Origin of the sequence: Kutzneria sp. 744 (assembly GCF_000568255.1) — a bacterium.
Taxonomy (GTDB): Bacteria; Actinomycetota; Actinomycetes; order Mycobacteriales; family Pseudonocardiaceae; genus Kutzneria.
In genome coordinates this window covers 7,463,966-7,517,234 of sequence record NZ_KK037166.1, presented here as the reverse complement: position 1 = coordinate 7,517,234, position 53,269 = coordinate 7,463,966, and the positions used below count along the sequence as shown (strand labels likewise).

The window sequence follows — 53,269 nt, the reverse complement described above, 5'->3', positions numbered from 1 at the left end:
GCTGGCGTCCAACCACCTCGCACCGGCCACCGACCCTGTTCCCGTCGCCGCCGCGCTGACGGAGCTGCTCGCGGCGCTGGCCTAGTTCCCGGCCAGCACGGCCCGTTCCACGCTCTTGGCGTAGTTGGGCGTCTCCAGGGCGTTGTGCTCGGCTACCACTGCGGTCCGCTCCGCCGACGCCTGCTCGAAGGTGACACCGGCGTCCTCCAGGCCCTTGAGCAGCGACCGGGTCGGCCGCGAGACGACCCGGTTGGTGAAGGTGGCCCGATCCGGCCCGAGGGCGGTGACTGTGATGTCCCACACCACCTCCACGGTCCCCCAGCCGCCGGGCGTCTGGAGCTCGGACAGCGACACCAGCCGGGTGTGGTGCGGCGCAAGGACTTCGGCCACGTAGTGCTGGATGATCAGCTCACCGCCGATCTCCTCCACGTTGATGCTCACCAGCTGCCCGTCGGCGTTGGTGCTCCAGCCGTTGGCGCGGTGATCGGGCACCGCGCACTGCCGGTACTCCTCGTCGCTCAGGCCCCGCAGCCACGTGCCCAGGTCGATGCGGTCCAGCGGCGCCTCGACCACGGCCGAGACGGTGGTGTCTATCAGCACCCGGTCGACGACTTCTTCCTTGTGCGACATCAGTTCTTCTCCCACCACTCGGTGAGCAGGCGCGCATAGTCGTCCGCGCCTTCCTCCCAGATGAAGTGCCCCTTGTCGACGATGTCCAGGCGGCTGCCGGGAATCCGCTCCTGGAGGTACTCGGCGTTGGCCAGCGGCACCACCGGGTCGAAGCGGCCGTTGAGGATCTGCACGGGCGTGGTGATGCCGCCCAGCTTCTCGCCCAGCGCCGGCAGTTGGCTCCGATACGCCTGCACGTAAGGGATCTGGTCGGCGAAGCGCTCGCCGACGTAGGCCGCCAGATAGTCCTCGCGGACCTCGTCCGGCAGTTGGTAGCCCTGGATGGCGTCCATCGCCACGTTCAGGATGTCCCGCTGCCCCAAGGCTCGGTACGGCGTCAGGTCTTCGTCGTGGACCCAGGCCCGCAGCGGCTCGCCGAGCTGGATCGGCACCGCCGCCCCGCCGCTGCCGACGGTCGCGCTGCGGAACCGCTCCGGGTGGCCGGCCACCGCGAACAGCACCGCGCTGGTGCCGATGTCCGGCCCGACGACGTGCGGCTTGGCCAGCCCGAACTCGTCGGCCACCCGCACGATGAACTCGCCCATGGCCTGCGGCGACAGCAGGTCCTTGCGCATCTCCGAGTGCCCGAAGCCGGGCAGGTCCACCGCCGTCAGGTGGGCGTGCTCGGCCAGCTTGGACCAGGCGGCGTCGTAGGCGTACAGGCTCTCCGGCCACGGCGCGAACAGCAGCGCCTCGACGTCCCTCGGCCGCGCGCTCTCGGCGTAGCGGATGGACAGCCCGTCGATCGTCCGGAACCTGGTGTTGATCTCACTCATGGCCCCTTGCCCTCTCTCGGCTCGTCAAAATGACCGGTCGTCTTACAATGACCGTTCGTCTTGGCTCGCGTCAAGGACCACCTGGCGCACAACGGGCGAACGGGCCGGATCCGAGGGATCCGGCCCGTTCATCAGCTACCTCTCAGGGCAGGGTGAGGATCTCCGCGCCGCTGTCGGTCACCACGATGGTGTGCTCGAACTGGGCGGTCCACTTGCGGTCCTTGGTGGTGACCGTCCAGTTGTCGGGCCAGATGTCGTACTCGATGGTGCCGAGGTTGATCATCGGCTCGATGGTGAAGGTCATGCCCGGCTCCAGCACGGTGGTGACGCTGGGCTCGTCGTAGTGCAGCACGACCAGGCCGCTGTGGAAGGAGCGGGCGATGCCGTGGCCGGTGAAGTCGCGCACGACGCCGTAGCCGAAGCGGTTGGCGTACGCCTCGATGACCCGGCCCACGACGTTGAGCTGCCGCCCGGGGCCGCACGGCCTTGATGGCCCGCATGGTGGCCTCGGGCGTGCGCTCGACCAGCAGCCGGCCTCCTCGCTGACCTCGCCGGCCAGGAAGGTGGCGTTGCAGTCGCCGTGCACGCCGCCGATGAACGCGGTGACGTCGATGTTGACGATGTCGCCGTCCTCGATCACCGTCGAGTCGGGGATGCCGTGGCAGATGACCTCGTTGAGCGAGGTGCAGCACGACTTGGGGAAGTTCCGGTAGCCCAGCGTCGACGGGTACGCGTCGTGGTCGCACAGGAACTCGTGCACGACGGCGTCGACGTGGTCGGTGGTGACGCCCGGCGCGACCGCCCTGCCCCCCTCCTGCAGCGCCTGCGCGGCGATGCGGCCGGCCACCCGCATGGCCTCGATGATCTCCGGCGGCTGCACCCACGGGTCGGTGTTGCGCGTCGGCGCCGGCTTGTCCACGTATTCGGGACGCGGAATGTGGGTGGGGACGGGACGCCGGGGAGACAACTCACCGGGCTTGAGAGCGGCACGCACGGGCATGCCCATCACCCTACGACTCCGCCGTTCGACCGGTCGCCGGACCGGCGTTGACGGGACGTAACGGGCCCAACCCGGTGTGCGATGCATCACTCGACCGGAAGGGGGTGCCGGCCGTGGACGGCCTGCGGAACACGTTCACCGGCACCAACCATGGCAACTTCGTGCAGGCCCACCGCATCGACTACGTGCACGTGGAGCGGGCCTGCGCGGAGCCGCTGGACATCGGCGACGTGCGGCTGCGCACCGACCTGCCTCGCACGCTCGACCCGGGCGACCCGGAGTGTGTGGGACGCGAGAAGGAACGCGCCCGGCTGGTCGAAGCGCTGGGGCAGGGCCGGAACGTCCAGCTGATCGGCCCGGCCGGCATCGGCAAGACCACGCTGCTCCGGCACGCCGCGCACCGAAATCTGCTGACGATCCCGGACATCGAGGCGCTGGTGTGGCCGGCGTCGCGGCTGCCTGACGCCGACGAGATCCTGCGCGCGGTGGTGGCCCGGTGCTGCGAGTTCCCGCCCGACCGCCCGATCCCGTCGCCGGTGCTCCGGCACGCGCTGACCGGCCTGCGCGCCCTGGTGATCGTCGAGGATCCGTTGTGCACGGCCGAGGACCTGGCCACGGTGGTGGGGGCGATGCCCCACAGCCGGTTCGTCGTCTCCACCGACCGGGTCGACCTCGGCCACCTCGACGTCGAGGTGCTGTTGGCCGGCCTTCCGGTGCGGGCCGGCCGGCAACTGCTGCGATCCCGGTTCAACGGCCGGCTGCCGGCCGCGACCCGCAAGCGCGTCGAGGAGCTGTGCGAGGGCTACGGCCATCGCCCAGACGACATCATCCGGCTGGGCTCGTACCTGGCCGCCGCCCGCACGCAGCAGCGGCTGGTCCCGAAGCTCGACAGCGACGAGGCCAGGCTCATCGTGCCGCGGCTGGTCGAGTGGCTGGACGACCACAGCCGCGCGGCGGTGCATGCCTTGGCCGCCTTGGACAACGCCGAGTGGGGCTGGCCGTTGCTCGCCGCCGTCGCCGGCATTCCGACGCAGGCCACGGCCAAAGCGTTGCGGGACAGCATGTTGGTCGTCGGCGACGGACGCTACCGGCTGGCCGCCGGAGTCGGGAAGCTCGAAGTCGACGTCGTCGCGGTCACCGAGCGGATCACCGCCTGGGTGGCGGAAACCGTTGACCCGCAAGAGATCGCCGCCGAAATCACGGTCATAGAGCAGGCGTTACGGGTGAACCTGGACGCCGACCGCCACGATCTCGCGCTGACCTTGGCCCGCGTCACCGCGTTGAAGCTCGCGGCGGCAAGGCATTGGGGCGCTTGGGGTCGGGTGCTGGGACTGGGGCTCCGGGCGGCGACCGGCGCGGAGTCGGTGCGGGACCAGATCTACTTCCGGTACTCGATCGCCGCCCGCAAGTACGCCAACGGCCAGACGGAAGAGGCGTTGGAGCTGGCCGTGGCCCTGATCAGCGATGGCCTGGACACCGTCGACGACACCACTGCGGACCGCATCCGCCGCCTGGCCGACCAGGTCGGCTACCGCCCCGAGCCGCCGACCGAGCCGATCACCGGCCTGCTCGGACTGGTCCGGCAGGTCGTCACGCGACTGCCCGATCCGGTGCAGCAGTTCCTGATCAGCCATCCCCAGGCGGTGCCGGCCGCGGTGATCGGCCTCGTGTCGTTGCTGGTCGCGGGCCTGTTCACGGCTTCGGCCCCGCACGCGAACCCGATCGCCGACCCGGGTCGAGACCTGATCGTCGCCGGCACGACCGCGCCGAGATCCACATCGACAACGGGAATCCCGGGCGGGCCGACAACATCAGGCGCTGCGACGACCGGACCGACGACCACGGTCGGCGGCACGCCGATCGGCGATCCGACCACCGGTGGCGGCGGCCCCGGCCCGAACACCGGCGACGGCTCCGGCGGGTCGACCTCGCCGCCGCCGACCACGCTCAGCTGGGGCTTCGTCCGCGACGACATGCAGGACGACAACGGCCAGCCCCGCCAGCTCGACGCCCCGGGCAGCGCGGCCAACTGGACGTGGGGCATCTGGAACATGCAGTCGCCGCCGGCCGGGCACCCGACCGCAACACATCTCGCCACCGGCTGGGACCGGATCCGCATGCCGGCGGCCGGCACGCCCGGCGGCACGGTGATCGTCACGGCCTACGACACGGGCACCGCCGGCGCGTTCTGCCAACCTTCGGGCTGGAGCCAGAGCGGCGGCGACGAGCTCATCGACGTCCGCTGCTTCACCAAAGCCGGTGCGCCGACCACCATGCGGGTCTTCGTGTTCTTCGCCGCCGGCAGCGGCGCCAATCCGATCGCCGGCGGCGGCGCCCGCTCATACGTCGTCGACGACCAGCCGACGACCGGTGTCTTCGTGCCGGACTGGCAGCACGCCCGCAACGCCGGCAACGTCACGCGAACCGGCGTCGGCCGTTACACCGCCGGACTTGCCGGCGCCGCAACGGGTGTCGTGGAACTGACGCCCATCGGCGCAGACCCGAGGCACTGCTCGGTCGTCGGCCGGCACGGCGACTCGGTCGACCTGGCGTGCTTCGACAACCACGGCGCGGCCGTCGACACGGCCTTCGCCGCCAGCGTCGCCGACAACCAGAACTTCTTGGACGACAAGCGAAAGCCCGTCGGCGACTACCTCGTGACCAACGGCGACCCGAGCACGCAGTGGGCCAGCGGCCCCTCGGTCGACCATCCCTCGGCCGGGCAGTACCACGTGACGTTCACCAACGGCTACTTCCCGAGCACCGTGCACGTCACCGCCGAAGGTGACGGCCGCTACTGCGACATCGCGCTGCTCAACGACTACAGCTTCAAGGACAACACCAAGATCTACGTCGGCTGCTACACCGCCACCGGCGCGCTCGCCGACGCCGCCTTCGACCTGCTCTACACGTCCACCCGGATCTACTGAGTCACTTGACGGCGCGGAGGAAGTTGCCGCCCACCACCACGGCCGGCGACGAGGTGCCCGCGCCGACCAGCAGCACCGCGAACGCGAGGTCCCCGCGGTAGCCGACGAACCAGCCGTGCGAGTTCTTGCCGTCGCCGAACTCCGCGGTGCCGGTCTTGCCGGCCACGTCGGGGATGTCCCGAATGGCCTTGGCGGTGCCGTCCGTCACCACGGCGCGCATCATCTGCCGCATCGAGTCCAGCACCGGGCCGGGCACCGGCTGCTGGGCCGGGGTGTTGACCTTGGTCTCGGTGCCGCGGATCAGCGTCGGCGTCGGGATCGAGCCCTTGACCACGGTCGAGGCCACCAACGCCATGCCGAACGGGCTGACCTGGTCCTTGCCCTGACCGAAGCCGTCCTCGGCCCGCTCCACCGTGGAGGTCGGCACCGGCACGGACCCGGTCACGGTGACCACGCCCGGCACGGTGAAGTCCGCCCCGATGCCCATCTGCTTGGCCGTGTCGGCCAGCTGCTGGCTGGTCAGCGAACCGGCCGCGATCTGCGAGAACGTGGTGTTGCAGGACTGCGCGAACGCGGTGCGCAGCGGCACCGTGCCCAGGTCGAACTCGTTCTCGTTGGGGATGACGCGGCCGTCGATGGTGGTCTTGCCCGGGCACGGCAGCGGCCCGTCCAGGGTCACCTTGCCGGCCTCCAGCGCCGAGACGCCCGTGACGATCTTGAACGTGGAGCCGGGCGGGAACTGCCCGGTCAGCGCGATCAGGCCCTGCGCGTCGGCCGGCGCGTTCTGCGCCACGGCCAGGATCTCGCCCGTCGAGGGCTGCATCGCCACGATCGCCGCCGGCTGCTGCACGCCGGCGATCGCGTTCTGCGCGGCGGCCTGGATGCCGGTGCCGATCGTGGTGGTCAGCGACGTCGCCGGCTGTGGGTCCTTGCCGGCCAGGTCGGCCACGGTGGTGCCGGCCGCGTCCTTGGTCACCACGTGCCAGCCGGCCGCGCCGGCCACCTGGGCGTTCACCGCGGTGCGCAGCGTGGACAGGAACTGCGGGCCGAGGGACTTGTTCTGCGCCAACAGCTGCGACTGAGTGGCGAACGTGACACCCGGCAGCTCGTGGATCTGCGCCTTGACCGACTGGTAGTCCGAGTCACGCAGGTTCACCACCGAGTACGCCTGGCCGTCCGGCGTCTTGGTGGCGCCGTCGATGATCGACTGGGCGGTGATCGAGTTGTCGAACTTGTTCAGCGCCGCCGCCAGCGCCGTGGCCACGGCGTTGAGGTCCGGGGTCTGCTTGCGGTCGACCGCGATGCCGATCACCGGGGTCGGCGCGAGCAGCGGGGCGCCGTCGCGGTCCAGCACCGGGGCCGGATCCGGCTGCACCACCGTCAGCGCGAGCGACTGCTGCGCCGACAGCTTGGGGTGCACGTCCTCGGGCTGCCAGTGCACCCGCCAGTCGCCGCTGGCCTTGGTCATGGCCAGCGAGCCCTGGTACGTCCAGGTGCGGCCCTTGTCCAGGTTCCAGTTGGCGTTGAACGGCACGGTGGCGGTGTCGCCGCTGGGCGGCTGCGAGGCCGTCGCGTCCAGCTTCAACGCGGTCGGTTTGAGCGCCCGCCCTGACCTTGTCCATGAGCGCCTTGGACGTGTTCGCGTCGTCGGTGAGCTGGGCCGCCCCGGCGGTGTCACCGCCCGCGAAGTCGGCGAGGAAGGTCCTGGCGATGTCGTCCTGGCTCGGCTTCGACTCGAACAGGCCGCACGCCCCCAGCGGCAGAACGAGCGTGAACGCGATGACCAGCGACAGCTTTCTCGGCACGGCCGCAGTATGCCAACCGGGCCCGACAAATTCGCGTGATATGGCCGTACGTGCGGTCAGAACAACACGGTGGCGTACCGGCCGACCTCCGAGAAGCCGATCCGGCGATAGGCCGCACGCGCGGGCGCGTTGAACCCGTTGACGTAGAGGCTGGCCGTGCGGCCCATCCCCCGCACCAGCCGGTCGGCCACCGCCGCCGTGCCGCTCGCGCCCAGGCCCTGGCCACGGCGGTCCGGCCGCACCCACACGCCCTGGATCTGCCCGACCTTTCTCCGAACACACACCATTACGCAGGCCGAGGAGTTAGACGACCTCGCCCGCCTCGAACCGGGCGAACGCGCGGCCGCCGGCGATCAGCTCCGCCACCCGGGCCCGGTAGCCGGCGCCCCCGTCGTCCAGCCGCGGGTCGATGCCCACCTCCTCGGTGAACATGGCCACCGCGGCCGGCAGGTAGATGTCCAGCTCGTCCGGCCGCACCGGGCGGACCAGCGCGTCCGGACGGATCGTCGGCGAGCCGCCCATGGCCAGCAGCGGCTGGTGCGGCCGCACCTCGCGGGCCGGGCCCCACACCGGCTCCAGCTCCTGCCACAGGCCCATCACCAGGTCGGCCGGGCCGACCAGAGAGGAGCACATGCGGTGCCTGCGCAGCGCGCGGTCGGCGAAGTGCCGCAGCGCGGCCCGGTTGCCGGACAGCGGGATCATGTTCGGGCCGGAAAAGCACAGACCGTTCAGCCGGCCGCTCCGGGCCGGGCGGCCCTCCAGACCCCACAGCTCGCCGCCCAGCCGCCACGGGTCGGCGCCGGCCACTTCCACGCGCGCGGCGACCATGCAGGACGCGACCGGGTCCTCGTCGAGCACGGCCCGCACCGACGACACATCCCGGTCGTCGAGCACCCGTGCCCCGGCAAGCCTCAACACGCTTCCCAGCCTGCCAGATAACGCAGGCAACCTGCGCGCATGAGCACCCACTTAGCGGATCTTAGGCACCTGATGGCACGAGCCGGGCGTCGCCGCCCGGCTCGTGCCGCAATCCCACGCTCAGGAGGCGGTGACCACCGGGGACGCGCCGTCGACCGGCTCCATGTCCTCGGCGATGCGCATGGCCTCTTCGATCAGGGTCTCCACGATCTGCGCCTCCGGCACGGTCTTCACGACCTGGCCCTTGACGAAGATCTGGCCCTTGCCATTGCCCGAGGCCACGCCCAGGTCGGCCTCGCGGGCCTCGCCGGGGCCGTTCACCACGCAGCCCATGACCGCGACCCGCAGCGGCACCTCCATGCCCTCCAGGCCGGCGGTGACCTCCTCGGCCAGCTTGTACACGTCGACCTGCGCGCGGCCACACGACGGGCAGGACACGATCTCCAGCTTGCGCGGGCGCAGGTTCAGCGACTGCAGGATCTGCGTGCCGACCTTGATCTCCTCCACCGGCGGGGCCGACAGCGAGACCCGGATCGTGTCGCCGATGCCCTGGCGCAGCAGCGCGCCGAAGGCCACCGCGGACTTGATCGTGCCCTGGAACGCCGGGCCGGCCTCGGTCACGCCCAGGTGCAGCGGGTAGTCGCAGGACTCGGCCAGCAGCTCGTAGGCCCGGACCATCACCACCGGGTCGTTGTGCTTGACCGAGATCTTCACGTCGTAGAAGTCGTGCTCGGCGAACAGGCTGGCTTCCCACAGCGCCGACTCGACCAGGGCCTCCGGCGTGGCCTTGCCGTGCTTCTGCAGCAGCCGCGGGTCCAGCGAGCCGGCGTTGACGCCGATCCGGATCGGCGTGCCGTGGTCCTTGGCCGCCTGGGCGATCTCGCGGACCTTGTCGTCGAACTTCTTGATGTTGCCCGGGTTCACCCGCACCGCCGCGCAGCCGGCCTCGATCGCGGCGAACACGTACTTGGGCTGGAAGTGGATGTCGGCGATCACCGGGATCGAGGACTTCCTGGCGATCGCCGGCAGCGCGTCCGCGTCGTCCTGCGACGGGCAGGCCACGCGCACGATGTCGCAGCCGGCCGCGGTCAGCTCCGCGATCTGCTGCAACGTGGAGTTCACGTCGGAGGTCAGGGTGGTGGTCATGGACTGGATGGAAACCGGGTAGTCACTGCCGACGCCGACCGAGCCGACGTGCAGCTGCCGGGTCGGCCGCCGCTCGCTCAACACGGGAGGAGGCGTCGCAGGCATACCAAGGCTGACAACCATGCTGATCCATTCAGATCGTGGGGGCCTTCTACGCCACCAACTTACCGTCTGAACGGTCCAGGACGCGCACCACGGCTACGTGATGCGACGGACCATTACACAGTGTCAACCCTCGGTCGACCCAGCGAGGTCACCCCAGCTTGACCGGGTTCACGATGTCGGCGGTGATGGCCAACAGGGTGTACGCGCCACCCAACAGCACCAGGAGATAGGTCAGCGGCAGCAACTTCACGTAGTCGACCGGCAGACCGGCCGGCTTGCCCCGCCACTTGCGCACCGCGTCCCGCACCCGCTCGTACAGGTTGACCGCGATGTGCCCGCCGTCCAACGGCAGCAGCGGCAGCAGGTTGAACACGCCGACGAAGAAGTTCAGGTTGGCCAGCAGGATCACGAAGAACCACCACAGCCCGAGATCGGCCGCCTGGCCGCCGATCAGGCTGGCGCCGACCACACTGACCGGCGTGTTCGGGTCGCGCTCGCCGCCGCCGATGGCCGTGATCAGCGCCGGGATCTTCGTCGGCAGCGCCTTCAGGCCGTCCCACACGCCCACGAACAGCTGGCCGGTGAACGCGCCCGTGGCGCCGAACGCGGCGACCGCCCCATAGCTGATGGTCTGCGACGGCGACATGCCGATCGCGCCGACCGGGCCGGTGGGGTTGCTGGCGTTGAGCGGCTTGGTCGGGTCGAGGATGCGCTGCACGGTCGCGACGTCCACGGTCAGCGTCAGCTGCTGGCCGTTGCGGTCGATCACGAACGGCGTCGGGCCCTTGGCCACCCGCGTGACGTTCACCATGTCCAGGTAGGTCGGCGTGGCCTTGCCGCCGACCGAGAGGATCTGGTCGCCGGGTTGGAGGCCGGCCGCCTTGGCCGGGGCCGGGTCGCTCGCCGTGCAGGCGCTGTACTTGCCGGTCGCCGGATCCTGCGTGGCCTGCGCGCACTGGGCGATCTCGCCCACCACCGGCAGGCTCTTCTGGTTGGGCAGGCCCAGCGAGATCGCCGCCACGTAGATGATGAGCAGGCCGAGGATGAAGTGGGTGATCGAGCCCGCGGACAGCACGATGACGCGCTTCCAGGTCTTCTGCCGGTAGAACGCGCGGGGCGCGTCCTCGGCCGGGACCTCGTCCAGCGCGGTCATGCCCACGATCTCGCAGAACCCGCCGGCCGGGATGGCCTTGAGGCCGTACTCGGTCTCACCGCGGCGGAACGACCAGATCTTCGGGCCGAAGCCGATGAAGTACCTGGTCACCTTCATGCCGAAGGCCTTGGCCGTCAGCAGGTGGCCGAACTCGTGCAGGGCAACGGAGATTCCGATGCCCAACGCGAACAGCACCACACCCAGGACGTTGACCACCGTTGTTAGTCCCTTCCCGAACCGACCGGCCGTGCGACCAGCTCGCGCGCTCGCCCGCGGGCCCAGTCCTCGGCGGCCAGCACCTCGGCCACATCGGCGGGTTCCCCGCGCCACTGGTCGGCTTCGGTGAGCACCCGCTCAACAGTGTCCACGATGGAGGTGAAGGCAGCGTTGCCCGCCAGGAAGGCCGCCACCGACTCCTCGTTCGCCGCGTTGTAGACGGCCGGCAGGCAGCCGCCGCCCGTGCCGGCCGCGCGGGCCAGCTCCACCGCCGGGAACGTGGCGTTGTCCAGCGGCTCGAACGTCCAGCTGGCCGCCTTCGTCCAGTCGCAGGCGCTGGCCGCGCCGGGCACCCGGGCCGGCCAGCCCAGGGCCATCGAGATCGGCAGCCGCATGTCCGGCGGGCTGGCCTGGGCCAGCGTCGAGCCGTCCACGAAGGTCACCATCGAGTGAATGATGGACTGCGGGTGCACCACCACGTCGATGCGGTCGTAGGGCACGTCGAACAGCAGGTGGGCCTCGATCAGCTCCAGGCCCTTGTTGATCAGGGTGGCCGAGTTCGTGGTGATCAGCGGGCCCATCGACCAGGTGGGGTGGGCCATCGCCTGCTCGACGGTGACGTCGGCCAGATCCGCGCGCTTCTTCCCTCGGAACGGGCCGCCCGAGGCGGTCAGCACCAGGCGGGCGACCTCCTCCTCGGTGCCGCCGCGCAGGCACTGGGCCAGGGCCGAGTGCTCGGAGTCCACCGAGACCAGCTGGCCCGGCTTGGCCGCCTTCAGCACCAGCGGGCCGCCGGCGATCAGCGACTCCTTGTTGGCCAGGGCCAGGCGGGCCCCCGTGGCCAGCGCCTTCAGCGAGGGGTGGAGGCCCTGCGAGCCCGGCAGGCCGTTGAGGATCACGTCGGCCGGCGTGGAGTCGATCAGCTCCTCGTTCGACGCCGGGCCGGCCAGCAGGCGCGGCACCCGGAAGTCGCCCCGGTCGTAGCCGCGGCGCTGGGCCTCGGCGTACAGGGCGAGCTGGACGTCCTCCGCCGCCGTCGCCCTGGTCACCGCCACCGCCTCGACGCCGTGGTCGAGGGCCTGGCGGGCGAGCAGGGCCGGGTCGGAGCCGCCGGCCGAGATGCCGGCGAGGCGGAAGCGGTCTCGGTTGGCGGCGATGACGTCAAGGGCCTGGGTGCCGATCGAGCCGGTCGAGCCGAGCACGAGCACCCGCGGGTTCGCGGTGTCCATCACGGCCATTCTCGCCGATCCGGGGCGGCCGCGGACAGCGCAGTCGGATGATAACGAGTTGGTAAAAGGTGCGTGATGATCGTCGGTGTGGGTACATCTGTCGTGCGTGAAACGGACCGGACCCGCCGGACCGTCACCCGAACAAGGAGCGTGACCCTGTGGGCATCATCGCGTGGATCGTGCTCGGCCTGATCGTCGGCATCATCGCCAAGGCGATCATGCCCGGCCGCGACGGCGGCGGCATCATCCTGACCGCGGTGCTCGGCATCGTCGGCGGCTTCCTCGGCGGCATCATCGGCAAGGCCATCTTCGGCGTCGACCTCGGCGGCTTCTTCGATCTGCGCACGTGGCTGCTCGCCATCCTCGGCGCTGTTGTCGTGCTGGGCATCTTCCGGCTGGTGACGGGCCGTAGATCCCGCGCATAGGCCGTTCCCCGACGGGGCGCCCGGGCGGCCACCCGCCTGGGCGCCTTGTCACCCCCGTGTGCGACCATGAGCAGGTCGGGAACCCTAGTCAGACCAGGAGCGATCGTGGCGTCCTCGGAGTTGGAGAAGCGTCCGGCCAACGCGGTCGACCCGCATGACGAGCCGTCGGCCGAGTGGGGCTGGCACGGCACGTTCCCCAAGGCCACCCGCATCGCCGGCTGGCTCACCGCCATCGCGCTGCTGCTCATGCTCATCGGCAACCACCGCGGGCACATCGAGGACATCTACCTCATCGGCGTCGCCGCGGCCATCGTGCTGGCCCTCATCTGGGACCGCATCCGCAGCCGCACCGCATGGCGCCGCTGACCACCTGCTGACGCCCTTGCCGGCTCACGGCCGGGGTTCACCGACGGCAGGGTCGGGACGCCGCTGCAAGCCTTCCGGCTGAGCCACCGCGTCCGCCGGTTCGACAAAGCCTGTCACTAGGCCGCGCTCCTCCTCCGGGGCGCGGCCTTCGTGCGTCTCTTTCCTTGCCAGCCCCGGCAAGCTCACCGAGGTCGTCTGACCGTCCACTCCGTACCGTGAGAGGTGCTCGCCCTCGCAAGCGCGGCTCATGCTCTGCCGCTGCCACAACGCGTCCACCAACCATCCACACCGGTGTCGGACGCTGCGTTGCGCACTCGACGGAGCGGAGGAAGGTCATGGCAGCCAGCCACTCGTTCTCGATCTTCCTGCTCAAGGAGTCGTTCGACGCCGACAACGCCCTCGAGGACGAGAACCCGCTGCTGCCGGCCGCCGCCACGGACAACCTGCCTCCGGATGCGACGCTGTTCGTCCTCGACGCCCACCCGCGCCCGCCATGGTGGAAGGGTTATTTCGACATCCAGCAGGACCTACTCCAGGCGACCAAGGGCGCACTGCTGTTCCTGCCGGCCGACGGACGCGTCTTCGCCCTGTGTTTCGGCCACGTGTCCCACAACCTCAAGGATGAGTCGTACGAGTACGACTTCGGCATCAGGACGACGTTGAACTGCGTGGATCCGTCAAAACTGAAGAACACCGACACGGTGGAACCCGGTTCGTCGCGCCGGCGGCGCACCCAGCTCGCGATCGAATCCGAGCTCACCTACTTCGACGTCGACACGGACAGCTCCGTGCTGAAGAGCCTCACCGGAAAGGTGAAACCCGAGCACGCCGACCTGGTCAAGCAGGTGACCGGCGCGAGCAGCCTGCGGATCAGCACTCCGGCCAGGGCGGACGAACTGTTGGACCTCTGCACCCGCCTGCTGGCAATCTACAAAGAAGTGTCGTATCTCACCACCTTCCCCAACATTCAGAAGATCACACCCGTTCGCGATCCGGACCAAATCGCCGTCCTCAACGACGCGCTCGTCAAGGACGTCCGCACGCGGAGCGAGAATGTGCGCCTCGCCGTGCCGGACATGGTCGACTACTCACACAACAACGACAGCCTCTACGTGAAGTTCAGCGGAGCGGGATCGAGCCTGCTCTACTCGGACACGTCGATCGACCACTACTACGAATATCTCGACAGGTCAGCAGTCCCTGGCGCCACCGTGACGATCGAACGACTGAAGACGCACCGGTTGAACTTGACAAACGAGTTCGGCGACGCCCGCGACAGCCACAGCGTCTTCAAGTCCCTCATCTACGACACGACGCCACAGGAGGGCGGATCGACCTATTACCTCAACGAAGGAAACTGGTACGAGGTCGATCGCGACTACGTCACCAGCTTGCAGACCAGGATCGATCCGTTCTGGTCCGAACTCGATTACCTACCGGAATGCGCGTTCAAGCACGAGGGCGACTACAACGAGTCGGTGGGCAGCGCGCCGGATTTCGTGTGCCTCGACAAGACCAACGTGAGCCCGGCCAAACAGACCCGGATCGAGCCGTGCGACCTCTACACGGTTCGCAGCGGTCGAGCCACCCTGATCCACGTCAAGATCTCCACCGGTTCGAGCCTGCTGAGCCACCTCTTCAACCAGGGCGCCAACTCGGTCGAACTACTGAAAGGCGACGACGACGCGCCACAACGACTGGTGGCGCTGATCGAAAAGACGATCGAGGGCAGGGCCGGCGAACTCGCCTCTCCCATCGAGAAGAACGACTACGAAGTCGTCTTCGCGATCATCACCCGCAAGGACCCCGGCCAGAAGTCGCTCAATCTGCCGCTCTTCTCCCGCATCAGTCTGGCCCGCAACATCAAGGCGCTCGACCGGCTCATGAGCGTTCCCGTCAGCTTCGGGTTCGTCAAACACACCGCCCCGCCGGAGCCGCCGAAGGAGAAGGCCAAAAGACCCCGAAAGCCGGCCAACACGAAGAAGGCCGGCTGACGACGGTCACCCCTCGGCGGCGAGTTGCCCGCAGGCGGCGGCGATCTCCTGGCCTCGGGTGTCGCGGACAGTGCACTCCACGCCCTGGTCCTTGACCCGCCGCACGAACTCGTCCTGCACGGGCTTCGGGGAGGCATCCCATTCGGACCCCGGGGTCGGGTTCAAAGGGATCAGGTTCACGTGCGCGTACTGGCCGAGGTGCTTGTGCAGCTTCTTGCCGAGCATGTCGGCCCGCCAGCCCTGGTCGTTGACGTCACGGATCAGCGCGTACTCGATGGACACCCGCCGCCCGGTCTTGTCGGCGTAGGCGCGAGCGGCCTGGAGGACCTCGGACACCTTCCACCGCGTGTTGACGGGCACGAGGGTGTCGCGGAGCTCGTCGTCGGGGGTGTGCAGGGACACCGCGAGGCGGACGTGCAGGCCCTCCTCGGTCAGCTTGCGAATCGCCGGCACGAGACCGACGGTCGACACGGTGACGGAGCGCTGGGAGATGCCGAGGCCGTCGGGGGCGGGGTCGCAGATGCGGTGCACGGCGTCGATCACGCGGCGGTAGTTGGCGAGCGGCTCGCCCATGCCCATGAACACGATGTTGGACAGCCGGCCGGGACCGCCGGGCAGCTCGCCGTCACGCATGGCGGCAGCGGCGGAGCGGACCTGGTCGACGATCTCGGCGGTGGACAGGTTGCGGGTGAGCCCTCCCTGCCCGGTGGCGCAGAACGGGCAGGCCATGCCGCAGCCGGCCTGGCTGGAGATGCACAGCGTGGCCCGCTCGGGGTAGCGCATGAGCACGCTCTCCACGAGCGTCCCGTCGTGCGCCCGCCACAGCGTCTTGCGGGTGGTGCCGTCGTCGCAGCTGAGCTTGCGGACCTCGGTGAGCAGGCTCGGCATCAGCTGACCCACGAGCCGTTCCCGGGTCGCGGCCGGGATGTCGGTCATCGCGTCGGGGTCGACGGTCAGCCGGGAGAAGTAGTGGTTGGACAGCTGCTTGGCGCGGAACGGCTTCTCCCCCAGGTCGGCGACGGCCTGGGCACGTTCGGACGCGGACATGTCGGCCAGGTGCCGGGGCGGCATGGCACGGCGGGGGGCATCGAAGACAAGGGGGAGCGCAGTCATAACCCGTCCATTCTCCCATGTCGATGGGTGTGACTACCGTCACTCTATCGGACGTTGTATCGCGATACATCAGCGATATATCGTTAGTGACGTCAGAGAGACACCACAACCCGAAGGGAGCGCATCATGCGCAGCCACCACTCTCACTTCCAGCGCGAACACGGCTTCGGCTCGCTGCCGGGCCACTTCCCGCACCACACCCCGCCCAACCGACCGGAACCGCCGATGGGCCCGATGCCCTTCGCGGCCGGCGGCCCCTGGCCCGGCGCCCTCGGCGCGATGGCCGGCTTCCGTGGCGGTCGCCGCGGCGGCGGGCGGCGCCAGCGTCGCGGCAACGTCCGCGCGGCGGTGCTCACCCTGCTCGCGGAGCGTCCGATGCACGGCTACGAGATGATCCAGGAGCTCAGCCAGCGCACGAACGGCATCTGGCGGCCCAGCCCCGGCTCGGTCTACCCGACGCTGCAGATGCTCGACGACGAAGGCCTGATCACGGCCGACGCCGCCAGCGGCAAGAAGCTGTTCACGCTGACCGAGACCGGCCGGGCCGAGGCGGCCAAGCTGGGCGACACCAAGCCCTGGGCCGAGGCGATCGGCGAGGCCGACGAGGTCCGGGAGCTGCACACGGCCCTGCACCAGCTGTTCATGGCCGTGGACCAGGTCACCCAGGCCGGCACCGACGACCAGAAGTCGCGGGCCGTCGACGCGATCAACGAGGCCAAGCGCCGGATCTACGGCGTGCTGGCCGAGGACGTCGACGAGACTGAGTCGATCTGATGGGCGAAGTGATCAGCCGGGCAGGATGATCCCGGTCGGCTTCCGGCGCACATGCAGTCGGTAGCCGACCGGGATCTCCGTGCCGGCGGTCTCGGCGATCGCCCTCGCGGCCACCTTCGCCGAGAACTCGATGCCCAGCACGGCCTCCAGGTCGGCCCGGCGCTCGAACCGCCACACCGTCTCCACGTGCCGGGTGCTGAAGCCCTGCTCGTCGAAGAACCGTTGCACCGCAACGGGATCGTAGCCACGGACGTCATCGCACAGCCATCGTCCGTACGGCATCGCGGCGCCGTCGAGATCGACGATCGCCAGGGCGCCGCCGGGTCGTAGCACTCGATCCGCCGCCATCAGGCCGGGTTCGCAGCCGGGCCCGAAGAAGTACGCCGTCCGCGCGTGCACCAGATCCGCGCAGCCGTCCGGCAGCGGCAGCCGCTGCGCCCCGCCTTCCACCACACGGATGTTGTCGACGTCGCGGGTGCGCGCCTTGGCTCGCTCCACCAGCGGCGGATGCGGTTCCACGCCGGTGACGCTCGCCGCGCCGTTTGCGAATACCGGCAGGTGGTATCCGTCGCCGCAACCGACGTCGACAACATCCAGGCCCGTCCAGTCGCATTCGGCGCGCAGGGCACGCCAGATCTCGCCGGTGCTGTCCTGAGCGCGGTTCTCCACCTCGTACAGCTCGGGCCACTGCCAGATGTTGGGGCTGGGAAGCACGTGCACGGCCGTCATTCTGGCCCTCATCCGGGCCGCGAGCTGCGGCACCCATGCCATTCCCATGTCCACAAGCCAATCATGTGGCGGCTTGCCATGGGGATGATGCTGCGTTGACCATTGACTACACGCCGTGAACGCGAGGAGGTGCCCCGATGACGCACACCACCGGCATCCTCTCCGGAACGCCGTGCTGGGTCAGCCTCGACAGCACGGATCCGCCGGCCAGTCGCGACTTCTACGCCGCCCTGCTCGGCTGGCGGTACACAGTGGACAGACGCGGGGGCGCGCTCGCGCACGTCGGCCGGGACGAGGTGGCCGCCGGCATCGATCCCGGGCGGCGCCACGAATGGCGACTGCACCTGGCGATCCGCAACCCCTGGATCGCCTCGGAACGCGTGCGCCAGCACGGGGGTCGCGTCGTGCGGGGTCCGCTGGAGGGGCGCACCGTCATCGCCGAGGACCCCAGCGGCGGCGTCATCGCCCTGAGCGCGCAGCGACCGGATATCTCGCTGGCGTACGGACTTCACGGCTGCTTCGAGTGGGCCGACCTGAACACGCGGGACGGCCACCTGGCCGACAAGTTCTTCCGTGGGCTCTTCGGCTACAGCCAGGGTCAGGTCGGCGACGGCGTCGACGTGGACTACACTGTCTGGTGGCTCAACGGCGAGGCCGTGCTCGGCCGCTACCGCATGGACGCCGAGTTCCCGGCCGACACCGCCCCGCACTGGATGGTCTTCTTCCGTGTCACCGACACGGATGAGGCCGCACGCTGCGTCCGCCGCCTGTCAGGAACCGTTGTGGTGGAACCATTCGACTCCGCCTACGGCCGCGCCGCCGTGCTGTGCGACCCCCAGGGCGCGCCGTTCTCGGTGATCGAGCCGCACGAGGAGGAAGAGGAACCCGTCGACCCCTACGACGACTAGGCCAGCACCGCGTCGGCCACCTGCTCGACGGTTCCCGGCCCGGCGTCGACGCGCCGTCCGAGGCAGACCCGTTCGAGCGCGTCGGCCTCGGCGGCGGCGCGGTCGGCGACCTGGCGTAGGTAGGCGATCGGTCGGCCCAGCAACGGATCGCCGGGTTGTGCCCAGCCCTGGCCCCGACCGCGCAGCATGATCCGCTCCATCAGCCGACCCGACCCGGCGTGCAGCCGGCATAGAGTGATCTTCGCGCTGGGCAGGGCGTCTGCGTACGTCGCGACGACCGCCTCGCTCTCGGCCGGACCGACGACAACCAGCTGCTGAGCCCCGGCCGCGCGGTAGGTCCGCCACAGCGCAGCCAGGTTGCGCGCCCGCACGCCATGGCCGGCGGGCGTCGGCCCGCGGAAGCCCAGTTGATCCAGATCGACGTAGGCCGCCGTCCGGCCGGCGCGCAGGATCCGTTGGTAGACGGCAAAACCAACGGCCGACTTGCCGACACCGGTGGCGCCGCACAGCCACAGGATCTCACCGTCCACGGCGCCGACCGGCTCCTCGACAGCGGGCTTGTCGCGACCGGCCGGGTCGGGCCAGCCTGTGCGCTCCCGCACGCGCCGCACGACCTCGGCCACCGTCAACCCCGTGGTGTCGACGCAGATCCCGCCCGTGGCGTCGAGGATCTCGGCCTCCTGCCGCACGGCCTCGATCTGCTCGGCCGGCCAACCACGCCGTTCCAGCCGCGCGCGAAGCTGCCCCTCGTCGGCGCGGAGACGACACATCGTCAACGCCGTCCCGGGGATCCGGGGCACGCCCTGAACGGGGTCGGTGACGCCGGAGACGACAACGTGGCCGGCATCAAGATTCGCCACGACCGCACCGAGATTGCGCGCCTTCATCCCGTATCGCTCGGGATCCGACGCCGGCGCGGGATAGCACATGCCCAGCTGGTCGATGTCGACGAAACCGGTCCGGACGCCGGACTCGACCAGCTGGGTGTACAGCAGCCAGGCGGCAGTCGTCTTGCCGACACCGGGCGGGCCGCACAGCCACAGAACTGCCACGACCCCAGCGTCCCGGGCCGGTCAACGGATTTTGCTAGGCCGGGATGAACAGGCGCAGCAGCAGCCAGGCCACCACGGCCGACGGCAGCAGGGAATCCATGCGGTCCATCAGACCGCCGTGGCCGGGCAGGAGGTTGCCCATGTCCTTGATGCCCAGGTCGCGCTTGATCAACGACTCGACGAGGTCGCCGACGGTGGAGGTGACCACCAGCGCGGCGCCGAGCAGCACACCCTGCCACCACTGGCCGTGCAGCAGCAGGGTCACCGTCAGTGCGCCGCCGACCATGCCCGTGATCATCGAGCCGGCGAAGCCCTCCCAGGACTTCTTGGGGCTGATGAGCGGGGCCATGGGGTGCTTGCCGAACAGCACGCCGGCCGCGTAGCCGCCGGTGTCGGAGCAGACGACGCCGATGAGGAAGCAGAGGACCCGGTACACGCCGTCGGCGGGCACCACGAGCATGGCGGCGAACGAGGCGAACAGCGGCACGTAGGCGGCGACGAAGACGGAGCTGGTCACGTCACGCACGTAGCCGGAGACGCCGTCCCGGAACCGCCAGATCAGGCAGCCGAGAATCGTCACCACGAACGCGGCGAGCAGCCCGACCCGCTCGAACGGCCAGGACAGCCACACCATGGCCTGCCCGCCGACGAGGACGGGGACCAGGGCGACCTTGATGCCGCCGGCCCGGCGCATCGCGCCGGACAGCTCGATCGTGGAGATCGCGACCGCGATGGCCACGATCCCCACGAACGTCTGCGGCACGGTGAACAGGCACACCAGAATGACGGCGCCCAGACCGCAGCCGACCGCGACGGCGGCCCACAGGTTGCGGCCCGCGCGCGATGCTTTTGCCGGCGGCTGGTCGCCGGGGTCGTCGGCGGACGAGTCCTGATCGTCCCGCCGGCCACGTGTGGAAGTCACGTCCGTCGAACTCTCCCCTGCCGGCAGGTCCTCAGACCTCCAGCAGCTCGGCTTCCTTGTGCTTGACGAGCTGGTCGATCTGCGCCACGTACCGGTCGGTGAGCTGCTGGAGCTCCTTCTCGGCCCGGGCCACCTCGTCCTCGCCGGCCTCGCCGTCCTTGCCGATGCGGTCGAGCTCCTCCTTGGACTTGCGGCGGATGTTGCGCACCGCGACCTTGGAGTCCTCGCCCTTGCTCTTGGCGACCTTGACCATCTCCCGGCGGCGCTCCTCGGTCAGCGCCGGGATCAGCACGCGGATGATCGTGCCGTCGTTGCTCGGGTTCACGCCCAGGTCCGAGTCGCGGATGGCCTTCTCGATCTCGCGGAGCTGGCTGACGTCGTACGGCTTGACGACGGCCATCCGAGCCTCCGGGATGGTGATGCCGGCGAGCTGGTTGAGCGGCGTCGGCGAGCCGTAGTAGTCGACGACGATGCCCTGGAACATGGCGGCGTTGGCGCGCCCGGTGCGGACCGAGGCGAGATGGTCCTTGGCCACGGACACCGCGGTTTCCATCTTCTCCTCGGCGTCGAGAAGGGTCTCGTCGATCACGGCTGCTCCTTAACGATGCTGCTGGCCGGTTGTGACTTTGACGGTGCTCACGATCCCAGCGTCAGGCGCAGGGCCTGTCGTCAGGGGGTGCTCACCACGGTGCCGATCTTCTCACCGCGCACCGCACGCGCGATGTTCCCCTCGGTGAGCAGGTTGAACACGATGATGGGCATGTTGTTGTCCTTGCACAGCGCGAACGCCGTCGCATCCGCCACCTCGAGGCCGCGTTCGAGCACCTCCTGGTGGGTGATGCTGTCGAACTTGCTGGCGTCGGGGTTGCGCCGGGGGTCGGAGTCGTAGACGCCGTCCACCGCCTTGGCCATCAGCACCACGTCGCAGCCGATCTCCAGCGCGCGCTGGGCGGCCGCGGTGTCGGTGGAGAAGTACGGCATGCCGACGCCGGCGGCGAAGATCACCACGCGGCCCTTCTCCAGGTGCCGCTCGGCGCGGCGCGGGATGTAGGGCTCGGCGACCTGGCCCATGGTGATGGCGGTCTGCACGCGGGTGTCGATGCCCTTCTTCTCCAGGAAGTCCTGGAGCGCGAGGCAGTTCATGACGGTGCCGAGCATCGCCATGTAGTCGGCCCGGTCCCGGTCCATGCCGCGCTGGCTGAGCTCGGCGCCGCGGAAGAAGTTGCCGCCCCCGATGACCACGGCCACCTGGGTGCCGCCGGCGACCACGTCCACGATCTGGCTGGCCACGGTGTGCACCACGTCGGGGTCGACGCCGACGGCGCCGCCGCCGAACATCTCGCCACCCAGCTTCAGCAGCACCCTGCGGTAGCCATTGCCGTCACCGCTCGGGGCGCCCTTGGTCGATCGGTCCTGGGTCAACGACATCGAAGCTCGGTTTCCTCTCGTCGTCCGCTGTGGTCCTCGGCGTGCCCGCTGTGGTCCTGGCGTGCGAAAGCGGGGCCGCCACGTACTGTGGCAGACCCCGCCTTGCGCCGGGCCTCAGCCCTGGCCCACCTCGAAGCGAGCGAAGCGAGTCACGGTGACCCCGGCCTCGTCCAGCAGGGCCTTCACGGTCTTCTTCGACTCCTGCACGGAAGCCTGCTCCAGGAGCACGACGTCCTTGAAGAAGCCGTTGACGCGACCCTCGACGATCTTGGGCAGCGCCGCCTCCGGCTTGCCCTCCTCGCGAGCGGTCGCCTCGGCGATGCCGCGCTCGTGCTCGACGACGTCCGCCGGCACCTCGTCGCGGGTGACGTACTTGGCCTTCATGGCGGCGACCTGCATGCCGACGCCCTTGACCGCGTCACCGTCCTGGCCGGTGAACTCGACCAGCACGCCGACGGCCGGCGGCAGGTCGGCGGAGCGGCGGTGCAGGTAGGTGCTCACCTGGCCGTCGAAAACGACGACCTTGGCCAGCTCCAGCTTCTCGCCGATCTTCGCGGACAGCGCCTGCACGGCGTCGGCGACAGTGCCGTCGCCGACCTTGGCCGCGGTCAGCGAGGCCACGTCGGTCGCGCCGGAGTCCTTGGCGGCGCCCACGATCTTGGCGGCCAGCTGCTGGAACTCCTCGTTCTTGGCGACGAAGTCGGTCTCGCACTGGAGCTCGATCATCACGCCGCCGTCGGCCGCGACCAGGCCGTTGGCGGTGGCCCGCCCGGCGCGCTTGCCGACATCCTTGGCGCCCTTGATGCGCAGGATCTCGACGGCCTTGTCGAAGTCGCCGTCGGACTCCTCCAGGGCCCTCTTGCAGTCCATCATGCCGGAGCCGGTGAGCTCGCGGAGTCGCTTCACGTCGGCCGCGGTGTAGTTCGCCATCGTGCGGTGTCCGTTTCCTTCTTCGGGTACGCGCGGGTAGTGCCTAGGGCACACGCCCGCCCGCGCCGGGGCGCGGGCGGGCGTGACGCCGGTCAGGACTGGGCGGTGACTTCGGTCGCGGCGGCGCCGGAGCGGCCTCGGCGGCCGGGGCGGCGGCGGGCGCGGCCTCGGCGTTCGCGCCGACCAGCAGCTCCTGCTCCCCACTCGGCCAGCGGCTCCTCGACCGAGCCCGGCTTGTCGGCGGCCTTGGGTGCGAGCACCCGAGCGGGCCATCAGGCCGGCGGCGGCCGCCTCGGCGACGACCTTGGTGAGCAGCGTCGCGGAGCGGATCGCGTCGTCGTTGCCCGGAATCGGGTAGTCGACCTCGTCCGGGTCGCAGTTCGTGTCCAGGATGGCCACGACCGGGATGTTCAGCTTGCGCGCCTCGCCGACGGCGATGTGCTCCTTCTTGGTGTCCACGATCCAGACGGCGCTGGGCACCTTGGACATGTCGCGGATACCGCCGAGGGTCTTCTCCAGCTTGTCCTTCTCACGGGTGAGCATCAGGATCTCCTTCTTGGTGAGACCCTGGAAGCCACCCGTCTGCTCCATCGACTCCAGCTCCTTGAGGCGCTGGAGGCGCTTGTGCACGGTGGTGAAGTTGGTGAGCATGCCGCCCAGCCAGCGCTGGTTCACGTACGGCATGCCGACCCGCAGCGCCTCGTGCGCGATCGCTTCCTGCGCCTGCTTCTTGGTGCCGACGAACAGGATGGACCCGCCGTGCGCGACCGTCTCGCGGACGAACTCGTAGGCGCGGTCGATGTACGACAGCGTCTGCTGCAGGTCGATGATGTAGATGCCGTTGCGCTCGGTGAAGATGAAGCGCTTCATCTTCGGGTTCCAGCGCCGGGTCTGGTGCCCGAAGTGGACGCCGCTGTCGAGCAGCTGCCTCATGGTGACGACGGCCATGGCCGGTTGCACCTCTTGGTGTCGTGCGCGCCGGGGGGCGCGCGGTTCGGTTGACGCAAGGGTCGGGTGACCCAGTGCCCTGGTGCCTGGCCGCCGCCCGAACCCGCCGGCCACGTCGCCCCTCGACGAGGGATGACAGCCTCCGGGACCGCCGGACGGCGTACCCCTTTGATCAGGGGTAAGCGCTGGCACGCGAAGTCGACCCGCGATACACAGGTCGCGGGGGAAGTGTACGCCCGAACCCCCTGAACGCCCGAATCGGGCTCTCGGTTGTCCACAGCCTCCGGCCGGCGGGCCGGGTTGTCCACATGTCGATCATCGCTGGTGGCGGCCCCGGCCCGCGAGGTCGACGCTGGACGCATGCCCACCGCCCTCGCCGTGCTCGCCCTGACCGCCGCCTTCCTCGCCACGTCGGACCCGTTGCCGCACACCGACTCTTCCCACGCCTGGTCGCTGCCTCCACCCGCCGCGAGCACGCCCCCGCGCTATGTGTGGCCGCTGTCGCCGCCGCATCCCGTGCTGCGCCCGTTCCAGCCGCCGGCCACTCGCTACGGACCCGGCCATCGTGGCGTCGACCTGGGTGCCGCCGACGGCGAACCGGTGCTGGCCGCGGCGGACGGGGTGGTTTCCTTCGCCGGCTGGGTGGCAACCCGAGGCGTGGTGGCGGTGACCCACGCGGGCGGCCTTCGCACCACGTACGAGCCGGTCCGGCCCGAGGTGCGGCCCGGCCAGCGGGTCCACCGCGGCGAGGAGGTGGGGCGGCTGATGCCCGGTCACGAAGGCTGCTCGGCGGCCTGTCTCCACTGGGGCGCGCGGCGAGGCGACGAATACCTGGATCCGTTGCGCCTGTTGTCCACCCAGCGCGTACGGCTGTTGCCATGGCGTGAACCGCCGTCGGCGGACGCCACCTAATTCGCTGTCCGATTGCTGTCGATCGGCGCCCAATTCCCCCAAATCGGTCGCACACAGCAGGTTCTTAAGTTGCTCCTAAGCGACTCACATCGATCAAGTCAAGAATCGATCAGGTCATCCCACATCGTGAGGAGGCCGCATGGCGGTGGTGTCCCGACTGCTGACCGCACGAGCGCAGGAGCGACCGGCGGCCGCCGCGTTCGTCGCGGGCGCGGACGGCAGGTCGCTCACCTGGTCAGAGCTAGCGTCGCACGCCGAGATCTGGCGTGCGGCCAGTCACGCGACGGCGTTGCCGGCACGGGCCCGGGTCGGGCTCGTGGCCACCGACCCGCTCGCCTTCACCGCCGCATATCTCGGCCTGCTGGCCGCCGGACTGACGGCCGTGCCGCTCGATCCCCGGCTCACCGCGTCGGAACTGTCCAATTCGATCGCCCGACTTCGTGTCGACGTGGTCGCGACGGACACGCCGGACGCATTCGCCACCGAAACCGAATTGTGGTCACTTACCGAATTGGGTCCGATTCCCGTCCGGCCGGCGAGTTCGTCCGCCCGCCCGAGCGAGGGCGCGGCCGTGCGTCCCGCGGTATTGCTGGCCAGTTCCGGCACGACCGGCGCGCCCAAGGGCATTCCGCTGTCCGAATGGCAGCTGATGCACGCGGCGCGTCGGGTCGCCCGCCACCACGGGTTCGGTCCCGACCAGCGCGGCTACACGCCGCTGCCGCTGTTCCACGTGAACGCCCAGGTGATGGGTCTGCTGGCCAACGTCGTCAGCGGCGCGTCGCTGGTGGTGGACCGCCGGTTCGACGTGCGGGCGTACTGGGACCGCGTCGAGCAGTGGCGGCCGACCTGGCTCAACGCCGTGCCCGCGATCCTCGCGTCGTTGGCCGCGGCGCCCGCCCCGAGCGAGAGCGTGATCCGGGGCGTTCGGTTCGCCCGCTCCGCGTCCGCGCCGTTGCCGGAGCACACGCTGCGGGCGTTCACCGAGCACACCGGCGTCGGCGTGCTGGAAACGTACGGCATGACCGAGGCGGCCGGGCAGATCACCGCCAACCCGGTCGAGGCCACCCAGCGCCGTATCGGCTCCGTCGGCCTGCCCGTCGGCATCGGCCTGTCCGTGCTGGACCACGACGGCCGTCCCACGGTCGCCGGCCAGGAGGGCATGGTCGCGCTGCGCGGCCGGCAGGTGGTCAGCCACTACCTCGACCTGTCGGCCGACGTGCCCGAGCGGGCCCGCTCCGCCCGTGACGCCAACGGCTGGCTGCTCACCGGCGACCTCGGCGTCCGCGACGAGGCCGGCTTCGTGCGCCTGTCCGGCCGCGCCGACGACGTGATCAACCGCGGCGGCGAGAAGATCCATCCGCTGGAGATCGAGAACGTGCTGCTCGGCCACCCCGCGGTGCGCACGGCCGCCGTCGTCGGCGCCCCGCACGAGCGGCTCGGGCAGGTGGCCGTCGCCTTCGTCACCGCCGATCCCAGCGCCCGCGCCGAAGAACTCGCCCGTGACCTGCACGAACTCTGCGAGCGGACCCTCACTCGGTACAAGCGCCCGACCACCATCGAGGTGACCGCCGTGCTGCCCACCGGTCCCACCGGCAAGGTCCTGCGCCGCGCGCTGCGGGCCGAGCTGGCCACCGCCGGAGGCGTCCGATGACCACGCCTTCACCGAACCATGAACACCAGTCCAGGAGGCAGCACATGAGCAGCGGCGGGCACGGCACCACCATGATGATCGATCCCGGCCTGCCGACCGGCGCCTTCACCGACGTGATCGACAGCCACGGGCACCTCGTCGACCTGGTCAAGTTCGGCTGGGGCACCGCCCTGGTCACCAAGGACATCGACCGCAAGACCGCCGTGCTGCGCGAGGCCGGCATCGACTTCTACTTCGGCGGCACCCTCTTCGAGCACGCCGTGTGGACCGACCAGCTCGGCGACTACCTCTCCCTGGTCGAACGGACCCAGGCCACCCACATCGAGGTCTCCAACGGCACCATCCCCCTCGACCAGCGCAGCAAGGCCGACTACGTGCGGCGGATGTCCGCCCACCGCCCCGTGCTGTCCGAGGTCGGCTACAAGGACGCCGACCGCTCCGCCCTGCTCACCCCTTCCGACTGGGTCGAGGCGCTCCGCGAGGACCTCGACGCCGGCGCCGCCATGGTCATCACCGAGGCCCGGGAGAGCGGCCGCAGCGGCATCGCCGACTCCGACGGCCACATGCGCTCCGACGTCCTCTCCGCCGTCCTCGACGCGCTCGACCCCGCCTTCGTCATGTTCGAGGCCCCCACCAAGGACCTCCAGGTCGAGCTCATCCGCACCGTCGGCCCCCACGTCAACCTCGGCAACATCGCCACCCACGACGTCGTCGGCGTGGAGACCCTCCGCCGAGGCCTGCGCGGCGACACCCTGCTCTCCCTCACCACAGGCGTCGCCACCGCCCGCACCCTCACCCACTCCAACTAGCCACCCCGCTTCCGCCCCGCTCCCCGCCATGACCACCGCACCGCCTCCGCCCCCTCTCACCACTCGATCGAAACCACCCATTTCTCCCTCCCAACCATCTCTGCCACCGCTCCATCTCCCACCTGAAACCCTGACACGACAAAGGAAAGACGAGGATGCGCAACCAGTTCGACGCCTGCCACATCGCTGTCCCGGCCCGGGATCTGGACGAGGCGCTGGAGTACTACGTGTTCGGGCTGGGCGCGAAGCTGGCCCGACGGTACGAGGACCGGATCACGCTGGACTTCTTCGGGGACCAACTGGTCTGCCACCTGTGCGAGGACGTGCCCGCCGAGGCCGTGGCCTATCCGCGGCACTTCGGGGTGAGCTTCGCCCAGGCGGAGGACTTCGATCGGCTGGTGCGGCTGGTGGAGCACCGCAAGCTGCGGGTGCTCTCGGGGCCGGAGATCCGCTTCGAGGGCACGGCCGAGCAGCACCGGACGCTGTTCCTGGCCGATCCGTCGAGCAACGTGATCGAGTTCAAGAACTACGACGACCCCCGCATGCAGTACTGATGACGGACGTGACGACCCGCCGCTGCGTCCTGCACCTGGTCCGGCACGGCGAGAGCACCTGGAACCTCGCCGGCCGCATCCAGGGCCAGTCGCCCGAGGCCGGCGGCCTCACCGCCGCCGGTCGGGCCCAGGCTCGGCTCACCGCCGAGCTTCTGGCCGAGCGGCCGCGGCCCGCCGCCGTCATCGCCAGCGACCTGCCCCGGGCCCGCGAGACGGCCGAGATCATCGCCGCCCGCCTTGATCTCGCGCTGGAGTTCGATCCCGAGATCCGCGAACAGAATCTCGGCGTCCTGGAAGGTCATCGGCTCGACTCGCCCTTCGCCGACGACCCGACCGCGCAGGACACCGTCGACCGCCTGTGGCGCGAGCCCTTCCTGCGCCCCGACGCCGGCGAGAGCATCGCCGACATGTACGACCGGGTGCACCGCGCCTTCCAGCGTCACGCCGACGCTCGGCCGGGCCTCGACATCGTGCTGGTCACCCACGGCGGCCCGGTCCGCATGGCCTCCACCGCCGAGCCACCCACGCCCGGCGTCCCGGTCCCCCGCATCGGCGTGGACAACGCCTCGGTCACCTCGATCACGATCAACGCCGCGAACTGAGCGGAGTCAGCTGGGCAGTGTGCGCGGGGAGCGCATCCATTCCAGCTGTTCGGTCGTGGACCGGGGACGGGTCAGCTCTCGGACTGCTCGGCGAGCTTGGTGCGCAGGCGGAGGACGGCGCGGGTGTGGAGTTGGCAGACACGGGACTCGGTGACGCCGAGAACGCGGCCGATCTCGGCCAGGGTCAGGTTCTCGAAGTAATAGAGGGTGACGACGATGCGGTCCCGTTCGGCCAACTGGGCGATGGCGTCGGCGAGTTGGCGGCGGCTGTCCTGGTCGACGAGGTTGGCGACGGGGTCCTCGGCGTAGTCGTCGGGCAGGGTCTCGGCCAGGGAGGCGGTGCCGCGGCCGGCGGCGATGAGCTCGTCGAGGGCGACGACGCTGGTCAGCTGGAGCTGGGCGTAGAGCTCCCGCAGCTCGCTGATGGTGATCGACAGCTCGTTGGCCAGCTCGGAGTCGGTGGGAGTGCGCTGTAGGCGTCCGCCGAGGCGTTCGAGAGCACGCTCGACGTCGCGGGCGCGGCTGCGCACGGAGCGGGGAACCCAGTCCTGGGAGCGCAGGTCGTCGAGGATGGCGCCGCGAATGCGCTGCATGGCGTAGGTCTCGAACTTGAGGCCGCGCTCGGGCTCGAACTTCTCGATGGCGTCGACCAGGCCGAAGATGCCCGACTGGATCAGGTCGCCCACGTCGACATGGGCGGGCAGGCCGGTGCCGACGCGGCCGGCGACGTACTTGACCAGCGGCGCGTAGTGCAGCACGAGTCGGTCCCGCAACTCCTGGACCCGGCTCGCGCCGTAGCTGCGCCACAGCGCGACGATGCCGGCTTCGACGTCGTCGGCCGTGCGCTGGTCACCGGGAAGGACCCCGTCGGGCTGGCCCGCACCATACGAGCCCCGCGAGCCTCCGGCGGCCGGACCGTGGCTGCCGTTGCGCATCGTTGTCGTCTCCGGGGCGCGTGTCTCCAGGGAGGGCACGGTTGCCGTGCGGGAACCTCCCCCGGCGTCCTCAGGAACGGGGGTGGGTTCGCTCATGGATCGCCTTAAGCCGTTCGACGGTGACGTGGGTGTAGAGCTGCGTGGTGGCTAGCGTAGCGTGACCGAGCAGCTCTTGGACGGTCCGCAGGTCCGCTCCCCCTTCCAGCAGGTGCGTGGCGGCCGAGTGCCTTAGGCCGTGCGGCCCCGTGTCGACTGCTCCGGGTACCGCACCGACGGCCCCGTGCACGATCTTGCGAGCCGTCCGCTGATCGAGTCTTCCGCCCCGTGCGCCGAGCAGCAGCGCGGCCGGCGAACCGGGCCTGACCAGGGCAGATCGCCCCTCGGCGAGCCAGCGGCGCAGCGCCCGTTCGGCCGGTGCGCCGAACGGCACGACACGCTCGCGGCCGCCCTTGCCGAGCACGCGAATCACTCGGCTGGAGTAGTCCACGTCGCCCAGGTCGAGGCCGCACGCCTCGGACACCCGGACGCCCGTGGCGTAGAGCAGCTCCAACAGAGTTTGGTCACGCAGAGCAACCGCCGCGCCTTCCGCCGCCCCGCTTTCGGCGGCATCCAGCATCGCCGCGGCCTGCTCCTTGCGGAGCACTCCCGGCAGCGTCCGCTGCGGTCGCGGAGCCATCAGCAGCTGCCCCGGATCGGCCGCCAGATGACCGCGCCGACGGGCCCAGGCGGTAAAGGTCCGGGCCGCCGCCGACCGCCTGGCCAGCGTCGACCGGCTCGACCCAGCGGCACGGAGCCTCCCGAGCCAGCCGCGCAGCCCGGCCAGGTCGATATCGGCCACCGCGACCGCCAGCGGCTCCTCGCCGGCGTCGCGGCCCCGGCCATCGGCGTTGCCAGTCCGGTCGCCAGCATCGCGAGCCTGGCCATCGGCAGCGCCGTCGCCGACAGCGTGGTCGCCGGCAGCACGGTGCCGATCGTCGGCGGCATCGGCGGCGGCGTGGGTGGTTGGGGGGTCGGCGTCGCCGTTCGGCGGGGGTGGGGCCAGGTGTCCCAGCAGGGACACCACGTCGCCGAGGTAGGCGCGCACGGTGTGCTCGGAGAGGTTGCGTTCCAGCCGGAGGTGGCGCTCGTAGTCCGAGAGCACCGCCTCGACGTCAGCGGGCAGCCGCTGGCGGAGCCGGATCAGCTCCTGCACAGCCGGCCGTCGTGAAGAGGGCATCGAACGCGTGTCACATCCCCGCGAGCGGCGAGGCGACGTGCGGCCTCAGCGAGCCGACCCGTCCGATCCTGTGATGTCCACCCGCGTGGATGACCCTCGTGTGACGGCACATAGCCCAACACGGTGCGCCGCAACCCGTTCGTGGTCAAGCATCGCCACACCCGTTGGAGTGGCCTCTGCCCGTTCATCCCCGTCCGCGGCACCACCCCGACTCACACTTTTGGACTAGCCCCAACAACTCCAGTTCCGGCAGCAACGCTCTGACCCGCGACAATGGCACGCCGGAACCGACGGCGATCTGCTCGGCGCTCACGCCGCCCCGAGTTGGCAACTCCTCGTGCACGCGCAGCATCACCCGATCGAGACCATCAGTTGCCCGCGCGGGTTCATCCGATCGAGTAGTTGCGTCAACACCGATCCGTCCGGCATCGGCCAACACGTCCTCCGCGGAGCACACCGCGCTCGCCCCGGCCGTGCGCAACAGGTCGTGGCAGCCGACCGACATCGCCGACGTGACCGGACCGGGCACCGCCATCAGCGGCCGGCCGAGCTCACTTGTTGTCGCAGCGGTGTTTCTCGAACCGCTTCGACGGCCCGCCTCCACCACGACCGTGCCCGCGGCCAGCGCGGCGATGAGCCGATTCCGCACCAGGAAACGATGTCTGGCCGGCCGGGTGCCCGGCGGGTACTCGCTGACCACCGCCCCCGTGGCCGCGATCCGGGCCAGCAGGTCGGTATGCCCCGCCGGATAGGCCACATCGACGCCGCAGGCCAGCACCGCGACCGTACGGCCGTCGGCCCGGAGAGCTCCGCGGTGCGCACTGCCGTCGATTCCGTATGCCGCGCCGGAAACGATCGTCACGGACTGCCGGGCGAGGTCGTAGGCGATCTCCGCGGCGACTCGCTCGCCGTAGCTGGTGGCCGCCCTGGCGCCGACCACGGCGACCGCCTCCTGGACGAGTTCGTCGAGCCGGGCCCGCCCTCGCACCCAGAGACCCAACGGCTCGGTCATGCCCGGCACGTCTCGGGCGGCGGCGTTGGCCAGGGCCAACAACTGCCAGGCCGGCCACTCCTCGTCCTCAGGGATCACCAAGCGGGTCTGCCGGCCCGCGGCCTCCTCCAGGTCACGCGCGGCGAAGTCAAGGTGTCGTCGCGCCGCTGTCTCATCGGTGTCGACCTCGCCGGACCGGACCATCTCGGCCGCCCGGACCGGTCCGACGCCGGCCACCAGAGACACCATGTCGGGCGCCGGCGGCTCCGCCACGCGGAGCAGATAAGCCCTGGCCAGCCGGGCATCGTCGGTCGTCACGCCGCCCTCCGGTCCCGGAACTCCAGTGCGGCCCCGACGTCGTCGCCGTCCGGGCGGTCCTTCTCGGCCAGGTCGGCAAGCGTCCAGGCGATGCGGAGGCACCGGTCCGCGCCACGGGCGCTGACGAAGCCCGTCTCGAGTCCTCGATCGAGCAGCCGCATGGCCTTGGCCGGCAGTCGAAAATGGCGGCGCAGAGCCGGTCCGGGCACCTCGGCGTTGGTCTGCCAGCCGTGCTCGGCCCACCGCTCGGCCGCTCGCACCCGAGCCTTGGTGACCCGCTCCCGCACCGTCGCAGAACTCTCCGGCGGCCCGAGGTCGGCGTTGTCCATGGCGTGGATGGGCCGCATCCGGGTGCGGATGTCGATGCGGTCCAGCAGCGGCCCGGACAGGCGCGAGAAGTACCGCCGCCGCTCGTACGGCGAGCATTTGCAGTCGACGTCTCGGATCGGCGCGCAGGGGCACGGGTTCGTGGCCAGCACCAACTGGAATCGGGCGGGGTAGCGCGCGACGCCGTCGCGGCGGGCGATCCGGATCTCGCCCTCCTCGACGGCGGTCCGCAGCGCCTCCAACTGGGATCCGCCGAATTCGCAGGCTTCGTCCAAGAAGAGCACGCCGCGATGGGCCAGGCTGATCGCGCCGGGTCGGGCCATGCCGACGCCGCCGCCGATGAGGGACGCCATGGACGCCGAGTGGTGTGGGGCGATGAGCGTCGGCACCGTCATGAGCGGCACTTTGGGAGACAGCGTGCCGGCGATGGAGTGGATGGCCGTCACCTCCAGCGCCTCGTTCGGCGTGAGCGGCGGCAACAGCCCGGTGATGCGTTCGGCCAGCATGGTTTTGCCGGTGCCCGGCGGTCCGACGAGCAGGGTTGTGCGCCCCGGCGGCGGAGACCTCGAGCGCCCACCGAGCCTCGGGCTGGCCGACGACGTCGGCGAGATCCAGGCCCGGGGCCATGACGGCCGGAACGGGCGGACGGGGTGTGACCAGGCCCGACTCCTCGTCCTTCAGCCAGGACAACACGTCGGCGAGGCGATGGGCGCCGAGCGCCTGGATACCGGCGACGAGCGCGGCCTCGGCCAGCGACTCCTCCGGCACGACGGCGCACTTCAGACCGGCCCGCCGGGCGGCGAGCAGTCGTGGCAGCACACCGCGGACCGGCCTGACCCGACCGTCCAGGGCCAGTTCGCCGATCATCACCGTGCCGACCAGCTTCGTCTGCGGCACGCTGCCGGCGCCGGCGAGCACGGCACACGCCAGGCCGAGGTCGTAGCCGGAACCGCCCTTGGGCAGGTCGGCCGGGGACAGCGCCAGCATGACCTGGTCCGGCCACTCCAGGCCGGAGTTCCGGACCGCGGCCCGCACGCGGTCCTTGGACTCGTTCAGCGCCGTGTCGGGCAGGCCCAACAGCTGCACCTTGGGTTTGCCGTGGCTGACGTCGGCCTCGATCTCCACGGGCACCCCGTCCACGCCGAGCAGCGCGACCGACCACGTGCGCGACAGCGGCATCAGAAGGCTCCCCGCAGGTGCTCCACGCGGGCCGGCCCGTGGCCCGGCCAGAGGATGGAGATGATGTCGAAACGCGTGTCGCAGTAGGCGATCCGGTACGCCGCCCGCCATCGATGCGTGAGCCGGCGGATCCGGGTCGCCTTCATGTAGTCGACCGCCTCGGCCGGCTTGCCGTAGGCCGTGCCCGAGCGGGTCTTCACCTCGCACACCACGAGCAGGCCCGTGCGGCGGTCCACGGCGACGATGTCCAGCTCACCCTCGGGACATCGCCAGTTCCTGGACAGCACCACCAGGCCTTGGCCCTCCAGGAAAAGGGCCGCCAGCTCCTCGCCCATCCTGCCCAGCTGGGCCGGGCTGACTGCACTGCACTGATCGCGGGTCATGCGTCGACAGTGCGCCGAACGGCGCAGTAGTCGCTACGCCGTCCGCGCCGTTGTGGACAACTCGGAAGTTGTCCACAGGCTGTGGTCGAAGTCGGCCGCACGCCAGGATCGTGTGGTTGGGTGGGGCGGGGCCGAGTGCGCGCGGCAAACCGAGAAGGCGGGCACGCCCCGGCCGACAGATGAAGAATTTTCCGGGGTTCGGTGTGACGCTGGGCGGGACTCGCGGGGGTGCGGCAGGTGTGGAAAGGGGCTCCACCCGCAGGGTGGAGCCCCTCTTCGCGACACGACCGTCAGGTGGCGGGGCCGCCGCCGGCGCCGAAGGGGCCGTCCTCGGGCAGACGGAGATCGGGCTTGTCCAGCTCCTCGACGTTGACGTCCTTGAAGGTGATCACCCGGACGTTCTTGACGAAGCGCGCCGGGCGGTACATGTCCCACACCCAGGCGTCGGACATCCGCACCTCGAAGTAGACCTCGCCCTCGGCGTTGCGCACCTGGACGTCGACGGCATTGGCCAGGTAGAACCGGCGCTCGGTCTCCACAACGTAGGAGAACTGACCGACGATGTCGCGGTACTCCTTGTAGAGCTGAAGCTCCATCTCGGTCTCGTACTTCTCGAGATCCTCCGCGCTCATCGGACCCGCGTCCCTCCTCGTCGTGAGCCAGGTACCCCGACCTCCGGGGACGCTCCATTCTGAACCACGCGGCGTGCCACCTCGTGCGGAGGGCACATGTTGTGCGATCGACCGGCCGCGGCGACGTTCACGTACGACCAGCGGTGCTCGGCGGTCGGGCCGTGCTCGTTCAACGCGGCGGTGTGCTCGGCGGTGCAGTAGCCCTTGTGCACGTCAAAGCCGTAACGCGGCAGCTCCTGGTGCAATTCCGTCATGATCCGGTCCCTGGTCACCTTGGCGAGCACCGAGGCGGCGGCCACGCAGGCCACCACCTGATCCCCCTTGATGACGGCGGTGCTGGGCGCGGTGAGGCCCGGCACCTTGAAGCCGTCGACCAGAACATAACCCGGATGGGTGGTGAGCTGGGCCACCGCGCGCCGCATGCCCTCGATGTTGGCCACGTGCACGCCGATGCGGTCGACCTCGGCCGGCGGGATGACGATGACGGCGAAGTCCAGCGCGCGGGCCAGCACCAGGTCGTACATCCGCTCACGGGCGTTCTCGGTGAGCAGCTTGGAGTCGGTGAGCCCCTCCAGCCTGCGGGCGTCGCCGGGCCGCAGCACGCACGACGCGACGACCAGCGGCCCCGCGCAGGCGCCCCGGCCGGCCTCGTCAACGCCGGCGACGGGTCCTAAACCACGTCGGTCCAGCGCCGACTGCAAAGCCCAGTTGCCCGTGCTGCCCCGGATGACCGCCCGCTGCGGCCGGAGCTCGTTGCCCGCGACTACCACCTCAGCTGTCGCTCCTGGCGAAAAGTCCGAACATCTTGCGGCGTATCCGGCGGCCGATCCACAGGGTCGGGAAGGCCGCGGCGAGGCCGACGCCGGCCGGCAACCCTTCCTGCCAGGCGGGCGCGCCGATCGCGGAGGCCTGGGCCTGCGGGTCGACGGTGGTCACGCCGCCCCATCGCTGCGGCGGCAACACGATCAGCCGCGCCTTGCCGATCACGTTGGCCACCGGGACCGCGCCGGCCAGCAGGTCGCCGTGACCCTGCAGTCGGGAGTCGTCGGAGTTGTTGCGGTTGTCGCCCATCACCCACAGCTTGCCGTCCGGCACCTTCACCGGCCCGAACGTCATCTGCGTCGGCGGATAGTCGGGCCGCCAGTAGATGTAGGGCTCGTTGAGCGGCTTGCCGTCGACGACGACCCGGTTGTTGTCGCAGCACTGCACGGTCTGACCGCCGACCGCGACGACGCGCTTGATCAGGTCGTACTCGTTGGGCGGGTACAGCGAGATGGCCGAGGCGGCGTTCTCGAAGCCCCGCACGATCGGATTGTCCGACTGCTGGGCCTGGAACTCGCTCTTGTCCCAGTTGTCCGGCGCCTTGAACACGATCACGTCGCCGGGCGACACGTTCGCGAAGTCGTAGGTCAGCTTGTCGACGAGGACCCGGTCGTCGGTGCAGCCGTCGCAGCCGACGAGGGTCATCTCCATCGACTCGGACGGGATGACGTAGACGCGTGCCAGGAAGGTCTGGATCAGGATCGTCAGCACCAGCGCGGTGACGATCAGGATCGGCAGTTCCTTCCAGAACGAGCGTTTCTTCTCGGGCCCGCGGCGACGGCGCGTGCGCGACGTGGCGGCGCCCGCGAGAAGACCCGGCTCCGACTCGGCCTGCTCGGACTCGGAAGAGATCGGCTTGGGCTCCTCCGGGTCCGGGTTGCTCTGCTGGTTCTGCGAGGGCACGACGTCGGTCACCGGGCCAGGTTACGCTAGCGCTGGTGGGGTCGAGGTACAGCTGGCCGTACGGTCCCCTACACGGGTAGTGACGAATCCGCCCAATCCCGACGACGCCACCACAGCAGGGCCAGACCACCCGCGGCGAGCTGCGGATCGTGGTCGGAGATGAAGCCCCAGCGGCCCGGCGGCAGCACGATCACGCGGGCCTTGCCGATCACGTCGGTGACGGCGATGGTGCCGTTCACCCCGCCGCCGCCCTGGAACCGGGAGTCGTTGGAGTTGAGCCGGCTGTCGCCCATCACGAACAGCCGCCCCGCGGGCACCGTGACCGGACCGAAGTTCTCGGTCTTCGGCTCGCGCCCCGGCACGTAGTAGATGTAGGGCTCGTCCAACGGCTTGCCGTCCACCAGCACGCGGTTCCGCGCGTCGCAGCACCGGATGGTCTGGCCGCCGACGGCGATGACCCGCTTGACGAAGTCGCGCTCGTCGACCTGCGCCAGCCCGATGAGCGAGCCGAGCCACTGGACCGCGGCCACGACCGGATTGTCGGTGTGCTCGGCGGTGAAGTCGTTGTGCGTCCACGCTTCCGGGCCGCGGAACACCACGACGTCGCCGGGCGAGGGGTCGCGGAACCGGTAGATCACCTTGTCGACCAGCACGCGGTCGTCGGCGCAGCCGGCGCAGCCGTGCAGCGTCTGCTCCATGGAGCCGGACGGGATGACGTAGACCTTGGCCAGGAAGGTCTGGATCAGGACGGTCAGCACGAGGGCGATCCCGATCAGGATCGCCGTCTCCCTGAGAAAGGAGCCGGTGCGCTGACGGCCCTTGCCGCCATCTTTCGATGGCGGCAAGGGCCGTTCGGCGTCGTCGTGCTCGTCCCGGGCCTCGTCGGTGCTCACCGGGGCGAAAAAAAGCGTTCGATCAGGAGGTGGCCTTGGCCGGGAGCGCGTCCCGCTTCTCCTTGATCTTGGCGGCCTTGCCGCGCAGGTCGCGCAGGTAGTACAGCTTGGCGCGACGCACGTCACCGCGGGTCACGCGCTCGATCTCGGCGATGTTCGGGGAGTGCACCGGGAAGGTGCGCTCGACGCCGACGCCGAACGAGATCTTGCGCACGGTGAAGGTCTCGCGGATGCCGCCGTTCTGCCGGCGGATCACAACGCCCTGGAACACCTGGACGCGCTCACGCGAACCCTCGATGACGCGGACGTGGACCTTCAGGGTGTCGCCCGGACGGAAGTCCGGGATGTCGGAACGCAGCGACTGAGCGTCCAGAGCGTCCAGGGTGTTCATCGGTGGTCCGTCCTCGTCCTTCGGGTGTCTGTCGTACAACCCCCGCGAAACGCACGAACGAACTCCACTGCCGGAATCCGGGTGCTGGTCCTGCCTGGGGGTCTGGCCCAACTGGCGCACGCCGGCCTAGGCGGCCGGGTGCAGCAACCTGTCCAGTGTGCCAGACGCGGTCGGCAGGCCCAAATCGGGGGGTTAGGGGTGGTCCGGGTCGCGCAGGCGGTCCAGCAGCGCCCGGTCGTGCTTGTCGAGCTGGTCGTCCGCCAGGCGGTCGAGCAGCTCGGGCCGGCGGTGGAAGGTGCGCTCCAGCGCCTGGTCCCGCCGCCAGCGGTCGATCAGCTTGTGGTTGCCCGAGCGCAGCACGCCCGGCACGGGAAGGTCGCGCCACACCTCGGGCCGCGTGTAGCTGGGGCCCTCCAGCAGGCCGTCGGAGAACGAGTCCTGCTCGGCGGAGGCCGGATTGCCCAGCACGCCGGGCAGCAGCCGGGCCACGGCCTCGACCATGACCAGCACCGCGACCTCGCCGCCGACCAGCACGTAGTCGCCGATGGAGACCTCGTCGACCCGCATCCGGCCGGCGGAGTCGTCCACGACCCGCTGGTCGATGCCCTCGTAGCGGCCGCAGGCGAAGGCCAGCCACGGCAGCGTGGCGTACTCGCGGGCCATTTCCTGGGTGAACGGCCGGCCCGCGGGCGTCGGCACGACCAGCCGGGGCAGCGTGCCGTCGGCGTCCGGCCGGCACACGGCGTCCAGCGCCTCGCCCCAGACCTGGGGCTTCATGACCATGCCGGGGCCGCCGCCGTAGGGGCTGTCGTCCACCGCCTTGTGCACGTCATGCGTGTAGTCACGCAGGTCGTGCACGTCGACGCTGATCAGCTTCTTGTCGATGGCCTTGCCGAGCAGCGCCGCCCGCAGCGGCTCGAGATACTCCGGGAAGATGGTGAGCACGTCGATGCGCATCACGCGTCCAGCAGTCCCTCGGGCGGGTCGACGACCACGCGGCCGGCCGCGACATCCACGGTCGGCACGATTTCTGTGACGAACGGCACCAGCACCTCGCTGCCGTCGTCCCTGCGCACGGCCAGCAGCTCGCTGGCCGCGGTGTGCAGGACCTCGGCGACCACGCCGATCCGATCGCCCCTCACGTCCACGACCTCAAGCCCTTCCAGCTCGTGGTCGTAGAACTCCTCGGGATCGTCGGACGGCGTCAGCTCGGCCGCGTCGACCAGCAGCAGCAGGCCGCGCAGCGCCTCGGCCGCGTCCCGTCCGGCGACGTCCTGGAACGTCACCAGCAGCCGTCCGGTGTGAGGCCGGACGGCTGCGATGGTGACTGTTCCGGATGCGCCGTCACGGGCCCGGGTGGCCAGCACGGCCCCCGGCGTGAAGCGCTCCTCGGGCGAGTCGGTGTGCACGTCGACGACGAGCTCGCCGCGAATGCCGTGCGGCTTGACGACTCGTCCGACAACACGAACGTCGGGACTGCTCAACGGTCGGTGTCCACCACGTCCACGCGCACGCCGCGACCGCCGATACCGGCCATCACGGTGCGCAGCGCGGTGGCGGTCCGGCCGCCCCGGCCGATCACCTTGCCGAGGTCGTCCGGGTGGACGTGCACCTCAAGGGTGCGACCGCGGCGGGTGGTCAGCAGGTTGACCCGAACATCGTCGGGGTGATCGACGATGCCCCGGACGAGGTGCTCGAGCGCGTCCGCGAGCAAACTCACGCCTCGCCGCCCTCAGACTTCTCCTCAGCGGCGGCCTCGTCCTTGGACTCGGCCTTCTTGGCGGACGCCTTCTTCTTCGGCGTGGTGGCCTCGGTCGTGGGCTCCTCGCCCGCGGCGGCCAGCGCGGCGTTGAACAGCTCGAGCTTGTCGGGCTTGGGCGCGCGGTGCTTCAGCGTGCCCTCGGCGCCCGGCAGGCCCTTGAACTTCTGCCAGTCGCCGGTGATCTCCAGGATGCGCTGCACCGGCTCGGTCGGCTGCGCGCCGACACCCAGCCAGTACTGCGCCCGCTCGGTGTCGACCTCGATGAAGCTGGGCTCCTGCAGCGGGTGGTACTTGCCGATCGTCTCGATCGCCTTGCCGCTACGGCGGGCGCGCGAGTCGGCGACAATGATCCGGTACTGGGGCTGGCGGATCTTGCCGAGCCGCTGCAGCTTGATCTTGACGGCCACGGGTGGTGGTACTCCTCAGGCTCTCGTTGCTCCGGGTCGAGCACGGCCGGCCGCGTGGGGACACGGAGGTCGAACTCAGGTTTCAGGACGCCACGGCACAGCGAGAGGGACCGGCAATGGCGGACAGCCGTCCATTCTGCCAGACGGGGACGGGCGGACACCAATCGGCCCCTGCCTGAACCCGTCGTTCGGGGTGCCCGAGAGCGTGACTCGCCGGGGTCTCACCTCCAGAGGCCCAGGGACATCAGCAAGATGCCCAGGGCCGGGACGAAGTTGTTGATCTGGTGGGCGACGATGCTGGCGGGGAGGCGGCCGGTGACCAGGCGGGCCCAGCCGATGGGGATGGCGATGACCAGCAGCAGCGAGGTGCGCAGCGGTTCGAGGTGGCTGACGGCGAAGATCGCGGTGCTGAGGGTGAACGCGGCCCAGCGGCTCCAGCGCAGCCGCTCGATGGCCCCCCACAGCAGGCCGCGGTAGATCATCTCCTCGCAGGCCGGGCCGACCAGCCAGGTGTAGACGAACATCACGATGCCCAGCGCGACGGGCATGGGCTGGGCGTCGACGACCGAGGCCAGCGCCGAGGACGGGTCGAGCTTGCCGACGGTCCTGGCCCAGATGACGCCGGCGACGGCGGTCAGCACCAGACCGGCCAGGCCGAGCTTGAGCCCGGCTCGCACGTCCGGCCAGCTCCACCGCAGCCGCAGGTCGATCACGGGCCCGTTGCCGCGCAGCAGGGTGGCCAGCACGGCCACGCCCGCGGCGAGCATGGTCGGCAGGGCCGTGACGACGACGATGACGATCGGCGGGATGGGCTCGTCCACGCCGACCGGGCCGGCGGCCGCGGACAGGAACACCGCGGACAGGATGAGCACCAGCTCGGCGAGCACGAACGCGCCGAAGCCCCATCTGTGGGCCGGCGGCGAGTCGACCTGTGTTGTCGGTGGCGTCACCGGGCCTCCTCGGTACGACGGCTGACGAGCGTAGTCAACGTGGCGTCAGATCCCCGCGAGCGTGAAGATCCCTGGCAGCAAGTTGTTGGTGGCGTGGGCGATCATGCTCGCGCCGACCCGCCCGGTGACCATGCGGGCGGCCCCGATGGCCACGCCCTGCGCGAACAGCGACGCCAGGCGGCTCGGGTCGAGGTGCAGGAAGGCGAAGACCAGGGCGGTGAGCAGCAGCACGGTCAGCCGCGGCACCCCGTAGTGGGCCAGCGCGCCCCACAGCGCCCCGCGCACCAGCAGCTCCTCGGTGATCGGGGCGCCGATCACCAGGAATGCCACGAAGCCGATGAGCCACCCGTCGACGTGCGAGGTCACGGGCGAGGCCGCGGGCGGGATGATCCGCGAGACCGCCATCGAGATCACCAGGCCGACGATGACGGAGATGACGCCGCAGCTCAGCCCGACCGAGAAGTCACGGCGGTTGGGCAGGAAGCCGAAGTCGGCGACCACGCCCCGGCCGCGGCGCCGCGAGAACCACCACGGCACCAGGCCCAGGAACAGGTTGGCGACGAACGGCACCAGCAGTCGAACGCCGGAGCGGGGCCCGTCGGGGGCCGGCAGGAAGCCGACGATCAGCAGCGAGACCACGTAGTACAGGCCGAAGCCGAGCAGGAACGCGGGCAGCCCCCAGGCCTGGCCGGCCGGCGGATCCTGTTGTCGCTGCTCGTCCACCGGCACTCCCCAGTCGCTAGCGAACCACCCGTCCACGCAGCATGATCATGGACGGATCACGCAGCACCTGGAGATCATCTCGTGGGTCGTCGGCGAATACCAGCAGGTCAGCGGGTGATCCCTCGGTCAGTCCCGGCCAACCCAGCCAGGACCGGGCCGCCCACGAGGCCGAGGCCAGCGCCTGCTCGCGGCTCATGCCGGCCTCGTGCAGGGCAATCACCTCGTCGACCAGCCGGCCGTGCTTGACGCCGCCGCCCGCGTCGGTGCCCGCGTAGACCGGCACGCCGGCCTCCACCGCGCTGCTCACGGTGTGTCGCACACGGGCGTGCAGTTCACGCATGTGGGCGGCGTAGACCGGGAACTTGTCGGCACCGTCCGCAATGGACGGGAACAGCTCGATGTTGATCAGGGTCGGCACCAGCGCCGTGCCGCGGCGGGCCATCTCGGCGATGGTGTCGTCGGTCAGGCCCGTGCCGTGCTCGATGCAGTCGATGCCGGCGTTGATCAGGCCCGGCAGCGCGTCCTCGCCGAACGTGTGCGCGGTGACCTTGGCCCCGGCCGCGTGCGCGACGTCGATCGCTTCCTTGAGCACCTCGTCCGGCCACAGCGGGGCCAGGTCGCCAAGGTCGCGGTCGATCCAGTCGCCGACCAGCTTCACCCAGCCGTCGCCGTACGCCACCTGCTCGGCCACCGCGGCCGGCAGCAGCGACGGGTCCTCCAGCTCGACGCCGAGGTGCTTGATGTAGCGCCTCGGCCGGGACAGGTGCCGGCCGGCCCGCACGATCCGGGGCAGGTCGAGCCGCTCCTGCAGCGGGCGGGTGTCGATCGGCACGCCGCAGTCGCGGATCAGCAGCGTGCCGTTGTCCCGGTCGAGCTCGGCCTGCGTGGCCGCCTCGTCCAGGGTGGTGGCGCCCTCCGGGCCGAGGCCGACGTGGCAGTGCGCGTCGACCATGCCGGGCAGCAGGAAACCACCGTCCACGATGGTCTCCGCGCCCGGCACCGGCTTGGTGCGCACCCGCCCGTTGACGACCCAGAAATCACGTTCCTCGCCGTCCGGGAGGACGACGCCGCGCAGGTGAAAGCCGGTCATTGGTCCTTGCCGAACTTGAACTTCTTCGGATCGAAGCCGGGCGGCAGCTGGTCCAGGCCGGCCAGCCCGGGCGGCAGCTCCTGGGCCCGGCGGCATGCCGGACAGGTCGGGCATACCCGCGGGCAGACCGCCCGGCAGGCCGGGGAAGCCGCCGCGCATCTTGGGCGGGGTCGGCCCGCGGCCGCCCTTGCCCTTCTTGCCCTTCTTGCCCTTGCGGCTGCTGCCGCCACCGCCGCCGAAGCCCATCCGGCCGGCCATCTGCTTCATCATCTTGCGGGCCTCGAAGAAGCGGGTGACCAGGTCGTTGACCTCGCTCACGGACACGCCGGAGCCCTTGGAGATGCGCAGGCGGCGGGAGCCGTTGATCATCTTCGGGTCGGCCCGCTCGGCCGGCGTCATGCCGCGGATGATGGCCTGCAGCCGGTCCAGCTTGCGCTCGTCGAAGTTGGCCAGCTGGTCCTTCATCTGGCCGGCGCCGGGCAGCATGCCCAGCAGGTTGGCGATCGGGCCCATCTTGCGGACCGCCAGCATCTGCTCCAGGAAGTCCTCCAGCGTCAGCTCGCCGGTGCCCAGCTTGGCCGCGGTGGCCTGCGCCTTCTCCTGGTCGAAGTGCTGCTCGGCCTGCTCGATGAGGGTGAGCAGGTCGCCCATGCCCAGGATCCGGCTGGCCATCCGGTCCGGGTGGAAGACGTCGAAGTCGTCGAGCTTCTCGCCGTTGGAGGCGAACAGGATGGGCTGGCCGGTGACCTCGCGCACGGACAGCGCGGCGCCGCCTCGGGCGTCGCCGTCGAGCTTGGTCAGCACGACGCCGGTGAAGCCGACGCCGTCGCGGAACGCCTCGGCGGTGGTCACCGCGTCCTGGCCGATCATCGCGTCGACCACGAACAGCACCTCGTCGGGCTGCACGGCGTCCTTGATGTCGGCGGCCTGCCGCATCAGCTCCTCGTCGATGCCGAGGCGGCCGGCGGTGTCGACGACGACCACGTCGTGCTGGGCCCGCCTGGCCTCGTCGAGGCCGGCCTTGGCCACCTTCACCGGGTTGCCGACGCCGTTGCCCGGCTCGGGCGCGAACACCGGCACGCCGGCGCGCTCGCCGACGACCTGGAGCTGGGTGACGGCGTTGGGGCGCTGGAGGTCGCAGGCGACCAGCATCGGGGTGTGGCCCTGCTTGCGCAGCCACGCCGCCAGCTTGCCGGCCAGGGTCGTCTTGCCGGCGCCCTGGAGGCCGGCGAGCATGATCACCGTGGGCGGCGTCTTGGCCAGGTTGAGCCGTCGCGTCTCGCCGCCGAGGATGCCGATGAGCTCCTCGTTGACGATCTTGACGACCTGCTGGGCCGGGTTCAGCGCGCCGGAGACCTCCGCGCCCTTGGCCCGCTCCTTGATGCCGGCGATGAACGCGCGCACCACCGGCAGCGCGACGTCCGCCTCCAGCAGGGCGATCCGGATCTCCCGGCAGGTGGCGTCGATGTCCGCGTCGGACAGGCGACCCTTGCCACGCAGGTTCGCCAATACCGACGAGAGCCGGTCAGAAAGGGTGTCGAACACAGTCCGCACGACCTCGTTACTAGACGGTGGTGTTGCGTCGAGGGTAGCCGGAGCGGTACCCACGAGTCTCATGAGCGCCACGATGCCGGCCGGACGGCTCAACCTCCGCACCCTCGAGTTCGCCGTCGAGGAGGTTGCGGTGCCCACGCCCGGCCGCGGCGAGGTGCTGGTGAAGGTCGAGGCCGCGGGCGTCTGCCTGTCCGACATCCACTTGATCGACGGCACGCTGCGGCTGCCCGGCAACGAGCTGGAGAAGGTCACCCTCGGGCACGAGGTGGCCGGCTCCATCGCCGAACTGGGCGAAGGGGTGCCGGACGTGTACCGGGAGGGGCAGCGGGTGCTGCTGCTGGCCGGCATGGCCTGCGGGCGGTGCGCCAACTGCGTGCGGCGGCGGCCCGGCTGCCTCAACGGGCTGACCCGTGGCGTCCAGTTCGACGGCGGTTGGGCGCACTACACGCTGGCCCGGGTCGAGACCCTGTACGCGATCCCCGACAACCTGCCCATCGAGCAGGCCGCGATCATCCCCGACGCCGTCTCCACCCCGTACGCCGCCATCACGCACACCGCCGGCCTGCGCCCCGCCCAGTCCGCCGGCATCTGGGGCGTCGGTGGCCTCGGCGCCCACGGCGTGCAGCTGCTGCGCTTCGCCGGCGCCGCCCCCATCGTCGCCGTCGACCCCCTGCCGCACGCTCGTGACCGCGCCCTCAAGCTCGGCGCCGACGTCGCCCTCGACCCCATGGCCCCCGACTTCCGTGAGCGGGTCCTCGCCGCCACCGACGGCCTCGGGCTCGACTACGCCTTCGACTTCGCCGGCGTGCCCGCCGTGCGCACCCAGGCCGACAGCGTCCTGGCCCGCAACGGCGCCCTGGTCCTCGTCGGCCTGTCCGGGCAGGCCCTGAGCATCGCCAACGACACCGCCTTCAGCTCCGCCCGCCACCGCCTGCTCGGCCACTACGGCGGCCTTCCCGTGCACCTTGAGGATCTCATCAAGCTCGCCGGCCACGGCCGCCTGGACTTCTCCAGCTCGATCAGCGGCACCTTCCGTTTCGAGGACGCCGCCGAGGCCGTGCGCCAGCTGGCCGAGAAGGTCAACGACCCCATCCGCCTGGTGTTGACGCCGAACGGGGTGTAGAGACACAGGACGTGCCGGTCGGGGGATTCAGGACGCTGTTGTCGGACGAGCAGTGGTCGGCGTTGCTGGATGCCGGCATCCCCCGCGGCTACTGCCCGGGCGACGAGTTGGTGCGCCAGGGCGATCCCGGTGGCTTCGTGCTCGTGCTGCGGACCGGACGCGTGCAGGTGCTTCGCACCGAGGCCGACGGCAGCCGGCTGCTGCTGGAGGTGCGTGCGGCCGGCGACCTGATCGGCGAGATGGCCGCGCGCGGCTCCGGCGTGCGCAATGCGACCGTGGTCGCGGTCGACCAGTGCCACGCGCAGCGGGTGCCGGTCGCGGCGTTCGACCGGCTGTCGGCGGCGGCGCTGCTGCCGGACTACATCGTCAGCAAGATCAACCAACACCTGCCGGTACGGGTGCAGCTGGCCCACTTCACGCCGCCGCAGAAGGTGGCCCGCCTGTTGGCCGAACTGATCGCCCTGGCCGGCCCGGAGCTGGCCGACCCGCGGCTGATCCCGTTGTCGCAGCAGGAGATCGCCGACGCGCTCGGCCTGTCCCGCAGCTCCGTCGCCGCGGTGGTCGCCGACCTGCGGCGGGACGCGGTGCTCGGTCCAGGGCCTCGGCTGACCGTGCTCGACCGCGACGGGCTGCTCAACCGCACCTCAACTGTGACCTGAGTCACTTTCCAGGTGTCCACGCGTGGACACCGGCCTCCGGCCGTCCGGCGAAGAGTCGACGGCAACGGATTCGAGGAGGCCGACACCATGCCCGCCCAGCACAGCACTCCCCTGCCGCCCTACCGCGCGATGCTCGCCGTCGACCTGAAGGACTTCAGCGGCGTCGAGGCCGTCGACCAGGGACGGATCGGCGCCGACATCCCGGTCCTGCTGCGCGACACGTTCCAGCGCATGGGACACGGCTACCTGCACAGCGAAGCGAAGTTCTTCGACCACACCGGCGACGGCTGCGCGATGGGCTTTCGCACCCGCGTGCTGCCCACCCTGCTGGACCTGTTCCCCGCCACGCTCCAGGCGGAACTGGTCGACCGCGCGCGGCGCAACGGCACCCGCCCGCAACGGATGCGGGTCAGCGTCAGCGTCGGCCCGCTGACCGACAAGGAGGGCCCCTCGATCCGTGACGGCCAGGGGGCGGCACGGATCGAGACCCACCGCCTGCTCGACTCGCAGCCGGTGCGGGACCTGCTCACCCGGTCCAATCCCGAGGTGACGCTGGTGGCCGCGATCATCTCCGCCCGGGTCTACGAGGACGTGGTCGTCGGCGGCTACAGCAGCCTGCGGGCCGAGAGCTTCGTGGCCGCCCCGGTGGAGGTGAAGTCGTACGAGGGCACGGCGTACCTGCACGTGCCGGTGCCGTCCGGCGAGCTGCTGGCCACCGGCTTCACGCCCCAGCGGCCGGCCGCCGTCGAGGAGGTCGCCGAGAAGCCGGCATCGGTGCGGATCGGCAACGTGGACAACAACAGCGGTGTCGTCGTCGGCACGAACAGCGGGGGCTTCACGTTCGGCGGCCCGCGATGACCGAGACGGTGGAGATCGGTGACGTCGACCGGAACCAGGGTGTGGTCATCGGCAGCAACACCCTGTCCGTGGAGACGATGTACCTGCTCCAGATCGCCGGCCAGCAGACCGGCAAGCGGGTGCGAGCCCGCCAGTGGTTCTCCCCTCAGCACCTGACCGAGTTGGCCCGTTGTTTCGTGGAGCCGACGGGTTTCGCCCACGCGCAGGCCGTGCTGGCGGACAAGCAGTCGGTGCTGCTGGCCGGTCCGGCCGGGGCCGGTCGGGCCACCGCGGCGGCGATGCTGCTGCTGCGGGTGGGCGGCACGAGCAAGATCCGCCAGGTCGACGTCGACCTGAGCGGCGAGGACCAGTCGGTGCTCGACGCCGACCAGGTGCGCGAAGGAGAGTCGCTGCTGCTCGATCTGTCCACTGTGGACCTTCCGGTCTTTCTCCGTGTGGCGGCGGAGTTGGGTCTGCTGATGAGCCGGGTCACGGAGGTCGGCAGCCTGCTCGCGGTGGTGCTGCCGGACTACGAGCGGCAGGTGCCCGACGCCGTCGTGCGGGGGCTGCGGGTGGAGCTGTCCCTGACACCAGAACTGGCCAAGCGTGTCTTCGAGCATCATCTGCAAGCACGTGGCGCGACCGTCGGGGCGGCGAATCCCGCCTTGGCGGCGATGTTCGCCACCCCACGGGCCGGTGAACTGGCCGAGCTGGCCGACCTCATCGTCCGGTCGGAGGACCTGCCGTGGCCGGAGGCTCTGTCGACGGCGCTGGACGAGCTGTCCGACCGGTTCACGGAGCTGACGGAGCTGTTCGCCAAGCACCCGGACGCCGTGTGGCGCAGCCTGCTCGTGTCGGTGGCGCTGCTGGACGGCGGCCCGGGAGACGCGGTGTTCGCGGCGGACCAGGCTTTGTTGCGGTTGCTGGACTTCCCGGAGTCCGAGGAGCATCCGCTCGCCCGCGCCGGGCTGACCGCACGGCTGGCCGACGTCGGCGGCGAGATGGTCGACGGCCGGGTCCGGTTCACCCGCCCCCGCTACGGCGACGCCGTGCTGACCTACGTGTGGCGCAACTTCCCCGGCCTGCGGCCGAAGCTGGCCGAATGGGTGCAACGGGTGCCCCGGCTGGCGAGGACCGGCCTGTCCGACGGTGACCGCGCGGCCGTGGCGGAGCGGTTCGCCGACCTGTCGCTGCGGCACACCGGCGTGACGGATGTGCTGGCCGCGGTGCGCGACTGGGCCACCGGCGACACGCGGACCACGGCGCTGGCAGTGCAGGTGCTGGGCGCCGCCGTGCTGGATTCCCGCCACGGCTGGCAGGCCCGCGGCCGGATCTACCAGTGGGCGCGGGATCCCGGGTTGCCGCCGCGGCTGGCCGGTGTGCTGGTCACCGTGTGCGAAAACGTTCTGTGGCCGGCATATCCGGGGGTGGCGATGACCCGGCTGCACCACCTGACGGCCCACCGGGACGACACCGTCGGCGAGGCGGCCATCGAGGCGGTGATGCGGCTGGCCGGCGAACCACAGACGCGGGTGTTGGTGCTCCAGGAAGTCGCAATGCGGCTCAACGACCGCGATGGCGGCCGTGACGTCGAGTTGTTGGGGCGCCTCGTCGACCCCGATCGGCTGCCCCCGGACCGGGAGACCGTGCTGATCGCCTGGCACGGTGCGATGAGCCGGCCCGAAGCGGTTTCGTTGCTGCGGACCTGGCTGTCCACCGGGACGGAGGAAGTGCTGGACCTGCTGGTCGACGCGTGTGACGGCGGGGTCGCGCGGCTGGCCCGGCTGCGGGCGGTCGCGGCGGCGTGGGTCGCGGAGGACCACGCCGGCCGGCGGCGGGTCGGTCTGCTGCTGGACGTGAGGATCGACTCGGCGATGGGCCGGGCGCGCACCGCGTCCGGACGGGAGGAATGACGTCATGTTCAAGGAACTGTTCGGGAACGCCCAGTCCCACATCATCCCGCTGGTGCGGGAGATTCGCGTGGACCGGCTGCCGATCCACAGCGCCAGCCCGGGCTACGACTTTCGCCTGTCCTGCCTCGTGTACTACCAACAGACCCGGCCCGGCGCGGAGCCGCATCCGGCCACGCACGAGGTCGCCCGGCACGCCGTCGCGCAGCAGGCGGCGGGGGTGGCGGCCGGCGTTCAGCTGCCCGACTACATGGCCCTCCAGACCCAGCTCGCCGCCATGCTCGGCACGGCCCGCCTGGAGTTGAACGGCCTGCTCCGGGTGTGGGCGGTCGAGGTGGTCGCGCTGCCGGACGAGGCCGATCTCAAGGCCGTGCAACGGCAGCGGGAGCTCGAACGGGACCTTCTCGTGTGGCAGCACCAGAAGGAGATGGAACGGCGTGAGCGCGACTTCGTCGCCGAGATGCTGCGCGAGCCGGAGCGGGCCGTGGCGTGGTGGTTGTCGCGCAATCCACAGCACGTCGCGCAGGCGCTCGACATGGTCGAGCCGCTCCGGCAGCTCAGCTCGACCATCCACGGCCGGCCGGCGACTGCACCGGCCGCCACGTCGCCCGAGGACCGGCTGCTGGCCGCGAGCGAGCAGCTGTTCGGACCGCTCGACGAGTGGAACCGGGCCCTGCTCGGCGACCAGCTCGCCAAGACGCTCGACACCTTCGGGCACGCCGAACTGGCGGCCCGGCTCCGCGACCGTCTCGACGCGCCGGGACTGGTGGTCTGACCGTTGTGAAAGGACCATTCCTCACGGTGAACGAGAGGAATGGTCCTTTACGAACGTCCTGGGGTTGACAGGCCGGGTCAGCCTCGGGCGGCGGCCAGGACGGCGCGTTCGATCTCGCGGCGGCGGGCGGGTTGAAGGCGGTCGCCGTCCTGGGGGACGAGGCAGAAGGAGTCGACGACGGTGCCGCCGAGGGTGGCGACCTTGGCCCAGCGGATGTCGAGCTTGGCGGCTTCGAGGGTGGCGGCGAGGCGGTGGAGCAGGCCGATCCGGTCGGCGGCGCGGAGCTCCATGACGATGGCGGAGGAGGCCTCGTCGTCGAACCAGAGGACGCGAGGGGGTGGGGGGTCGGTGGGAGGACCGCCGTAGTCGCGTTCCTTGGCGGCGAGGCGGTCGGCCAGGGGGAGCTCGCCGGCGATGGCGCGGGTGAGCTGCTCGCGGATGAGGCCGGGGTCGGGCAGGGAGCCGAAGCGCGGGGAGACGGAGAAGACGTCGACGGCGACGTCGGAGTGGGAGCGCAGGGCGGCGGAGTGGACTTCCAGGGAGTTCAGAGCCAGGACGCCGGCGGCGCGGGAGAGCAGGCCGGGGCGATCCGGGGCGACGACGGTGACGGTGGCGGACTGACCGTCGGCGGTGATGAGCACGTCGGGCTTGCCGGACAGGGAGACGTTCTGCGCCAAGGACTGTTGGGAGGCGTCGAGGGGCTCGGGCCGGGGCGAGGGCTCGCCGGCCATGGCGGAGCGGCAGCGCCGGACGAGGTCGGCGATGAGCCCGGACTTCCAGTCGGTCCACACGCCGGGGCCGGTGGCGAGGGAGTCGGCCTCGGCCAGGGCGTGCAGGATCTCCAACAGGGCCGGGTCGCCGCCGAGCGTCTCGACGACGCGGGCGACGGTGGCGTCGTCCTCGACGTCACGGCGGGTTGCGGTGTGCGGCAACAACAAGTGGTGCCGGACGGCGGAGGACAGCAGCTGGACGTCGTTGGGCCACAGGCCGAGTCGCTCGCCGATCTGGGTGGCCAGTGCGGCCCCGACCTCGGAGTGGTCGGCGTCGCGGCCCTTGCCGATGTCGTGCAGCAGTGCGGCCAGCAGCAACAGGTCGGGCCGGGAGACGGTGGTGGCCAGGCGGGCGGCCTGGGCGGTGGCCTGCACGAGGTGCCGGTCGACGGTCCAGGTGTGCGCGAGGTCCCGCGGCGGCAGGTCCCGAACGGCGCCCCACTCCGGGAAAAGCCGGCCCCACAGGCCGGTCCGGTCGTACGCCTCGACGACGTCGATCAAGCCGGGACCGGTGCCCAGCAGGCCGAGCAGCTCCTCCCGGGCCTCCCGCGGCCACGGCTTGCGAAGCTCGGGGGAGGAATCGGCGAGCCGGGTCAAGGTGCCGGGCGCGATGGGGGTGTTGGCCCGGGCGGCCGCACCGGCAACACGGAGCAGCAGCCCAGGGTCACGGCTGGGGATGGCGTCGCGGGCCAGGGCAACTTCGTTGCCGTGCAGGACAACGCCGTCGTCCAACGGCCGCCGGGACGGGCCACGCCGCAGCGCGGAACGGCCGAAAGCGCCGATTCCCTTGCGGGGGGCGGCAGCCCGGGCCGATCGGAGGGCGACATCCACGGAGTAGACAACAGTCCGCCCGGCCGACGACAAGGCCCGGGCGAGGCCGAAACGGTCTCCCATGGACAGCGCGGCGGCGACCTCGTCGCCCTCCTGCGCATGGAGCACGTCACGGGGTTTTCCACTGGCACGCCGCAGTTCCGTACGCACATCGAGCAGCAGTTCCCGTGCCTGCTCGACATCCGTGCCGGGGCGGTCGATGACCTGGGCCACGGCCAGGGCATCCACGAGCTGAACGTCGCGCAGCCCGCCGCGGCCGTGCTTGAGATCCGGCTCGACCCGGTGAGCCACCTCGCCCGACGTCGCCCAGCGCCGCTTGGCCTGGTCGGTGAGCTCGTCGAGGCGATCGCGGATGCCGGCCCGCCACTGCTGCCGGGCGGAGCTGATCAGCCGATCGGCCACTTCCTGGTCGCCGGCCAGGAATCGGGCCTCCAGCAGGCCCAGCGCCACCCGCAGGTCGCTGCCGGCGACGCGCAGCGCCTCGCCGACGGTCCGCACCGAGTGGTCGAGGCCGATGCCGGAGTTCCACAGCGGGTACCACAGCTTCTCGGCGACGGTGTCGATGTCCTTGCGTCCATTGTGGACGAGGACGAGGTCGAGGTCCGAGCCGGGCACGAAGTCCCTGCGCCCCAACGCCCCGACCGCCACCAGCGCGGCCCCGCTGCCCACGCCGGCGGCGCCGGCGTGGGCAGTGAGCCAGAATTCGTGCAGGTCGACCAGCGCCTCACGCAAGGCGTCGGCCGGTAGCCGGCGATGACCGGGTGCGGGCTTGAGCAGGAGATCCCGTGCCCGCACCAGGTCATCGGCCGTGACAGCCCCCAGATCCGTCATGCCAGACCTTTCACAGCGCGTCGTTGCCGCGTTCCCCGGTCCGCACCCTGACCACGGTCTCCACCGGCACGACCCAGACCTTGCCGTCGCCGATCTTGCCGGTGCGGGCCGCCTCGACCACGGCGTCCACCACCTTGTCCGCGGTCAGGTCGTCGATGAGCACCTCGACGCGCAGCTTGGGCACGAAGTCCACGGCGTACTCGGCGCCGCGGTAGACCTCGGTGTGCCCCTTCTGCCGGCCGAAGCCCTGCACCTCGCTGACCGTCATGCCCAGCACGCCCAGCCGTTCCAGCGACGCCTTGACGTCGTCCAGCACGAACGGCTTGATGATCGCCGTCACCAGCTTCATGACTTGCTTCCCTCCAGGACCGTGCCGACACCCAGGGCCTTGCCCGCGCTCCGGCCGCCGCCGGAGATGCCGCCGAACTCGTAGGCGGTCTCGGCGTGCTCGCTCTCGTCGATGCCGGTGACCTCGGCCTCGGCCTCGACGCGGAACCCGATCGTCTTCTTGATGACCCAGCCGATGGCGAAGGTGATCACGAAAGAGTAGGCCAGCACCGAGAACGCGCCGATGGCCTGCCTGCCCAACTGGGTGAACCCGCCGCCGTAGAACAGGCCGTCGGCCCCGGCCGAGTTGACGCTGGTGGTGCCGAAGAAGCCGATGAGCAGGGTGCCGATGATGCCGCCGACCAGGTGCACGCCGACCACGTCGAGGGAGTCGTCGAAGCCGAGGCGGAACTTGAGGCCCACGGCCAGGGCGCAGACCACGCCGGCGATGAGGCCGATGGCCGCCGCGCCCAGTGGGTTGACGAAGGCACAGGCTGGTGTGATGGCCACCAGTCCGGCCACCGCGCCGGAAGCAGCGCCCAGTGTTGTGGGTTTGCCGTCACGGACCTGCTCGGTGATCAGCCAGCCGAGGACGGCGGCGGCCGTGGCGACGGTGGTCGTGGTGAAGGCGACGGCGGCGAGGTCGCTGGCCCCCAACGCGGAGCCGGCGTTGAAGCCGTACCAGCCGAACCACAGCAGACTGGCGCCCAGCAGCACGAACGGCACGTTGTGAGGACGCATCGGCTCCTTCGGCCAGCCCTTGCGGCGGCCGAGAAGCAGCGCCAGCGCCAGGCCCGCGGCGCCGGCATTGATATGGACCGCGGTGCCGCCGGCGAAGTCGAGCGCCTTGACCTTGTTGGCCAGCCAGCCGCCGAGCACCGAGCCGTCGGCCGAGTCGAAGGCGAACACCCAGTGCGCCACCGGGAAGTACACGATGGTGACCCAGACGCCCAGGAAGATCACCCAGGACCAGAACTTGGTCCGATCGGCGATCGCGCCGGAGATCAGGGCCGGGGTGATGACGGCGAACATCAGCTGGAACATGACGAAGGCCAGCACCGGGATCTGATGGTCCTTCGGCCCGGTCAGCTGGCCGACGGTGCCGGCGAGGCCCGCGTTGTCGAAGTTGCCGAACAGCCCCGAGAACGCGTCGTTGCCGAACGCCTCGCTGTAGCCGTACAGCATCCACAGCACGGTCACCACGGCGAGCGCGATGAAGTTCAGCATGAGCATGTTCAGCACGCTCTTGGAGCGGACCATGCCGCCGTAGAAGAAGGCGAGTCCCGGTGTCATCAGCATGACCAGCGCAGCGCTGGCCAACACCCAGGCGGTGTCTCCTGTGTTCACATCGTCCTCCCGTGCGGGCGCCAGTTGCACGGAAGCTTCGTCAGCGGCTGTTTCGCGGGCCTTCGTCTCATGTTTCGCGGGCGTGAACTGTCGGCGGTGCGGTGTTAACAGGGCATTTCCGCGGCCCTACCCGTCCGGTTTCGGTGACGTTCCGTCAGCGGTCGGACAGCTGTGCGTCGCCCGATCCAGTGGCGATCTCACGCGGTGACCGACTCGGTCGGCGCACCCCGTACCGCACGGTGGCGACGGGTGATCATGGTGACCAGGCCCAGCACCAGGACGTTGGCCACCAGCGCGACCACGCCCGTGTTCAGGTCCT

The 53,269-nt window shown here is 70.5% G+C and carries 49 protein-coding genes and 4 pseudogenes; 16 read left to right on the top strand and 37 right to left on the bottom strand.

Translation table 11 applies throughout. The annotated features are described in order from the left end of the window. Positions 1-81 precede the first annotated feature (81 nt). From KUTG_RS34645 to map, 3 genes are all read right to left on the bottom strand, one after another. Positions 82-630 carry a hypothetical protein gene (locus KUTG_RS34645; protein WP_043722886.1) on the bottom strand — a complete coding sequence of 183 codons (549 nt, stop codon included), beginning with the start codon at positions 628-630 and terminating at the stop codon, positions 82-84. Next, positions 630-1,445, bottom strand: coding sequence for an alpha/beta fold hydrolase (locus KUTG_RS34640; RefSeq protein ID WP_043722883.1), 816 nt, complete (start codon positions 1,443-1,445; stop codon positions 630-632). Before KUTG_RS34640 ends, KUTG_RS34645 begins: the two co-directional genes overlap by 1 nt. A 142-nt stretch (positions 1,446-1,587) precedes the next feature. Further along, positions 1,588-2,445, bottom strand: coding sequence for a type I methionyl aminopeptidase (gene map / locus KUTG_RS34635; protein ID WP_198047398.1), 858 nt, complete (start codon positions 2,443-2,445; stop codon positions 1,588-1,590). Positions 2,446-2,558: 113 nt separating this feature from the next. Between map and KUTG_RS34630 the strand changes: the two genes are divergently transcribed. Beyond that, a complete protein-coding gene (locus KUTG_RS34630) occupies positions 2,559-5,375 on the top strand; it encodes a hypothetical protein (RefSeq protein WP_157494950.1) in 2,817 nt (938 codons plus the stop codon). A gap of 1 nt (position 5,376) precedes the next feature. Here the strand turns inward: KUTG_RS34630 and KUTG_RS34625 are convergent, their stop codons facing one another. From KUTG_RS34625 to dxr, 5 genes and pseudogenes are all read right to left on the bottom strand, one after another. Beyond that, positions 5,377-6,960 carry a penicillin-binding transpeptidase domain-containing protein gene (locus KUTG_RS34625; RefSeq protein WP_232241125.1) on the bottom strand — a complete coding sequence of 528 codons (1,584 nt, stop codon included), beginning with the start codon at positions 6,958-6,960 and terminating at the stop codon, positions 5,377-5,379. Positions 6,961-7,236: 276 nt separating this feature from the next. Further along, a pseudogene (locus KUTG_RS34620) lies at positions 7,237-8,098 on the bottom strand (GNAT family N-acetyltransferase). A gap of 120 nt (positions 8,099-8,218) precedes the next feature. Further along, positions 8,219-9,367 (bottom strand): flavodoxin-dependent (E)-4-hydroxy-3-methylbut-2-enyl-diphosphate synthase, encoded by a 1,149-nt coding sequence (gene ispG, locus KUTG_RS34615; RefSeq protein ID WP_043722877.1) that lies wholly within the window; start codon positions 9,365-9,367, stop codon positions 8,219-8,221. Positions 9,368-9,497: 130 nt separating this feature from the next. Next, on the bottom strand, positions 9,498-10,718 hold the full coding sequence (locus tag KUTG_RS34610; protein ID WP_043722874.1) for a M50 family metallopeptidase: 1,221 nt from the start codon (positions 10,716-10,718) through the stop codon (positions 9,498-9,500). Between the two features lie 5 nt (positions 10,719-10,723). After that, on the bottom strand, positions 10,724-11,947 hold the full coding sequence (gene dxr, locus KUTG_RS34605) for a 1-deoxy-D-xylulose-5-phosphate reductoisomerase (protein ID WP_157494948.1): 1,224 nt from the start codon (positions 11,945-11,947) through the stop codon (positions 10,724-10,726). Between the two features lie 158 nt (positions 11,948-12,105). On the opposite strand from dxr, the gene KUTG_RS34600 reads away from it, so the two are divergent. From KUTG_RS34600 to KUTG_RS34590, 3 genes are all read left to right on the top strand, one after another. Next, on the top strand, positions 12,106-12,372 hold the full coding sequence (locus tag KUTG_RS34600) for a GlsB/YeaQ/YmgE family stress response membrane protein (protein ID WP_043722868.1): 267 nt from the start codon (positions 12,106-12,108) through the stop codon (positions 12,370-12,372). 105 nt (positions 12,373-12,477) lie between these two features. After that, positions 12,478-12,738, top strand: coding sequence for a DUF2631 domain-containing protein (locus tag KUTG_RS34595; protein WP_043722865.1), 261 nt, complete (start codon positions 12,478-12,480; stop codon positions 12,736-12,738). 215 nt (positions 12,739-12,953) lie between these two features. Further along, a complete protein-coding gene (locus KUTG_RS34590; RefSeq protein WP_232241123.1) occupies positions 12,954-14,732 on the top strand; it encodes a DUF6119 family protein in 1,779 nt (592 codons plus the stop codon). 6 nt (positions 14,733-14,738) lie between these two features. On the opposite strand, the gene rlmN is transcribed toward KUTG_RS34590, so the two are convergent. Further along, positions 14,739-15,845, bottom strand: coding sequence for a dual-specificity RNA methyltransferase RlmN (gene rlmN / locus KUTG_RS34585; protein ID WP_043722862.1), 1,107 nt, complete (start codon positions 15,843-15,845; stop codon positions 14,739-14,741). Between the two features lie 126 nt (positions 15,846-15,971). Between rlmN and KUTG_RS34580 the strand changes: the two genes are divergently transcribed. After that, positions 15,972-16,619: a PadR family transcriptional regulator gene (locus tag KUTG_RS34580; protein WP_043722859.1), complete on the top strand. Its 648-nt coding sequence runs from the start codon at positions 15,972-15,974 to the stop codon at positions 16,617-16,619. A 12-nt stretch (positions 16,620-16,631) separates the two neighbouring features. On the opposite strand, the gene KUTG_RS34575 is transcribed toward KUTG_RS34580, so the two are convergent. Then, positions 16,632-17,348, bottom strand: a complete 717-nt coding sequence (locus KUTG_RS34575) for a class I SAM-dependent methyltransferase (RefSeq protein WP_232241121.1) — start codon at positions 17,346-17,348, stop codon at positions 16,632-16,634. Between the two features lie 137 nt (positions 17,349-17,485). Between KUTG_RS34575 and KUTG_RS34570 the strand changes: the two genes are divergently transcribed. Further along, positions 17,486-18,256, top strand: a complete 771-nt coding sequence (locus KUTG_RS34570) for a VOC family protein (RefSeq protein ID WP_052395735.1) — start codon at positions 17,486-17,488, stop codon at positions 18,254-18,256. Here KUTG_RS34570 and KUTG_RS34565 read toward each other — a convergent pair. From KUTG_RS34565 to rpsB, 6 genes and pseudogenes are all read right to left on the bottom strand, one after another. Then, positions 18,253-19,308: an AAA family ATPase gene (locus tag KUTG_RS34565; RefSeq protein WP_043722858.1), complete on the bottom strand. Its 1,056-nt coding sequence runs from the start codon at positions 19,306-19,308 to the stop codon at positions 18,253-18,255. The two genes, KUTG_RS34570 and KUTG_RS34565, sit on opposite strands and share 4 nt — an antisense overlap. A 34-nt stretch (positions 19,309-19,342) precedes the next feature. Next, the gene (locus KUTG_RS34560) at positions 19,343-20,134 is read right to left on the bottom strand and encodes a phosphatidate cytidylyltransferase (RefSeq protein ID WP_369794661.1); all 792 of its coding nucleotides are present in this window, start codon (positions 20,132-20,134) and stop codon (positions 19,343-19,345) included. 127 nt (positions 20,135-20,261) lie between these two features. Further along, positions 20,262-20,819, bottom strand: a complete 558-nt coding sequence (gene frr / locus KUTG_RS34555) for a ribosome recycling factor (RefSeq protein ID WP_043722853.1) — start codon at positions 20,817-20,819, stop codon at positions 20,262-20,264. A gap of 80 nt (positions 20,820-20,899) precedes the next feature. Continuing rightward, positions 20,900-21,658 carry a UMP kinase gene (gene pyrH / locus KUTG_RS34550; RefSeq protein ID WP_052395734.1) on the bottom strand — a complete coding sequence of 253 codons (759 nt, stop codon included), beginning with the start codon at positions 21,656-21,658 and terminating at the stop codon, positions 20,900-20,902. 114 nt (positions 21,659-21,772) lie between these two features. After that, positions 21,773-22,588 (bottom strand): translation elongation factor Ts, encoded by an 816-nt coding sequence (gene tsf / locus KUTG_RS34545; protein WP_043731614.1) that lies wholly within the window; start codon positions 22,586-22,588, stop codon positions 21,773-21,775. A gap of 43 nt (positions 22,589-22,631) precedes the next feature. Next, positions 22,632-23,536 (bottom strand): annotated as a pseudogene (rpsB, locus tag KUTG_RS34540) (30S ribosomal protein S2). A 360-nt stretch (positions 23,537-23,896) separates the two neighbouring features. Between rpsB and KUTG_RS34535 the strand changes: the two are divergent. The 5 genes from KUTG_RS34535 (at position 23,897) to KUTG_RS34515 (ending at position 28,064) form a co-directional block, all read left to right on the top strand. Beyond that, positions 23,897-24,448, top strand: a complete 552-nt coding sequence (locus KUTG_RS34535) for a M23 family metallopeptidase (RefSeq protein ID WP_063753764.1) — start codon at positions 23,897-23,899, stop codon at positions 24,446-24,448. Positions 24,449-24,587: 139 nt separating this feature from the next. Continuing rightward, positions 24,588-26,099: a class I adenylate-forming enzyme family protein gene (locus KUTG_RS34530; protein WP_052395733.1), complete on the top strand. Its 1,512-nt coding sequence runs from the start codon at positions 24,588-24,590 to the stop codon at positions 26,097-26,099. Positions 26,100-26,143: 44 nt separating this feature from the next. Continuing rightward, entirely contained in the window at positions 26,144-26,908 is a 765-nt protein-coding gene (locus KUTG_RS34525) for a phosphosulfolactate synthase (RefSeq protein ID WP_052395732.1), read from the top strand. A 155-nt stretch (positions 26,909-27,063) separates the two neighbouring features. Next, positions 27,064-27,462: a VOC family protein gene (locus KUTG_RS34520; protein ID WP_043722845.1), complete on the top strand. Its 399-nt coding sequence runs from the start codon at positions 27,064-27,066 to the stop codon at positions 27,460-27,462. Beyond that, on the top strand, positions 27,462-28,064 hold the full coding sequence (locus KUTG_RS34515; RefSeq protein ID WP_052395731.1) for a histidine phosphatase family protein: 603 nt from the start codon (positions 27,462-27,464) through the stop codon (positions 28,062-28,064). Before KUTG_RS34520 ends, KUTG_RS34515 begins: the two co-directional genes overlap by 1 nt. 71 nt (positions 28,065-28,135) lie before the next feature. Here the strand turns inward: KUTG_RS34515 and KUTG_RS34510 are convergent, their stop codons facing one another. The 18 genes and pseudogenes from KUTG_RS34510 to ffh form a co-directional block, all read right to left on the bottom strand. Then, positions 28,136-28,999, bottom strand: a complete 864-nt coding sequence (locus KUTG_RS34510) for a FliA/WhiG family RNA polymerase sigma factor (protein WP_369794660.1) — start codon at positions 28,997-28,999, stop codon at positions 28,136-28,138. A gap of 70 nt (positions 29,000-29,069) precedes the next feature. Beyond that, positions 29,070-30,182: a tyrosine recombinase XerC gene (locus KUTG_RS34505; RefSeq protein ID WP_043731606.1), complete on the bottom strand. Its 1,113-nt coding sequence runs from the start codon at positions 30,180-30,182 to the stop codon at positions 29,070-29,072. Between the two features lie 217 nt (positions 30,183-30,399). After that, positions 30,400-31,524, bottom strand: coding sequence for a DNA-processing protein DprA (gene dprA / locus KUTG_RS34500; RefSeq protein WP_043722839.1), 1,125 nt, complete (start codon positions 31,522-31,524; stop codon positions 30,400-30,402). After that, positions 31,521-33,030 (bottom strand): annotated as a pseudogene (locus KUTG_RS34495) (YifB family Mg chelatase-like AAA ATPase). The gene dprA and the pseudogene KUTG_RS34495 overlap by 4 nt, the downstream one beginning before the upstream one ends. Further along, the gene (locus KUTG_RS34490; RefSeq protein WP_043722835.1) at positions 33,030-33,413 is read right to left on the bottom strand and encodes a YraN family protein; all 384 of its coding nucleotides are present in this window, start codon (positions 33,411-33,413) and stop codon (positions 33,030-33,032) included. Before KUTG_RS34490 ends, KUTG_RS34495 begins: the two are co-directional and overlap by 1 nt. Before the next feature lie 290 nt (positions 33,414-33,703). Next, positions 33,704-34,045, bottom strand: coding sequence for a DUF2469 domain-containing protein (locus KUTG_RS34485; RefSeq protein ID WP_043722832.1), 342 nt, complete (start codon positions 34,043-34,045; stop codon positions 33,704-33,706). After that, a complete protein-coding gene (locus tag KUTG_RS34480) occupies positions 34,042-34,815 on the bottom strand; it encodes a ribonuclease HII (protein ID WP_043722830.1) in 774 nt (257 codons plus the stop codon). The genes KUTG_RS34485 and KUTG_RS34480 overlap by 4 nt, the downstream gene beginning before the upstream one ends. A 1-nt stretch (position 34,816) precedes the next feature. After that, entirely contained in the window at positions 34,817-35,782 is a 966-nt protein-coding gene (gene lepB / locus KUTG_RS34475) for a signal peptidase I (protein WP_043722829.1), read from the bottom strand. Positions 35,783-35,838: 56 nt separating this feature from the next. After that, positions 35,839-36,663 carry a signal peptidase I gene (gene lepB, locus KUTG_RS34470; protein ID WP_052395730.1) on the bottom strand — a complete coding sequence of 275 codons (825 nt, stop codon included), beginning with the start codon at positions 36,661-36,663 and terminating at the stop codon, positions 35,839-35,841. A 22-nt stretch (positions 36,664-36,685) separates the two neighbouring features. Continuing rightward, on the bottom strand, positions 36,686-37,054 hold the full coding sequence (gene rplS / locus KUTG_RS34465; protein WP_043722826.1) for a 50S ribosomal protein L19: 369 nt from the start codon (positions 37,052-37,054) through the stop codon (positions 36,686-36,688). Between the two features lie 192 nt (positions 37,055-37,246). Further along, positions 37,247-38,011, bottom strand: a complete 765-nt coding sequence (gene trmD / locus KUTG_RS34460) for a tRNA (guanosine(37)-N1)-methyltransferase TrmD (protein ID WP_043722823.1) — start codon at positions 38,009-38,011, stop codon at positions 37,247-37,249. After that, positions 38,011-38,538 carry a ribosome maturation factor RimM gene (gene rimM / locus KUTG_RS34455; RefSeq protein ID WP_043722820.1) on the bottom strand — a complete coding sequence of 176 codons (528 nt, stop codon included), beginning with the start codon at positions 38,536-38,538 and terminating at the stop codon, positions 38,011-38,013. Before rimM ends, trmD begins: the two co-directional genes overlap by 1 nt. Beyond that, the gene (locus tag KUTG_RS34450; protein ID WP_043722819.1) at positions 38,535-38,774 is read right to left on the bottom strand and encodes an RNA-binding protein; all 240 of its coding nucleotides are present in this window, start codon (positions 38,772-38,774) and stop codon (positions 38,535-38,537) included. The genes rimM and KUTG_RS34450 overlap by 4 nt, the downstream gene beginning before the upstream one ends. Next, complete coding sequence (gene rpsP / locus KUTG_RS34445; protein WP_043722816.1) at positions 38,771-39,223, bottom strand: 30S ribosomal protein S16; 453 nt, start codon at positions 39,221-39,223, stop codon at positions 38,771-38,773. Before rpsP ends, KUTG_RS34450 begins: the two co-directional genes overlap by 4 nt. 221 nt (positions 39,224-39,444) lie before the next feature. After that, the gene (locus KUTG_RS34440) at positions 39,445-40,173 is read right to left on the bottom strand and encodes a CPBP family intramembrane glutamic endopeptidase (protein WP_043722813.1); all 729 of its coding nucleotides are present in this window, start codon (positions 40,171-40,173) and stop codon (positions 39,445-39,447) included. 45 nt (positions 40,174-40,218) lie between these two features. Continuing rightward, positions 40,219-40,896, bottom strand: a complete 678-nt coding sequence (locus tag KUTG_RS34435) for a CPBP family intramembrane glutamic endopeptidase (RefSeq protein WP_043731603.1) — start codon at positions 40,894-40,896, stop codon at positions 40,219-40,221. Between the two features lie 16 nt (positions 40,897-40,912). Beyond that, the gene (locus tag KUTG_RS34430; RefSeq protein ID WP_043722811.1) at positions 40,913-41,986 is read right to left on the bottom strand and encodes an amidohydrolase family protein; all 1,074 of its coding nucleotides are present in this window, start codon (positions 41,984-41,986) and stop codon (positions 40,913-40,915) included. Next, positions 41,983-43,531: pseudogene (gene ffh / locus KUTG_RS34425) on the bottom strand (signal recognition particle protein). The gene KUTG_RS34430 and the pseudogene ffh overlap by 4 nt, the downstream one beginning before the upstream one ends. 70 nt (positions 43,532-43,601) lie before the next feature. On the opposite strand from ffh, the gene KUTG_RS34420 reads away from it, so the two are divergent. The 5 genes from KUTG_RS34420 (at position 43,602) to KUTG_RS34400 (ending at position 48,844) form a co-directional block, all read left to right on the top strand. Then, entirely contained in the window at positions 43,602-44,663 is a 1,062-nt protein-coding gene (locus KUTG_RS34420) for a zinc-binding dehydrogenase (protein WP_043722809.1), read from the top strand. 11 nt (positions 44,664-44,674) lie between these two features. After that, complete coding sequence (locus KUTG_RS34415; RefSeq protein ID WP_052395728.1) at positions 44,675-45,322, top strand: Crp/Fnr family transcriptional regulator; 648 nt, start codon at positions 44,675-44,677, stop codon at positions 45,320-45,322. 87 nt (positions 45,323-45,409) lie between these two features. Beyond that, a complete protein-coding gene (locus tag KUTG_RS34410; RefSeq protein ID WP_043731598.1) occupies positions 45,410-46,180 on the top strand; it encodes a hypothetical protein in 771 nt (256 codons plus the stop codon). Continuing rightward, on the top strand, positions 46,177-48,072 hold the full coding sequence (locus tag KUTG_RS34405) for a hypothetical protein (RefSeq protein ID WP_043722807.1): 1,896 nt from the start codon (positions 46,177-46,179) through the stop codon (positions 48,070-48,072). Before KUTG_RS34410 ends, KUTG_RS34405 begins: the two co-directional genes overlap by 4 nt. A 4-nt stretch (positions 48,073-48,076) precedes the next feature. After that, a complete protein-coding gene (locus KUTG_RS34400) occupies positions 48,077-48,844 on the top strand; it encodes a hypothetical protein (RefSeq protein WP_043722805.1) in 768 nt (255 codons plus the stop codon). 77 nt (positions 48,845-48,921) lie between these two features. Here the strand turns inward: KUTG_RS34400 and KUTG_RS34395 are convergent, their stop codons facing one another. From KUTG_RS34395 to KUTG_RS34385, 3 genes are read right to left on the bottom strand one after another with little or no spacing between them, the layout of a single operon-like run. Continuing rightward, positions 48,922-51,276, bottom strand: coding sequence for a [protein-PII] uridylyltransferase (locus KUTG_RS34395; protein ID WP_043722803.1), 2,355 nt, complete (start codon positions 51,274-51,276; stop codon positions 48,922-48,924). Positions 51,277-51,286: 10 nt separating this feature from the next. After that, on the bottom strand, positions 51,287-51,625 hold the full coding sequence (locus tag KUTG_RS34390; RefSeq protein ID WP_043722801.1) for a P-II family nitrogen regulator: 339 nt from the start codon (positions 51,623-51,625) through the stop codon (positions 51,287-51,289). After that, positions 51,622-52,950, bottom strand: a complete 1,329-nt coding sequence (locus KUTG_RS34385; RefSeq protein ID WP_198047397.1) for an ammonium transporter — start codon at positions 52,948-52,950, stop codon at positions 51,622-51,624. The genes KUTG_RS34390 and KUTG_RS34385 overlap by 4 nt, the downstream gene beginning before the upstream one ends. Positions 52,951-53,269 lie beyond the last annotated feature (319 nt).

Coding starts and splice junctions, on each gene's coding strand:
- KUTG_RS34485 (WP_043722832.1), bottom strand. CDS start 34,045: ATGAGCGCGGAGGATCTCGAGAAGTACGAGACCGAGATGGAGCTTCAG.
- KUTG_RS34430 (WP_043722811.1), bottom strand. CDS start 41,986: ATGACCGGCTTTCACCTGCGCGGCGTCGTCCTCCCGGACGGCGAGGAA.
- KUTG_RS34405 (WP_043722807.1), top strand. CDS start 46,177: ATGACCGAGACGGTGGAGATCGGTGACGTCGACCGGAACCAGGGTGTG.
- pyrH (WP_052395734.1), bottom strand. CDS start 21,658: ATGTCGTTGACCCAGGACCGATCGACCAAGGGCGCCCCGAGCGGTGAC.
- KUTG_RS34400 (WP_043722805.1), top strand. CDS start 48,077: ATGTTCAAGGAACTGTTCGGGAACGCCCAGTCCCACATCATCCCGCTG.
- KUTG_RS34575 (WP_232241121.1), bottom strand. CDS start 17,348: ATGACGGCCGTGCACGTGCTTCCCAGCCCCAACATCTGGCAGTGGCCC.
- KUTG_RS34525 (WP_052395732.1), top strand. CDS start 26,144: ATGAGCAGCGGCGGGCACGGCACCACCATGATGATCGATCCCGGCCTG.
- ispG (WP_043722877.1), bottom strand. CDS start 9,367: ATGGTTGTCAGCCTTGGTATGCCTGCGACGCCTCCTCCCGTGTTGAGC.
- tsf (WP_043731614.1), bottom strand. CDS start 22,588: ATGGCGAACTACACCGCGGCCGACGTGAAGCGACTCCGCGAGCTCACC.
- KUTG_RS34490 (WP_043722835.1), bottom strand. CDS start 33,413: ATGACCCGCGATCAGTGCAGTGCAGTCAGCCCGGCCCAGCTGGGCAGG.
- rplS (WP_043722826.1), bottom strand. CDS start 37,054: ATGAACACCCTGGACGCTCTGGACGCTCAGTCGCTGCGTTCCGACATC.
- KUTG_RS34580 (WP_043722859.1), top strand. CDS start 15,972: ATGCGCAGCCACCACTCTCACTTCCAGCGCGAACACGGCTTCGGCTCG.
- KUTG_RS34520 (WP_043722845.1), top strand. CDS start 27,064: ATGCGCAACCAGTTCGACGCCTGCCACATCGCTGTCCCGGCCCGGGAT.
- KUTG_RS34510 (WP_369794660.1), bottom strand. CDS start 28,999: ATGCGCAACGGCAGCCACGGTCCGGCCGCCGGAGGCTCGCGGGGCTCG.
- KUTG_RS34640 (WP_043722883.1), bottom strand. CDS start 1,445: ATGAGTGAGATCAACACCAGGTTCCGGACGATCGACGGGCTGTCCATC.
- trmD (WP_043722823.1), bottom strand. CDS start 38,011: ATGCGCATCGACGTGCTCACCATCTTCCCGGAGTATCTCGAGCCGCTG.
- KUTG_RS34395 (WP_043722803.1), bottom strand. CDS start 51,276: ATGACGGATCTGGGGGCTGTCACGGCCGATGACCTGGTGCGGGCACGG.
- KUTG_RS34515 (WP_052395731.1), top strand. CDS start 27,462: ATGACGGACGTGACGACCCGCCGCTGCGTCCTGCACCTGGTCCGGCAC.
- KUTG_RS34420 (WP_043722809.1), top strand. CDS start 43,602: ATGAGCGCCACGATGCCGGCCGGACGGCTCAACCTCCGCACCCTCGAG.
- KUTG_RS34535 (WP_063753764.1), top strand. CDS start 23,897: ATGCCCACCGCCCTCGCCGTGCTCGCCCTGACCGCCGCCTTCCTCGCC.
- KUTG_RS34645 (WP_043722886.1), bottom strand. CDS start 630: ATGTCGCACAAGGAAGAAGTCGTCGACCGGGTGCTGATAGACACCACC.
- KUTG_RS34530 (WP_052395733.1), top strand. CDS start 24,588: ATGGCGGTGGTGTCCCGACTGCTGACCGCACGAGCGCAGGAGCGACCG.
- rlmN (WP_043722862.1), bottom strand. CDS start 15,845: ATGACTGCGCTCCCCCTTGTCTTCGATGCCCCCCGCCGTGCCATGCCG.
- KUTG_RS34570 (WP_052395735.1), top strand. CDS start 17,486: ATGACGCACACCACCGGCATCCTCTCCGGAACGCCGTGCTGGGTCAGC.
- dxr (WP_157494948.1), bottom strand. CDS start 11,947: ATGGACACCGCGAACCCGCGGGTGCTCGTGCTCGGCTCGACCGGCTCG.
- map (WP_198047398.1), bottom strand. CDS start 2,445: ATGCCCGTGCGTGCCGCTCTCAAGCCCGGTGAGTTGTCTCCCCGGCGT.
- KUTG_RS34410 (WP_043731598.1), top strand. CDS start 45,410: ATGCCCGCCCAGCACAGCACTCCCCTGCCGCCCTACCGCGCGATGCTC.
- KUTG_RS34390 (WP_043722801.1), bottom strand. CDS start 51,625: ATGAAGCTGGTGACGGCGATCATCAAGCCGTTCGTGCTGGACGACGTC.